Source organism: Bacillus sp. LJBS17 (genome assembly GCF_019334685.1).
Lineage (GTDB): Bacteria > Bacillota > Bacilli > Bacillales > Bacillaceae > Bacillus > Bacillus subtilis.
In genome coordinates this window covers 1,721,128-1,778,798 of sequence record NZ_CP079759.1, presented here as the reverse complement: position 1 = coordinate 1,778,798, position 57,671 = coordinate 1,721,128, and the positions used below count along the sequence as shown (strand labels likewise).

Here is a 57,671-nt window from a genome sequence, read left to right as displayed (position 1 = left end):
CAAATGGTAAAAACAGTATCCTGAATGTTCTTAGGAGAGGTCTGCCTTTGCTTTAGCTGCTCCCCTGATAAATCGATATTCTTAAGGCTGTTTCTATCTATCTTTCCGTTCGGAGTTAACGGCATATGATCAAGCTGAATAAAATAAGAAGGCACCATATAGGCAGGCAAAGCGTTTTTCACAAAATGACGCAGCTCTCTCGCTGTGAGAGAAGCATTTGCATGTTTAGCTGTATAATAGGCAGCTAGGTTATCCATATCTGCGACCACAACGCATTCCAGAATGCCGGGATGCTCACTAAGCCTGCTTTCAATATCACCAAGTTCAATACGAAATCCGCGGATTTTTACTTGATTATCGATGCGGCCTATATATTCAATTCGCCCTCCCGGAAGCCAGCGGGCCATGTCTCCCGTTCTATAAAGCTTAGACCCAGGCTCAAAAGGGTTGTCAATGAATCTCGAATCCGTTAATTCTTCCTTTTTGTAGTAGCCCTTCGCCAAACCGTCTCCTGCAATGCACAGCTCACCCGGGACACCTGCCGGCACTGGCGCGAGCTGAGAATCCGTAATATAGATTTGTGTATTGGCGATTGGCCTTCCTATCGTGGCATGAGAGCATTCATCGTTAATGCGCTGAACCGCTGACCAGATAGTTGTTTCGGTTGGCCCGAACATATTCCAGGCGTCGCTGCCCGTATCTAAGAAATATCGTTTTAATGTCTCAGGCAATGCTTCGCCACCGCATAAAATTTTCACGCTCTCTTCATTTTCCCAGCCTGAATAAAAGAGCATCTTCCATGTAGCGGGGGTTGCCTGCATCACTGTCGGTTTGATCGCGCGGATGTCCCGTTTCAGTTTTTCAACGTCTTTTGTATGCTCCGTTTGACAAATATAGCAGTGTGCGCCCTTTATTAAAGGCAAAAATAATTCCAGAGCTGCAATATCAAAACAGTAGGTTGTGACAGCAAGCATTTTATCCTCTGCCGTAAGACCTGGTGTTTCCCCCATCGAAACGAGAAAGTTTGTCAAAGCTTTATGCGGTATCATGACACCTTTTGGCTTTCCTGTGCTGCCGGATGTATAAATGACATATGCCAAGTTCTCTGGCGTGACAGTGCGTGTAAGCACTTTTCGATCAGAGGCTGTTTGAGCAATTTCATCCCAATCTTGATCTAAAAGAGCTGTTGTGACACCGTTCCAACTCAACGTATTTACTAATTCCGATGTCGTCAGTGTAATGAAAACTTCACTGTCCTCAAGCATGTATTCTAATCGTTCAGCCGGATAGGACGGGTCTAGCGGCACATACGCTCCCCCAGCCTTGAGGATCGCTAATAAACCCACTAGCATGTCCAGCGATCGATCCACATAGATCCCCGCCAGACGGTCAGGACCCACTCCATGCGCCTGCAAATAAATGGCCAGCTGTGTGCTTCTTTCATCAAGCTCCCGATACGTCAATGTTTGACCTTCATAGCTGACAGCCGCTCTATCAGGCGTCTTTTTCGCCTGCTGCTCAAACAACTCATGAAAAGTTATATATGGATACGTTTTTCCTGTGGCGTTCCATGTTTTGAGAATCATCTGCTTCTCTGCCTCAGGTAATAAAGAATACTCTTTTAAAGGCTGAGAAGGATTCAACATCGCCTGCTCTGTTACATAAACAAAATGGTCGAACATGGCGGATATAGAAGCCGCATCAAACAGCCCAGTATTGTACTTGATGTTCAGCTCCATTTTTTCTTCTGTTTCCCACAGTTCAAATACTAATTCGTATTCGCCCTCTTGGTGAATATACTCAACGAAATCGACAGAAAAGAAGTCAGCATAGCGGCTCAGCAAGCTTTGATAGCTTCCGGATTGAAGAAAATTCTGATAGAAAAAAGCGGTTTGAAATACCGGTGAACCTGTTTGACTGCGAGGAATATTCAGATCCCTCACCATTTTTGGAAAAGGATATGCTGCATGATCAAGCCCATCCAATATCGTTAATTGCAATTTTGATATAAAGCTAGAAAAAGTGTCTGCCGGGTTCAGCTCACTCCGAATCGGGAGCATATTGAGAAAATGTCCAATGGCATCATCAAATCTTTCTTCCGGCCTCACCATGGCCGGCATGCCGACGATCTGTTCCTTTTGGCCGGTGTAACGGCCAAGCAGCATCATATAGCAGCTTAAGAATACCGTCGTGACATTTACAGAATGCTCTTTCGCAAACGTTCTGACCTGATTCATGAAGCCGCTGGACAGCCGCCTGGTGTATGTATCCTCTCTAAACTCAGAATCGACTGAACTTGCGCTGACATTAGGCAGCTGAAGATTCGGCAAAGTTCCCGATAGCTGTTTCTGCCAATATGTACGGTGCTTCACACCGTCTTTGCCGGCAAGCATGTTTTTCTCCCATGCCGCAAAATCATGATAAATGGCAGGAGAAACAGCTTTTTCCGGCTGCTGTCCTTTTAAAAGAAGCTGATAGGTATCAAACAGACTGCGTATAAATGTGACAGACGAAACTCCGTCAAAAATCAAATGGTGAATGACAACTAATAAAAAATGCTCTTGTTCAGATCTGGAAAAGCTCATGACACGCACTAACGGGCTGTTTTCCTTTACATACGGTTCCTTTACTTTCTTTCTAAGAAAAGCAGGAATATCAGACTCTTTCATACTTGAGATATTTTCGTTCTTGATTTCAATTGAAAGTGCTGGCTCATTTTTAAGAAATGGCACTCCGTCTTTCTCTTGGATGACGTGCTTTAAGATTGGGTGCTGATTCAATACAAGGCCGAAAGCCTGCTGGAATGTTTCATGGTGAAGCCCTGACGAAAATTTAAAACAGAGGGGTACGTGATATGCACTTTTTTCGGGTGTCATTTTTTGCAATGTCCATAATCCTTTTTGAACCTCAGAGAGAGGCTGAAAAGTTGCCTGACTCCTTTCCGGTTCGGTTTTATATGTGTCCGTGCCCTTTTTGTCAGCAGACAAGCTGCTGAGGTCTTCATGTTCTGATAGATAGCTGGCTAAGCGTTCAATTGTAGGATATTGATGTATCTCTCTGGCTGTTAGTTTGATATGGTAGTTTTTCTCGATCGATCGAATGAGCTTCATCATCTTGATAGAATTCACACCAAGACTTTGGATATTTGCATTTGGCTCCACCCAATCGTGGGAAACGTGCAGCTCCTCAGTCAAACAGGTGAGCAGATGCTTCTGTATTTCTTCCCTTACTCTTTTCACCTGGTCTGCTTGCTGTATCTCCTCATCCTGGACTGCATCGTTCATCCGATTGGGTTTATGTAGGAAGTGGTCGAACTCTCCATTTTCAAATGAAGTTTTTAGCTGGGTGCGCTGGATCTTTCCGATAGCCGTTTTTGGAATCTCTTCTTTTTGTACAGGCAGCAAATATTCCGGGGTGACTCCGATCACCTGTGAGACATGGGATTGTATGTTTCTAAGAAGCTGAGACATCTGCTCATCATTTAATTTTGCGGAAGTAACAAAGAAGATAGCCAGCTGATCTGTTGAATTCTGGCCCAGACGGACAGCGCAAGCAGCAGTATAAGAAGTTTCAATTTCAGATAATTCTTCAACTGCAGACTCAATTGCATGACTGTAATAATTAATGCCGTTAATGATAATTGCATCTTTCGTACGGCCTGTTATGGTTAAGCGCCCGTTTCGCAAAAAGCCAAGATCTCCGGTTTCAAACCAGCCGTCTTCTGTAAACACACTCTTATTCAAATCAGGCCGCTGGTAATAACCGCTAGTAACAGAAAGACCCGAGACTTGAAAACGGCCGATCTCGCCCTCTTCAACCAATTCATTATGGTCATTCACAATTCTCATAGAGAAGCCGGGGATTGGAGAGCCTATTTCAACAAAATGATCATCATCACTTGTTCCAGCCCGGGTAAATTCATGAGAAAAAATAACACCCGATGAAGTTTCGGACATTCCCCATGCAGGTCGGATGGCGTCAGCAGGCAGTCCATGTGGTTCTAAAAGCTCAAGTATTCTGCGCCCTACCTTGGCTACCATTGCTTCACCGCCATTGAGCATGTATCGCATTGAAGACAGATCCCATTTCCTATCTTTTATTTCTTCTGCAAAATCAGTAACCAGGCCAAACGCAAAATTCGGCGCCCACGTAACAGAAGCTCGGTAATGATCAATCCAATCCAGCCATTTCAACGGCTCCATTAAGATTGTTTCGCTTGAGACGTTAATTTCCTGACAGCCAAGATAAACATCCCGCAAATGCAACATTCCGATCCCTCCGACATGGTCAAACGGCATCCAGTTAAACGTAATATCCTCTCTGGTGAAGCCTTGCATTTGAATAATCCCTTTCACCATGCTCATAATGTTACGATGATTAAGCATAACTGCTTTGGGCGTTCCCGTACTGCCTGAAGTCAGCAATAAAAGCGCTAAGTCTTCGGGACTGGATTGATGCCAATCTGTGTCCGCTTCAGCGCTGAGCAGATCCTCTACAACAATTGCCCTGAACCCTTCAAGCCCTTGTTCTTTTGCCCAATCGAGCATTTCCTGGTGCATCCCCCGGTCCGTAATCACCGCTGGCTTGTCAAGAAGCGTCCATGCGTCTTTCAGCTTTTGAGTGCCGCTGCTCGATTCAGCATATGTTGGCGGAACGGCTAATGGAGCCGGAACACCCCCTGTTAACACACACCCCCAGAACGCAGGGAGAAGCTGTGAATTGTCACCAAGCTGCAAAATCACGCTTTGTTTTGCTTTCAGGCCTGATTGGCGAAGCCCCTTCACAATTCGCAGTCCATCATCCCATAGTCGTCTGTATGATTGGTAAACTTCAGTTCCATCCGGCTGCAAATAAATGATTCCCTTTGTATCCCCAAGCTCCGCCGCCGTTCTGTATAAAACTTCAGGTATTGTTGCCGGCTGCTTTTCAGATATATGTAAAGGCTCACCATGACTGACAGAAGGATTAGCTAATATGCGGATATTATCATTATTTCTCATCACGCTGCCTCCATTTCACCTGCAAAATTTTATATATATTTTCAGTTAATTACCATATAAGCCTTTGATTCTACTTTTGACTTCTTCATGATGAAATGTTTTCTCATGCATCATCAGTTCCTGTTCAATGACGCGCGGCAGCTGATCGCGAAGCGGGGCAACCAAATGATCTTTCAGTGTAACCAGTGAGTTTCTCGGCTTTTCCGCCAGTTCTTGCGCCAGCTCCACTGCATAATTTAACACTTCTGCACGGGGCAGCACCTTAAAAGGAACCCCTCTTTTTTCAAGATCAGCTCCGCGGTAGCTGCCCGCATTCAATAATATTTCCTGGGCCAGGCTGAAACCCAGTTTTTTAGGAACGATAAAGGTAGCGCCCATTCCAGGCGTAAATCCGTATTTCATAAAATTAGCCGTATACACGCTTTCTCTGCTCAGAATGACAATGTCAGCAAAGAGCCCCATGACAAAGCCGCCTCCAATTCCATGGCCCTGCATTGCCGCAATAACTGGAATCTCACAATCCAGCGCCAGAGAATAAAGATTGTCATCAGTGAACTTGGTCAATCCCTGTTGAATTCGAAGCAGTCCTTCTTGCGTTCCTCCTGAAGCAAAATAATTATCATATCCTGTCAAAATAACCGCTTTGTATTTGGGGTTCTGCCGTATGTATTCAAACGCTTGAATTAAACCATCTGTAAGTTCTTGTGAAAACGCGTTTTTATGAGTGCGATCTTGCATCTTTACCTGAATAATGGCGGATTCAATTTCGATAAGCTCTACAACAGAATGCGTCATGATGTCCTCCTAATGGTTCTGATTGAAACGGTTACTGATCCTCCCATGGGAATTGTCCTGTTTCAACATACCTGATGATTCCCATTTGGTTTTGAGGATCAGAAAACATGTTTTGATTTGCAGTTAAAGCGGTGGCTTTCGCACGACTGACTTGATGATCAAGTGAGCTCATAAACTGTTTATAATGTGCGATTCCTTTTTTATTCAGCCTCCGCAAACGCAATAAATGCTTTCTCAGCAGCACGTCACTTTCAGCATCATAAGCATCTATTAACCCCCATTCACTGGCTTCCTGAACGGAAATCGGCTTTGTCATAAGCGTCATATAATGCGCTTTCTGCCGGCCGATACGGTGGATCAGAAACGGTAAAACACAAGCAGGGTACAGGCCGAATAGCAGCTCAGAGAGACTGAATGACGCCGTCTGATCAGCAATGGCAATATCTGTGGCAGATACAAATCCAATACCGCCGGCATTCACTTTTCCCCTGACATGCGAAATCGTGACATAAGGGCCGGTCTGCAATTTCAGCCACAAATCATAGAGAGGCTCTTGGGAGCTTGCCTGTTTTCTGCCCCTTTTCATTTCCTGATAGATTTCTTGAAAATCAGCTCCAAAACAAAACACCTCGGGAAGCCCCTCTAAAACGACAACCGTCACCGTTGATGTTTCACATTGATTTAACACTTGCAAGCATTCTTCTATCAGCGTGTCATTAATCGTATTATTCGCTTCAGGACGGTGAAAGGTAATATAGCAAACCGACGCTTGAAAGCGGACCTTTATCGTTTGATAGGTCACGAGATCCACCTGTACTTCCGATGAAACTCAGAAATTTCTTCTAAAAACAAGCGCGGCTTCTCTTGAGTGGACTGCATGATACCCGGTATCATCTCAAAGTCCAGCTTTACATTGCGCGTCCCAAACCGCACCATCCCGCTCCCCTTAAACAATAGCTCATACTCTTCCATGGAGAGCTGATACCGGCGATCCAAATGCTTCTCAATACCAAATGTTCGCTGACGCTCCTGGCCTTGCGGAGTTGTAATTCCACTGTAAAATTCAGAACAGCAGCCGGATCCGTAGGAAAAACAGCCAATTCGTTTAGGCGTATCAAATCTCCCTTGGTCTATCGTACTGGCCAATGCCAGAAACAAGGCTGCCCCCATAATATTTCCAACTCGTTGACAGTAGTTTAAACCTGGTTTTACCCGAGTTAAAAAATCTGGCTCAATCCCGAATGTTTTCACCTTCGCCACCTTACGCATCATTGTCCGGTGCGCACCTTTCACCATCCCGCCAAAGGGCGTATGGTAAGCAAGATATTGAAACGTGTCCTGATAATTGGCACCCGGTACACGCTTTTGATATTCCAGAAAAGTCTGTTCGCAGCAATCCAAATATGACATTAAAGACAGATCAGAATCTCCCGCTTCACTGTCGGGAATGGGGCGGCACGTGTCCATCACTTCATAGCCGTAATAACCATTTGCTCCGGGATCTATTTGAAACACCTCGGGATTTTCGCCAACTAAAACGGCCACCGCTCCCGCTCCAGCGCTCGGTTCCGCATAAGACCAATCTTCGCTTAAAGCGTCTCCGCCCTCAGCGATTAAAAAACGTGAAATATCACTGGCGATAACCAGTGCTTTGGCACCCGGAGAAGTCTGGGATAATATAAAATTCACCGCCATCTGAAATCCCGCTGTCCCTGAATAACACGCCTGTTTAACCTCAAACAAACGGCAGTTGCGGTTGAGACCTAAATATTCATGGATATATGTACTTAACGATTTCCCAAAGTCGATCCCGGATTCAGAGCAAGTGATCAGCAATTCAATCCGGTCCTTCTCTGCTTCAGATAAAGCATCAATAATCGGCTTAGCTGCATTGACTCCGAAGGTCACGGGATCTTCATAAGGCAGTGCTACCGCTTTTTCTTTCATTAATAAGTTTTCAAATCTCGCAGTATCTAAATGTCTATATTTGGCCAGCTCCATGACATCAAGGTATGCCGTTCCGCCAAAGACATTCATCGCTTCTATTCCGGCTGAAACCATTTATGATTCGCCTCCACATTTCTCAATGTTTTGTATACAAACCGCGGTGTTCATTCCGCCAAACCCCATGCTTAAGCTCAGCGCATTTTTGATGCGGTATGAAATCGATTTCTCATTTACCCAATGAAAGGAATCATCGATTGGATGATCCAAATTCCGGCTCGGATGCAGGGCAGATTTTTTCATTTGCAGCAAAACAGAAATAATCTCTACGATGCCCGCCGCACTGAGCCCGTGTCCGGTTATCGATTTTGTTGCATTGATATAAGCATGGGAAAGCCGGCATGCACGGAGCGCCTTTAATTCTATTTCATCTCCAATAAAAGAGCCTGTTCCATGAGGATTAATATAATCAATATCTTCTGGTAAAAGCCTGGCACGCTCCAGTGCCTTTTGGATGACATGAATCTCTCCTTCTAATGAAGGATCAGGATTCCGGTTTCCGTCCAGTTTGATTGACCAGCCAGACAATGCTGCATAAGGTTTGAGACCTCTTCGTAAAGCCGTCTCCTTTCGTTCTATTACCAATGCACCGCACGATTCTCCATAGATAAACCCGTCTCTGTTTTGATCAAAGGGACGGCACGCTTTTTCAGGTTCATCAGCATATTTGTCCGTCCCCATAGCGCCTAAAGCCCTTAGCGCCTCGCATTCCATATAAGAAAGATCCATTAAAGCACCAAGTGCTATGCAAGTATCAACTTCGCCTGACAGGACTTGCTGAATCGCATGAATGACTGCTAACTGGCCGCTGGCCGAGGCTCCTCCCACCGTATATGCTAATCCCGTGATGCCAAACTGATCTGTACAAATCCCGCAAAGATCGCTATCCATGAAAGACAGACCATATGCCGGCGAAATAAAACCGGAGCGGTCTTGATACCTTTCATAAACTTCAAAGGTTTCTCTCTGCTGAAAATTTGATCCGCCAACAACCAGTCCGATACGTGAGGAATCTGCATCGTCCAATTCAGCCTCCTCCCAAGCCTCTGTGAGAGTTACCAATGCAGCGCGGCTGGAGAATGATGCTTTTCGCAACATTTTTTTGGAGAGTCGTTCAGGATAAGACAATGACGCAATTTCGGCTCCGATAAACCGGCTGTCTTTTTGTCTGCCTGAACGCTTCATGACATCAAAGGAATGTCTGCCGGACAGCAGCGAGGAAGCAAAGTCCTCTTTCCCTTGACCGATAGAGGCCGTAACGCCTACACCGGTCACCACCACCTCAGGCAGATTGCACTTTGTCATAAAGCACCTCAGCTAATTCACCGATGTTTTTCACCCCGGATAGCTCAATGCGAGGGATTTTTAACGATAAATCCTCTAGCACCATCGTGATTATTTCAGCTCTGTCTACAGAGTCAGCTCCTAGCTCAACTAACTGATCTTCAGGCTCAAATCTGTGTCCGTCTAATTCAGGAAGCACCTCGCAAATATTGGTGATTAGTACTTCAAAGATTCTCTGTTTATCCATAATACGCTCTCTCCTTCGAGGGATTATTTTAATGATTTTTATAGGTGTATTTTCATAATATTCAAACTTTCATTTTTATGTTGTCTGTTTCATGCGACGGCTGATACATCGATTGCATCCGTTCATGAAGCAATACCGCCGTTTCTGTCATTAATTTTTTCCCGATTTCATCCACATGGCGGTTTCGCCAATTTTCTAATTGCGATCCTTTAACCCATTGATTAAAGGCTCCCAGCGCGGGACCGCAGTGAATTTGATAATCAACCTTCGAAAGTTCGCTTCCGCTGATTGCCAATTTTGAGCTGTATCTGAAGTACCATCGGAAAATCAAAGCCATTTTATGCTTCGGGTTTTGTTCAGCCTTCTCAATGTCTGCCGCGGGATAATGCAATGCAATATCTTTATATATGTCTTCTATACTGCGTTTAAAGTATTTCTCCTCAAGCTGGGCCAGCATCTTTGCATCCAGCTCACGTATAGACCCATACCGCTGGTACAGTTCATATAACTTGTTTGCCCGTGCGGGAAAGAACACGCCTTTCTTTAGCACCTGCACTTTACTGCCCGATTCAAACATATCACCTGCAGGCGCATAGGCTGTATCTTGTACATTCATCTGCTGAAGCAAATCCTTTACTTTATCACTTGTTGCCGCCTCAACCGTACATTGATTGATTGAGCCTGTTAGAATAAAATCAGCTCCTAGCATAAAAGCCGCCATCGCTGCCTCAGGTGTTCCAATTCCTCCAGCTGCACCAACTCTTATTTTTTTCCGGTATTGATATTTTTTCATCATTTCATCTCTTAAAGATGTCATCGCCGGCATCAGGCTGTATGCTACACCGCCATCTGTATGACCACCTGAATCAGCTTCTACACAAATATCGTCAGCCATCGGAATGCACCGCAACAACTCAGCTTCGTTCATAGTGATTTTATTTTCTCCTAAAAGCTTTTGCAGCATATTCTCAGGCGCGGGACTCAGAAATGATTCTGCAACTTCCGGCCGTGATATTTTTGCTATGAGACGATTTGAGCATATAACGTCACCATTTTGATTTCGTTTCACTCCTTTTGCGCGGTACCTTACTAATGCAGGAGTGACACTTAAAAATGCTGAAGCCTCCACAATGCTCACTTGATTCCTCAATAAAAGATCGATCATTTTTTCTTCTGATTCAGTATGTTTCATATTGTGGACCAGATTGATGCCATAGGCTTGTCCTTTCCCTAATTCACCTTGTATAGCATGGATCGCATCTTCAATCTCTTTCAGGCTCAGACCTCCTGTGCCAAAGAACCCCATCATTCCCGCTCTTGACAGCTTTACTACCATTTCTTTCGAAGCAATGCCGCGGTACATTCCCCCTGCAAGATAAGCATATGTAAGATGATAATCTTGTTTAAATTCAGCACTTCCTAAAGATTCTGCCGTAATCCCAGCTTGAACATTGCGTTGCTCCTTTAGATGCGCACTGATCGCGGGGTTTTTTTTCGGTATATATGTCAATGGTTCAGCTTCATTTTTAATCCGATGAATGAGACCGGTTAAAACAGTTCCAGGCCCAATCTCTTCAAACTCCATTTCTCCTCTTCCCATCAGGAAACGAATGCTGTCCGTCCATTTCACTGTGTTGTCCATCTGTTCAGATAATGTATCTTTTAACCTGTCTTGATGGTATGGTTCTGCATAGACATTGGAGATAACCGGGATCGCCAAAGGTGCAAATTGGAATGAGTCAATATATTGCTTAAATACCTGTTTGGCTTCATTCATATATCTGGAATGAAAAGCTCCGCTCACATTTAATGGATGAAACAGCTTTACATCCTTGGTGTTTTCAAAAATAGCCCGAGCTTTTTCAATCTCTTTTTTTGGGCCAGAAATCACAATTTGCTGGGGCGTATTTTCATTTGCCACATCAATGTCATGAAGACGGTGCTCTTCTAAAACGGCTGTAACTTGTTCCTTACTCAAGCCGATCACAGCAGCCATTCCGCCCTCTGTAATTCGTCCCATCAATTCTCCTCTTTTTTTGACGAGCCTTAATCCGGTTTCAAAATCAAATGCACCGGCTGCCATCAGCGCATTGTATTCTCCTAAGCTATGTCCTGCCGCAAAATCAGGTTTTCTGCCGGTCTCCTCCACTCTCTTCAAGTAACTGAGTGCATTAACAACGTACAAAGCCGGCTGCGTGTATTCAGTATGATTTACATCCAGATATGATTTTTCGGTACATAGCTTCTCTATTGAATAGCCCAATATTTGATCTGCTTGATCAGTCAAATGCTGATATTGTTCAAATAGGCCTTGTCCCATCCCCTTTTGCTGGGAGCCTTGCCCTGGAAAGACATATGTAATCATCTTGTAAACTTCCTTTCTGGTGTACGGAAATACTCAACCGTATTCAGATTTTTCAGCTCCTGATGAAATGGTGTTATGATTGAGCAGCAACGGTCAGCTGAATCACCTGGAATCAGCTGTTTCACAAAAGCAGCTAAGGTGCCGGATGGCCCTAAATCGATAAACTTGCATGTATGCTGGCTTTCCAAATATCGAATCGCTTCACGAAACATCATTGGCTTTCTGACCGCATTCCAAAAGAAATTCTCGTCCATTACGTGAAGGCAGCTTCCCGTTAAGCTCGATACAATCGGTATTGACGGTTTTTTAAAAGATTTTGATCTTAAAAATTCTGCATAGGCACTCTCTGCCGGATCAATAAGCGAAGAATGAAAGGCATAGGCCACAGGAAGCAGCTGGCAAAGAATCTGCTTCTCCTTTAAATCCTCCATAATCTTCCTTATATGATCTTCTTCACCAGAAATGACGAAGTGCGAATCATAATTGATAGAAATGAGTTCACTATTTCCAAACAGTAGCGGATAATCATTCAGCAATTGCGGTTTGTCCAGAATGGCCACCATTTTTCCTTTATCGCAGGAATTTTGGATGATAATAGCCTGTTCAAGTATGCAATCCAGTATATCCTCTGCGTCTGACACACCAGAAACTGCCGCTGCTGCGAATTCTCCCAGACTTGATCCCAATACGTAATCAGGAGAGATTCCCCTGTCTTCCAAAACCTTATATAAGGAATACTCAATCATAAAAATGGCGGGGTGGGAAAAAAGAATACTGTCAAACGGATCTGACATACGTTTACCTGGATGGTAGATTTCTTCAACAATGGATGTGCCAATTCGCCGTGCTGCAATGTCATCCATTTCAAGCATAGATTGGCGAAACACGGTATTTTCCTTAAATAGTTCTTTCCCCATGTGATAGTATTGGGAACCTTGCCCGGAAAACATAAAAACAAGCGGTTCATTCATGTGTATAACCTTCTTTTTTTATATTTATGACGGCTATTGGATTTCTTATTTCCATGTATGTTGTAAAGCACATAGCAGCGATTGAAATGAAATTAATAAATGGAAAAGACATATGTGAAAAAGTAAAGGAGATTCAACTTGGAAGGATTGCTATTGGTGCTCTGGATGCGGTTCATTTATGATGTGATCGTAGATGTATGTTGATATCTCAAAATTGATGTAACATGATAACAGGATCAGCAAAGAACATCGACTCTATGATTGGTGGGTGAGGTTAAAAAATGGACCATCTAGATGTGGGAGCGATGGTTTGACAGACCGGCTGACATAGTTCAAATGTCTAACTTAATTTATCAGCCTCTTTATGTAACAGTATATAAAGTTATTCAATTAGAAACAGTGTCAATCGAACGATTGAATCTTTAAAACTTTATACCTTAAATGAAAGGAAATCTGTGTTTAGACCTGATTGATGAGGTACACGGCCATAGGGGCAAATGCTTTAGCGGGGCATTGCTTCCGCATCTTTCTTTATGCGATGAATTAACCCAGTTAAAACATTTCCAGGCCCTACCTCCTCAAACTCCATATGGCCTTTTTTCATTAAGTATCTTATGCTGTCAGTCCATTTCACTGAGTGATTAATTTGATCAGCCAGCGTCTGTTTCATGAATTCGTATGTATACGGTTTGGCATACACATTAGAAATAACCGGGATAGACGGAGGCGAAAAATAAAAGGCATGAAGGAATTCCTCGAATTCTTCTTTTGCTTTATTCATGTATCTGGAATGAAACGCGCCGCTTACGTTTAAGGGGAGTACCATTGTAACTTCAGTCATCGTTTCAAAAAGAGATGCGGCTTTTTCAATCTCATCTTTTTTTCCTGAAATTACAATTTGATATGGGGCATTCACATTAGCGATATCAACATCATGTAAATGATATTCTTTCAGAGCCTTTGCAACCTGCTCTTCATTTAGTCCCATAACAGCTGCCATACCGCCGTTGCTTATCAGACTCATCAGTTCGCCTCTTTTTCTGACAAGCTGTAAACCTGTCTTAAAATCAAAGGCTTCAGCTGCAAATAACGCATTGTATTCACCCAAGCTGTGCCCGGCGACAAAGTCAGGTTTAACTTCTTCATCCTTGATTTTTTTCAGATAGCTTAGTGCGTTTACCACGTATAACGCCGGCTGAGTAAATTGCGTTTTGTTTAAATTGGAATAAGGATTTTCCAGGCAAAGACGTTTGATTGAATATCCTAAGATCTCATCTGCCTGATCCGTCAGTTCTTTAAATTCATCGAATAGGCCGCTGCCCATTCCCTGTTTCTGTGAACCCTGACCTGGAAAAACATATGTGATCATTCTCTCAAAGCCACCCTTCCGATTAGTAGATGTGTTTCACTTCTGTATGACTTTATAATAGTGATGACCGGATAAATAGTAGCATGTTCATGTTGATGGTAACCTCTGTAAATATTATCCGTCAAGTTAATTTTTCCTACAGTTTGCTCGATTGTTTTTCTGCTTTTTTCCATTGAGGAATAAAGGATCAGGAGATATAACAGATCATAAGAAAAAAGACCCGGATTACGTATAGGGCGCCATATCATGATAATGCGCTTCATTTTCTTTCAAATGAGTTTTCAAAATAAATAACACCCATCTATGTAATCATTTTCGAAAATAAAAATCATTTAGATATTCGAAGAAAAATAGGATAATAGATTCAGAAGGATTATTTAAAATCAAAAATACCTTTTTGGTTTTTACGAGTGCGAAATTTCACAAAATATTCTTTCTTATCAATTTGAAAGTAAATATTATGCTGATAAAGATCCTTTATCGAATGGCCGGGCAATTTGCCAAATGAGTGACCAGGATACACCCGTACATGGGGTGAAACCTCCGACTTTATTCTTTGAATACTATCAAACATCTCTTCCGCAGAGCTGCCATCATCCTCACATATGCCGCACCCTTCTGTAAACACCGTATCTCCGGTAAAAATACTCTCAGAAAACAAATAACACATTCCGCCGGCTGTATGCCCCGGTGTGAGAAGGCATTGTGCTCTTGTGTTTCCTATGCTGATTGTCTGATGATCATCTAGGCTAATTAAATTTCTGCATCGGAATTGATAATAATCAATTTCTTTTTTTGACATATAAACTTGAGCGTTAAACATCTTCGTCAGCGGGTCTACCAGATTTACATGATCATAATGAGAGTGTGTCAATGCGACTGCCTTTAATTCCGCTTCGAGTTCAGAAAGTGTAGTGGTTATCTTACTCAATTCCCATGAGGGATCAACAACAATTGCAGATCTGCTTACAATATCTTCAATGATATAGCAATAATTCGTCCAGCCCTGATACCTTGTTTTAATTGGATGCACCTTGTAAGTAAGATTCATTTATACCATCCCTATCATGTAAAGTTCTTAAACGATGGACCAGTGTTCACCCCTCAGTCCGTCTTTCATTCCACTTTACCAAACAGCATGATTGTTTTCCATTTTTTTCAGAGATCCTTGTTCTTTGAAAATAAAAAAGCGACTCTTTTGGACGCATGCCCAACAAGAATCGCTTTTCGCACTAGTGCCTTAAGGATGTCGTTTTTGTGTCTCACGTGTATCTTCCACGCAAATTGACTCTACATGCTGCATAATGACCCGCTTAATTCGGTCTTTATTCACTCGCACGGGGTCAAGCATGGCATGTAAAGCCAAGCCGTCAACAAGCGCGTAAAGTCTCTCAGCTTCAATGTCTTTATCAGCATTCTGCTTCAGTAAATCGGATTCATCTAAATAGGCAATCAGATTCCGCATGCCGCTGAAAATCCCGTCATGATTCGCATCAAACATATCCTTTTTATGTCTGGCGTAAGCAGTAAAAGCAAACCAAACCTCCATCTCTCTAATCGTTTCTTCATTCGTTGGGACCATTTCAAGCAAAATTTGCAACACTTTTTTCTTAGGGAGCAAATCCCTCACAGCAATGTCCTTAATTCGGGCCGTCACCTTTTCTTGGACAAGTTTCATTGCAAAAGCAAGCAATTCATCCTGTGTAGAGAAATAATGGCGCAGCGCACCTAATGACAATCCTGCTTCCTTTGCAATGTTCCTGGCTGATGCTCCCTCCATCCCTCGTTCTAAAATGACGCGCCACGTTGCTTCTGCAATTTGTTTTCTTCTTTTCTCATGGTCAATTTGTTTTGGCATAGCTTTATTGTAACAAGAAAAAAATGAGAGGGCAATTTTTATAATACAGTTGTGTTGCAAAAACAAAGATGGTAACATATTATTTAAATAATACAACTGTATTGAAAAGAGGGGAATGGATTGAACGGTATCGCATGGATGATTGTTTTCTGTGAAATTGCGTTTTGGGTTGTCATTGTTTTGGGGCTTGCTGTACGTTACGTATTCAAACGACATACATTAGGACTGCTATTCCTTGGCTTAACTCCAGTTATCGATTTGATTTTGTTAGCGGCAACTGGTGTGGACCTTTACCGCGGAGCCTCAGCGACCGCAGCCCATGGGATTGCAGCTGTTTACATCGGTATATCGATCGCTTATGGAAAACAAATGATTCAATGGGCAGATGAAAAATTTCAATATTATGTGACAAAAAAAGGCGCAAAACCGCTGAAACGTTTTGGAATGGACCATGCCAAGCACGGTGCGAAAGGCTGGCTAAGACATGTGCTGGCCTACTTAATTGGTGCGGGACTATTGGCAGGGATGATCTATTTTATCAATGACTCTGCCCGAACCGAGGCGTTGAGCGGCATTCTTAAACTGTGGACTGTCATTATAGGCATTGACTTTCTCATTACAGCCAGCTATTTTATTTGGCCAAAAAAAGAGAAAGCTTCGGCGAATCTCAGGAGTTAACATGAAGAAAAAGGCCCTTCCCCAGTGGAAAGGACCTTTTTTGGTTTTGTTAAAATATGCTATACTATTTTCGTTAGAAAATAGACTTATAGATATTTTGGGCTGATTCAAGGGTGCTGTTTGTATGAGTAAGCAGGTGAAGGGAGTGTCATACTTGAACCAAAAAGAACAGAACGAGCACTCTAAAGATTTTAACCTGAGATCAAAATTAATCGGAATTGTATCTATCACTTTTATCGCGGCCATTGCGCTTGCAGTCATCTTCGGCGGCTTTTTCTTCGGGATGAAAGGCTTATTCTCCATACTTGGCATCACATACGCTTCCAATCAAACATTAGCTTTATTTATTTTAGCCTGCTTTGCTGTAGGATTAATCATAGACCCACTCACAAAGATTATCTCTATCATTTTGGCAAAATCACTTTCATTGAAAAAGACTGCACTTTTTGCTTTTATACTGTATTTTATCAGCAATCTTATAACGATCTGTTTTGCAGATTACTTTATGCAGTCTATTTATATTCCAGATGTCTTGCTTGTTGTGATATCAGCTTTCATGGCTATCATTGAACTTGCTTTTGATAACCAGCCTAATAGAGAAGCAGCTTAAAGCCGATGGCAGATATGGAAAATTCATAACACCCTATATTTGGACATCACCAGTTATATAAACGAAAAAATCTCCCTGTTCACACGAACAGGGAGCAAAACACAATGTTGTAATTTAAATTCTGCATTCTAAAATGATTCTTACATTTGGATCATCAAGTTCATCCAAAAAGATAATGATCTTCGGACCACATGCCATATGTTTCCACCCCCTCACCCAAAATATACATTAATCCCAATTGCCTGTAAATGGAAATTTTGTTATACGGAGAAACCATGAAGTATAATGCGTTAACACTGCTCACACGTTTACAACCGTTTCTTATAATCTGACACTCGAAGGAGTACAAAAAAAGCATTGATCCATTCAGAGAATGGATCAATGCTTACCACCCCCGCTACATCACGCGTTTGAACATCTTTTCCATCTCATAAGTGGAATGGTGTATGATGATCGGGCGGCCGTGCGGGCATGTAAATGGGTCTGATGTGCTTCGGAGGTCGTCGAGAAGCGCTTTGATTTCATCGTTTCTGAGGTGGCGATTTGCTTTGATGGAGCCTTTGCAGCTCATCATAATCGCCGCTTCCTCGCGGAGTTTTTTAATATCTATATTTTTGGAGTCGAGCACCTGCTGAATGATTTCTTCTATGAGCTCTGCTTCTTCTCCCTTTGGAAACCAGGCCGGGTGGCAGCGGACGATGTAACTGTTAGAGCCGAATGACTCTAAAAAGACACCGACGCTTTCGAGCTCTTGTTTGTGCTGTTCAATAATCAAAGCCTCATTTGTGGAGTAGTGGAACGTCAGCGGTACAATCATATCCTGCACCTCAGGCTCAACCTCCCCCACCTTTTCACGAAAGTACTCATATTTAATACGTTCTTGGGCAGCGTGCTGGTCGATAATATACAGGCCGTTTTCGTTTTGTGCCAATATATAAGTCCCGTGCATCTGGCCGATCGGGTACATAATCGGAACCCGCTCAGACGCTGGCTGCTGCTGTTCCTCATGGCATTCCTGCTCAAATGTTTCAAGCAGTTCTTCTGAAATATCGGACACCTCAAGGGTTTGTTCCTGATCAACGATAGGAGGAGCATCAAATTGGAGAGGAGGCAATTCTTCCTCCGCATCAACCGGCTCTTTCACGACTGAGCTGAGCTTCATTGGTGAATAAGATGGCGCATGCGCTTTTTCCGGTACTTTTCTTTCCGGAGGCTTTTCATCAAAGGTTATGAACTGCTGCTCATTTTTGATAACAGGTGCCGATTTTTTCGGGAGCTGGGCACTCGGAATCAGCTGCTGCTGTTTAAATACATCTTTAATTCCGTCACGAATTAAGTCATGAAGCTCTGTTTCCTTGCTGAGCCGGACCTCAAGCTTCGATGGATGCACGTTGACATCGACTAAAATCGGGTCCATCGTAATTTCTATAAAAGTAATCGGATGGCGTCCGATCGGCAGAAGCGTATGATAGCCTTCATGAACCGCTTTGACGAGCGGGAAATTTTTAATGTAACGGCCATTGACCACAGACGACATATAGTTCCTCGACGCCCGTGTAATCTCTGGGAGGGCGATATATCCCTTTACTTCAAAATCCAAGGAGCTCACATGCAGCGGAAGCATTTTTTTGGCGACAGCCGTGCCGTAAATCGCTGCCAGTACATGGCGCACATCTCCGTTTCCGTTCGTTTGAAGCAGGTTTTTCCCATGATGGCGCAAGCGGATCGATACCTCTGGATGCGCCAGAGCAATACGGTTAACCACGTCTGTAATGTTTCCAAGCTCTGTATGAACGGTTTTCATATATTTCAAACGGGCCGGTGTGTTAAAAAACAGGTTGGAAACGACAATTTCAGTTCCCTTCCTGCTTGAGGAACGCGATTCGGAAATGATGTTTCCTCCTTGGAGGACGAGCTTCGTCCCAGCTCCTTCACCAGTGCTTGTTGTAATCTCCAGATGAGAGACTGACGCGATACTCGGCAGGGCTTCTCCCCTGAAACCGAGCGTTCTCACCCTGAATAAATCATTTTCATCTTTTATTTTACTCGTTGCGTGGCGGCGGAAAGCTCGCTTGCAATCTTCATTCTCCATTCCTTCGCCGTTATCCAAGACCCGAATGGATGCAAGGCCTGCTTCCTCAATATCGATTTCAATGACTGTGCTGTCAGCGTCGATCGCATTTTCCACCAATTCTTTGACGACTGAGGCGGGCCGTTCCACAACCTCGCCCGCCGCTATTTTATTTGAAAGCTCATCTGACAGCTGGATGACTTTTGCCACATTCATCACCCCGTTTTAATGTAATTTCTTTTGCAGCTTGTACATTTCATTCATCGCTTCAAGCGGTGTCATATCCAGTATATTAAGTGATTTGAAAGCATCGATCACTTGCTTTTCTTTTTTTGAAAGCTTTGGTGTTTCAGCCGGCTTTTCCGCTTCGTCAAAAAAGGACAGCTGTGCCGGCTCTTCTTTCACCTGAGGTTTCTGCACCGGCACTTCCGGTTTGTTTCCTGAATGCTCAAGCTCTTTTAAAATATCTTGAGCGCGCGCAATCAGATCTCCCGGCAGTTCGGCAAGCTGAGCTACATGGATACCATAGCTTTTATCAGCGGCACCTTCTTTAATTTGATGAAGAAAGACAACCGTTCCGTTATATTCTTCAGCGCGAACATGAACGTTTTTCAGCTGGGGCAGCTTGTCCTCAAGAACGGTCAGCTCGTGATAGTGTGTGCTGAACAGCGTCTTGGCGCCGATATGATCGTGAACATATTCAATAATCGCCTGTGCCAGCGCCATGCCGTCATAAGTGGACGTTCCCCGCCCGATTTCATCAAACAGAATGAGGCTGTTTTTCGTCGCATTGACAATCGCATTTTTCGCTTCAAGCATTTCTACCATAAATGTACTTTGTCCGGAAATCAAATCATCTGCAGCGCCGATTCGCGTAAAAATTTGATCGAAAATCGGGAGCACCGCTTTTTTCGCGGGTACAAAGCAGCCGATTTGCGCCATAATGGAAATGAGCGCGATTTGTCTCATATACGTGCTTTTCCCTGACATGTTTGGACCTGTAATGAGAAGCATTTGTCTGTTATCGCCCATCATACAGTTGTTCGGGACATATTCCTGGCTGTCCATGACTTTTTCAACAACCGGGTGTCTGCCTTCAATCACTTCGACTTCATCTTTAGAGAACTCTGGTTTCGTGTAGTGGCGATTTTCACTGATTGTCGCAAAGCATTGCAGTGCGTCCAGCTCGCTCATCTGTTTTGCAAGCAACTGCAGCCGCGGAATATACTGCTTCACTTTCTCGCGCAGCTCGGTAAACAGCTCGTACTCCAGCTCACAGATGTTATTTTCCGCCTCTAAAATGAGCGCTTCTTTTTCTTTTAATTCAGGTGTAATGTAGCGCTCTGCATTGGTTAACGTCTGCTTCCGCTCATAACGCCCTTCCTCAAGCAAATGCAAGTTTGCTTTAGTCACTTCAATGTAATAACCGAAAACTTTATTAAAGCCGACCTTTAAAGAGCGAATGCCTGTGTATTCCCGCTCCTGCTGTTCCAAGCGGGCAATCCAGTCTTTTCCGTTTCTGCTTGCATCACGATATTCATCAAGCTTTTGATTATAACCATCTTTAATCAGGTTCCCTTCTTTTACCGATAAAGGAGGGTTTTCGTACAGCGCTTCTTCCAGCAGTTCAAGTACATCCCCGCAAGGGTCAATGCGCTTTGCACGTTCCTTGGCCTTGTCATGAGCCAGTGAAGCAACCAGCTGTTTGATGCCAGGAACTTGCTTTAACGATTCCTTCAGCTGAATCAAATCCCGGGCATTGACATTTCCGAATGCAACGCGGCCGGCAAGGCGTTCTAAGTCATATACTTCTTTTAAACGTTCACGCAGATCTTCCCGTTCAAAGAAATGGGACATCAATGTTTCCACCATTTCTTGGCGCTCTTCGATTTGATTGACTCTGATAAGCGGCCGGTCAATCCACTGTTTAAGCAGCCGGCCTCCCATTGCCGTTTTTGTTTCATCCAGCAGCCACAAAAGGGAGCCTTTTTTATTTTTTGAACGGATCGTTTCGGTCAGCTCCAGATTACGCTTTGAGTACAAATCAATTTTCATCGCTTCCTCAAGCTCATACACCTGCACGGGCTGAAGATGATCAAGGCTGCGCTTTTGGGTTCTTTTCAAATACGTATATAAGCGCAGAAATGTTTTTGTTATATCTTCATTATTTAAGTGCTCAATGATCGTTACGTGTTCGTCTGTTTCTCCGTCTTCAATTGAAATCGTTGCACCGCACCGCTCTCTCAGCTGTGCCACTGTATCGGCATCCAAGCTTCCTGAAACCACTATTTCCCTTGCGCCGACTGAATAAATTTCTGATATGACGTCTTCAAGCCGTTCAATCAAAACAGCCAAATTTTCTCCCGTTGTTAAATCAGACAGCGCAAGTCCGTATCCGTTCGAGCAGGCTGAAACAGATGCGATAAAGTTATTTTCCGATTCATGGATGCCTTTGCCGTCCATTACAGTTCCGGGCGTAATCAGCTGAACTACTTCTCTTTTCACAACGCCCTTTGCGGCTTTCGGATCTTCCGTCTGTTCACAGATCGCCACTTTGTATCCTTTTTTAATAAGCTGTTCGATATACGCGGAAGCAGAATGATACGGCACACCGCACATCGGTATTTTTTCAGCCGCACCGCCGTCTCTGCTCGTTAACGTAATTTCCAGCTCTTGTGACGCTTTTTTGGCGTCCTCAAAAAACATTTCATAAAAATCACCCAGGCGAAAAAATAAAAAGGCATCCTGGTGCTCTGCCTTTATTTTTAAATATTGCTGTATCATAGGCGTATAACCGGCCATTGTTTAATCCCTCACTATGTATCAACGTTTCTATTTTCCAACCTTCATTATAACATAAACAAAAAGTGATAAAAGAATGATATATCAATATAAAAAAGAGACTTGGGGGTACTGTCTCCCCTAGTCCCTTTTTTATTCTTCAGGATCTCCCACTAAAAACTCCGGGTTGATGTCTTCAAGCTCTTCATCAAGCTCATCTTCCCAATCTTCCTCGTCATCCTCTTCCCAGTCAGGATTGACCTCAACAACTACCTTTGTTTCCCCTACCACTTCCGCCAAAAATTCTCTTTCTGCCTGCACAACGATTTTATTTCCATTCGGCGAAATGGTCACTTCAAGGCAGTTTGGCTGCTGAAGCACTTTGGCAATCACTTCATGCTCATCATCTAAGTAATTATTGTCTCTGTATCTGAGTTTAATGACATCTACGTATTTTACCCGTTCTGTGACAACCTCTGTCTTTGTGTTGTCCGCGTAAGAGTACCATACGTTTATATCATAATACCCTTCAATCTCTACCGTTTTTCCAATTTTTTCAGCGTCATACTTGTGGTTAATAATCCAACCACCCAAAATGCTGCTCGGTTTTTTCTCAGGCGAGATGGTGTTGGTGCATTGGGTGAATTTTCGGCCTTTCGCTACTACTGCCTTCGTAATAATTTCCCTGTATTCAGACATTCCGGCATGCCTCCTTGTTCTTCTTCGTGTTATCTTATGCTGGGCATTTGTCTAGTGTGCATTTTTATAAATAAAATATAAAAATACAAAGTTTCTGTTCCATTGTATGCAGGGGTGCCTAGAAACTTTACTTATAAGTGCGATAAAGTTTATACGCGGCTGAGCACAGAAAAACCAATTGAACATTTGGTACATAGATTATTTAGTTCATTTTTAACCGCACAAATGATAAAAAAACACGGGCCTGTAAAGGCACCGTGTTTAGAGAGAACAGCTGTTATTTGAATGCTTCACATTTGAACCGGTTTCCCCTTTCAGAAGGTCGCCTCCGGTTGATGTGATGATTTCATTTGTGACTTGGTTGGAAATGGTGTGTGCAACGAGCTGCAGTAGGTCATTTACTTCCATCTGCGAGTCTCTGAATTCCTGGATAACAGGAATCTCTTCAAGCTCTTCTTGCAGCGCGTCAATTTTTGCTTCTACTTGTTTGAGCGCTTCATGCTTTTCATAATGCTTCAGATTGACAGCCTGCTTTTGCAGGGCTTTAATCTGATTAACGATTGTGGACACTTTGTCATTCTCATTGATTTGCGCTTCAGCCCGTTTGAAAAAATCAACCTCTTCTGTTTCAGAGATCATTTTTGCAAGGTTTCGTGCCTGCTGCACAATGTCTTTTTTTGAGTAGAGCGTCATCTTATTTCACCTCGATTGCTTCTCCTACCATTTCTCCGTCAAGCGACCATGTTTTCGCTTGCTGGATTTTCACGCGGACGATTTTGCCGATGGCTTCCTTCGGCCCTTTGAAATTGACAAGCTTGCTTTTTTCCGTATAGCCGGCAAGAATATCAGGGTTATTTTTGCTTTCACCCTCAACTAATACTTCGACAACCTTGCCTTCGTATTCCTTCATTTTTTTAGCAGAAATTTCATTCACCAGCGCGTTCAGACGCTGCAGGCGTTCTTTTTTCACACGCATCGGTACATTATCTTTCATCTTAGCAGCCGGAGTGCCCTCACGCGGAGAGTAAATGAACGTATAGGCGCTGTCAAACTCCACTTCACGGTATAGAGAAAGCGTTTCTTCAAACTGTTCGTCCGTTTCATTTGGAAATCCGACGATAATGTCCGTTGTCAATGAAGCGTTTGGCATTGCTTCTTTAATTTTTCGCACCAGCTCCATGTAACGCTCTCTGTCATATTTGCGGGCCATCAGCTTCAGAACTTCTGAGCTTCCTGATTGAACCGGAAGATGAATGTGATCAAGCAGATTTCCGCCTTTTGCCAGCACTTCAATGAGGCGGTCGTCAAAGTCGCGCGGATGACTCGTTGTAAAACGGATTCTCGGGATATCGATTTTTCTCAGTTCATCCATCAAATCACCAAGTCCGTACGTCATATCTTCAAAGTCTTTTCCATACGCGTTTACGTTTTGGCCTAACAGAGTAATTTCCTTATAGCCTTCACTTGCGAGCCTTCTCACTTCCTGAATGATATCCTCAGGGCGACGGCTTCTTTCTTTCCCGCGTGTGTAAGGCACAATGCAATACGTACAGAATTTGTCACAGCCGTACATGATATTGACCCAGCCCTTAATTTTTCCATTTCGGACTTTCGGAAGGTTTTCAATAACGTCCCCTTCCTTAGACCAAACTTCTACAACCATTTCTTTTGAAAGGTATGCTTCTGACAAAAGCTCCGGCAGGCGATGAATGTTATGCGTTCCGAAAATCATATCGACAAACGGATGTTTTTTCAAAATACGGTTCACGACTGATTCCTCTTGGGACATACAGCCGCACACGCCTAAAATCAGATCGGGATTGTTTTTTTTCAGTGCTTTTAAGTGCCCGAGCTCACCAAACACCTTGTTTTCAGCATTTTCACGGATTGCACATGTATTTAACAAAATGACATTGGCATCGTCAACAGAGTTTGTCGCTTCGTAACCGAGCGCCATAAAGATCCCTGCCATAACCTCTGTATCGTGTTCATTCATTTGGCAGCCGTACGTACGGATATAGAACTTTCTTCCGTCTCCCAATCCTTTAAATTGTTCAGAAATTTTAAAGTCATTATGATAAGTAACGGCTTCCTTGCCTCGTTTTTTCGCGTCTTTTAAAGAAGGCGGAATGTAAACAGCTTCAAAGTACTTGCTGTAATCCTTCTCGGATTTTTTGTCCGATGGATTAACTTGTCCGCTCTCTAATTTTTGTTTTTCATTCATGTCATATTTTCTCCTTTCAAACCAAACTTCCACCCTTCAGTATAAAGGTTATTGAAGCTCTGCACAACTGGCAACCTATCATTGTACACTCATTGAGAATAATAATCAATAAGGAATCAAAAGAGGAAGAGTAAACTCTTCCTCTTGTTACAATAGCTGGAGCTCCTTTGCCGTCTTTTCGATGACATCAAGCGCCTGATCCAGTTCATCTTTGGTGTGCTCTGCTGTTATAATCGTGCGAATTCTGGCTTTTCCCTTTGCTACAGTCGGGAAAACGATACTTTGGGCAAAAACACCGTGGGAAAGGAGCTGATCTGAAAATTGCTTTGCCACACCTTCATCACCTATTAAAATAGGAAGAATCGGCGTTTGACTCTCTGTCAGAGTCAAACCCATTTTCACAAGCATTGCTTTAAAATAGGCAGTATTCTCCCACAAGCGCTCCATATGCTCCGGCTCTTCAAGCAAGACATCAATCGCTTCCATACAAGCTGCAGTGACAGCCGGCGGATGAGATGTGCTGAATAAAAATGGACGGCCTTTATGGCGCAAATAATCGATCAGCACCTTTGAACCTGCAGCGTAGCCGCCGAGCACTCCGATTGCCTTGCTTAATGTTCCGACCTGAATATGAACTCTGCCGTCAAGACCGAAGTGATTCACCGTTCCCCTGCCGTTTTCGCCAAGTACTCCGGATGCATGGGCGTCATCCACCATCACAAATGCGTCATATTTCTCAGCGAGCTCTACAATATCAGGCAGAGGAGCTATGTTGCCATCCATGGAAAATACGCCGTCTGTCACAATCAGACGCATCCGATAATTCATTGACTTTCTCAGCACCCGCTCTAAATCACTCATATTGACGTGCTGATACACCTTTTTATCCGCCTTTGTCAGTCGAATTCCGTCAATAATAGAGGCATGGTTCAATTCATCTGAGATGACAATATCCTCTTTTGATAGAATACTTGAAAGTACGCCTTGGTTTGTTGTGAAGCCTGATTGGAATACAAGTGCCGCCTCCGTTTTTTTAAAGGCTGCCAGCTTTTTCTCAAGCTCTTGATGCATTGTAAATGTACCGGCAATCGTTCTCACTGATCCGGTGCCGGCTCCATACTGCTGAACGGCCTCCTGTGCGGCGTTGATGAGTCTAGGATGTGAAGTGAATCCGAGGTAATTATTAGAAGATAGCTGAATGACTTTTTGGTGATTCACTGTGACAAATGGGCCCTGCATAGATTCAAGCTGTTTTATGTCTTGCCATGTATGGTTTTCTTTCATACTATCAAGCTCTGCTTTTAAAAACTCAAATTCCTTCGTCATGTTTATCCCCCTTTATGGAATTAAAATTACTTTTCCGCACTGCCCGCTTCTCATCAGTTCGAAACCTTTTTCAAACTCCTCTAACGGAAACTGATGGGTAATAACAGGTGCAAGATCGATCACGTTTGAACTGATCAACTGAGACACCTGGCGCCATGTTGAAAACATTTTTCTTCCTGTTATTCCTTGGATGGTAAGCCCTTTAAATACCACTTTATTCGTCAAATCAATTGTCACCGGATGTTCCGGCAAGCTGAGAATATGAAATCTTCCGCCATTCGCAGCCATCGCAAGACCTTGGGCAATCGCTGAGGGATGACCCGACATCTCACAAACAAGATCTGCTCCTTCCCCACTCGTTAAAGCGCTTACAATTTTGAGCGGGTCTTCTTTTTCAATAGAAACAGTACAAGTCGCTCCCATTTGTTTTGCAAGCCTCAGCCTGTATTCATTCTTATCAATCGCTATCACCTGAGAAGCTCCTGCTGCTTTTGCAACCGCAACAGCCATAAGACCAATCGGTCCGCATCCAATGACTGCAGTCGTTCCTCCTGCAGGCTGGCTCTCGAGTACGGTATGAACTGCATTTCCTAAAGGCTCTTGAATGGAAGCAATCGACGGGTCCATATCAGCGGGATTTCTCCAAATGTTATCAGCTGGAACTTTTACATACTCCGCAAAACAGCCTGCCGTGTCCACTCCGATTATAGCAGTATTGGTACACACATGAGATTTTCCTGTTAGGCAAGGGACACATTCACCACAGACAATGTGTGTTTCCGCAGACACATACTCTCCCACTTTTACACTGCTGACATTCTCTCCCACGTCCTCTACGATGCCGCTGAACTCATGGCCGAAAACATAGGGTGTTTTGATTCTCTGACGTGCCCATTGATCCCAATTATAAATGTGGACATCCGTGCCGCATATGGAAGCGGCTTTCACTTTTATGAGGACTTCATGTTTATCAATCTCAGGAATGGGAACTTCAGTCAGCACAGCACCGAACGCCCCGTCCTTTTTCATTAGAGCTTTCATCTTTCCACTCTGCATGTACAATCCTCCTTGAAAAATTCTTGTTATATTCGGATTGTACCATGATATGGAATAAGCGTAAACAGCACTGTCTTCTCCAGAAGGACAAAAGTATCTGTCTTGAAAAATGGGCGGAATTTTTTTTGAAACGTTTTAGCTCATTTTTGATTTTGTATATTCGCTCATTTATGTGCTAAAAATACTATCGGGAGAAAATATCACAATAAATGAAAAACAACCTGTTTGCATTACGCAAACAGGTTGAGAATGCTTTATTTGTTTTTAGCGAGGCTCCACGATTAATTTAATCGCTGTTCTTTCTTCCCCATCGATTTGAATATCTGTAAAAGCCGGAATACAAATCAAATCAACGCCGCTAGGCGCCACAAATCCCCTGGCAATCGCCACAGCTTTTACAGCCTGGTTTAATGCACCCGCTCCGATCGCTTGAATCTCGGCGGCTCCTCGCTCTCTCAACACGCCTGCAAGCGCACCTGCCACTGAATTTGGACTCGATTTTGCTGAAACTTTTAAGATTTCCATTTCTGCTCCCCCTTAGTTTTACAATGGATAAGTGAGTGTTCATTAGAACAATCATTATTAGATGTTGCTATCCAAAAAGCCATCCCCACAATGCTTTTCAAAAATAGCGGGCTACCTTCCATTTTTACTATATTCACTAAGGAGTTGCTATATTCCTGCTTTTCTTTTTAATATTTTTATAAAATAACCATATGTTCAACTATTCAAAGAACATGTGATCATCGTTGATTAAAATACGCTCAATTTTCACGGCTTTTTTCGTTTGATCGTCAATGTCAATGACAACTCCGCTGAGCGTTGTTTTTCCTTCAGCGACAGTAAACCGGACTGGAAGGTTCGTTTTGAATCGCTTAATAATCGTCTCTCTGTCCATCCCCAGTATACCATCATACGGGCCAGTCATTCCCACATCAGTAATATATGCCGTTCCCTTCGGCAAAATGCGGTTATCCGCTGTTTGCACGTGTGTATGAGTTCCTACTACAGCCGACGCCCTCCCATCCGTGTACCAGCCAAGTGCGAGCTTTTCACTTGTCGCTTCGGCATGAAAGTCGATAAAAATGTACGGTGTTCTTTTCGCAGCTTCTGCGATCAATTCGTCCGCTTTTAAAAACGGGTCATCAAGCGGCGGCAAAAACGTACGTCCCTGCAAATTAATGACTGCTAGTTCTTTGCCGTTTGCTTTCACATATGTGATCCCTTTCCCCGGTGTTCCTTCAGGAAAGTTTGCCGGGCGAACCAAGTTCGGAACGTCATCTATAAAATCAAATATTTCTTTTTTGTCCCATGTGTGGTTCCCCATTGTGATTGCATCTGCGCCGGACTGGATTAGGCTGTGATAAATTTTTTCCGTCAGGCCTTTTCCATGTGCGGCGTTTTCACCATTAATAATGGTAAAGTGAGGCTTATATTTTGTTTTTAGCTTTGGTACATATTCTTTGACCATGTCACGGCCCGGTGAACCGACAACATCTCCGATAAATAAAATTCTCATTTTGTAAATCCTTTCTTCTTGAAAATTCCTTGTCGTCAAAAAAATAAAGTGATGCTTAGCGCATCACTTTATTTTGCATACTCTACGGCTCGAGTCTCTCTGATTACTGTCACCTTAATATGACCTGGATAATCGAGCTCGTCCTCAATTCGCTTGCGGATATCTCGCGCCAGTCGATGAGCCTCAAGATCATTAATTGAATCCGGCTTCACCATAATACGCACTTCGCGTCCAGCCTGAATGGCAAATGATTTTTCAACACCTTCGTAGGACTCAGAAATTTCTTCGAGTTTTTCAAGTCTTCGAATATAATTCTCGAGCGTCTCACTTCTTGCGCCAGGTCTTGCAGCGGAAAGCGCATCTGCTGCAGCTACCAGCACAGCGATAATGGAAGTCGGCTCCTCATCCCCGTGGTGTGATGCAATACTGTTAATCACGACTGGGTGCTCTTTATATTTGGTCGCAAGCTCTACCCCGATTTCAACGTGGCTTCCTTCTACTTCATGGTCAATTGCTTTCCCGATGTCGTGAAGAAGACCCGCACGTTTAGCAAGCTTTGCGTCTTCACCAAGCTCCGATGCCATTAGACCGGCCAAGAATGCGACTTCCATGGAATGCTTAAGCACATTTTGACCGTAGCTTGTACGGAACTTTAAGCGGCCGAGGATCTTGATGAGATCTGGGTGGAGGCCGTGAACGCCAACCTCAAATGTCGTTTGCTCACCCATCTCACGAATATAGTCATCGACCTCGCGGCGAGATTTTTCAACCATTTCTTCAATCCGTGCCGGATGAATACGGCCATCCTGAACGAGTTTATCAAGAGCAATTCTGGCTGTCTCACGTCTGATCGGATCAAATCCGGAAAGAATGACAGCTTCAGGCGTATCATCAATAATCAGGTCAATTCCTGTCAGCGTTTCAAGCGTACGAATGTTACGCCCTTCCCGTCCGATGATACGTCCTTTCATCTCATCATTTGGAAGATTGACAACTGATACCGTTGTTTCGGCAACGTGGTCCGCTGCGCAGCGCTGTAAGGCGAGTGAAAGAATGTTTTTCGCTTTCTTATCCGCCTCTTCTTTCGCACGGTTTTCAGTTTCTTTTGTCATGATGGCGATGTCATGTGAAAGCTCGTTTTCAACCCGCTCAAGAATGATTTGTTTTGCTTCATCACGAGTCAGACTCGAAATTCGTTCCAACTCTGACTGCTGCATACGAATCATCTCATCCACTTTGCTTTCCATCTCTTCAATATGTTGTTGTCGTTCATTCAGAGAATGATCTTTCTTCTCCAACATCGCTTCCCGTTTATCAATTCCCTCATGTTTGCGATCAAGGTTTTCCTCCTTTTGGAGTAAACGGTTTTCTTGTTTTTGAAGCTCATTTCGTCTTTCACGAACTTCCTGTTCAGCATCTATTCGAAGTTTGTGGATTTCATCCTTTGCTTCAAGCAGAGCTTCTTTTTTCAGTGCTTCAGCATCACGCTTCGCATCTTCAAGAATTTGCTCGGCTGCACCGCGTGCGCCCGCAATTTTCGCTTCGGCAATGGTTTTACGAACAAAGTAGCCAACAACTAAACCGAGTAGAATCAGCAAAATGGAGATGAGAACCATCATAATTGGGGTCATACTTTCACCTCCTCTTGCTATGAACTTGGTTGTTGCTTAAAAAGTGTCGGCATGTACATTGTCTAGTTTTCTCAACATACAGAACCTTCACAGGGAATGAGTGTGTTCATCGCCCTTGTCAAGTTTAAATGGTTTAACAATCATGTTAAAAAAACAAATGTTACAACTTCATTGTAAATGTGTCGGAAATACTTGTCAAGCTTGCCATCTTAACGTTTGCAGGCCAGTCGTCTTTTCACGTTCCGAATGCAATTCATCCAAAAGAAGAACGCCAATCATTCTTGATTCAGAAGCTGGTATATTTTATTGTTCACTTGGCCCAATTTAGCATTATTTTGAATGTTTGAGAACAAAATAACAATGGTTTGCCCAGATTTGCTAAAGCTGTTCAAGATATTGAAGCCCGGCATAACACCATGGTTTGAATAGCTTCCGGGAGCAACATAAAATCCCATGCCGTATGTGGAGCTGCTCCCTGGCGTAAACATCTTTTCATAGCTATTTTGCGAATACAGTTTTCCGTCTATCAGCGCTTGGTCAAATTTGTACATATCTATAGCGCTCATATAAATATCACCGGCTCCATACAGCTGAGATAGATCAGGTATATACGGTGTAACTGTTTTGCCGCCCTTCATCTTATACCCGACAGCAGGATAAGGTTCTTTTTCATATGTTTTGTAAAAGCCTGCATGCGTCATTCCCGCAGGTTTAAAAATATGATTCTTTATGTACTGTTCATAGGACTCACCGCTTACTTCAGCAATAATATAAGCGAGAACAGAATAGTTGGAATCCTTGTAGTCCCATACGCCCGGCTGACGTTTGATTCCCTGCAGTTCTATGTCTTTTATTAAATCGTCCGGCGTAATGGCGCCGTTTCCTTCAATATGTCCGTTTATCCCCGATGTATGTGTAAGCAGATTCTTCAAAGTAATCGTTTGTCCGTTAGGAAAGTGAGGTAAATACGTACTTACCGGATCACTTGTCTGAAGTTTCCCCTTTTCCTCTAGCTGCAAAATAGCAGTTGCAATCAGCGCTTTTTGTGATGAACCGACATAAAAAGATGTCAATGGATTATTTTGAATGTAGTGTTTACGGTCAGCATAGCCAAAACCTTTATTTGTTACAATTTCTCCATTTCTGACAATCATGGCTGTTCCGCTGAAACCGATCTCTTCTAAATAATTGCTGATTTTTTGGTTTCGATCCACTGTTTTGATTTGTTCCTCTGATTTTTTGGCAGTTTTCTTTTTGACCTCTTTTTTCTGATCGGTATTTGAAACCGCTGCAGTTTCTTGAGATGGTTCGTTTTCTTCACTATTTCGATGAAGAGCATTCCAAATCGTAATGCAAACCATCACTGCTAAAAGACCAAGCAACAGTTTTCCTCTTTTATTGAGTTTTCTCCGTCTGCGTTTCGCAGTTCTTCTGCGGGTTGGGCTTGTCATTCATTTTTTCCTCCCAAAATAAATTCCATTTTGCACACGTTTTGTTAGACGAATAAAGCCATAAAAAAGTTGTCAAAAAAAGCAATATTTTTATCATTTTTTTGCAAAATACAAAAAAGCTGAGTTTTTCACTCAGCCTTTTGTATCATTTGAAACTTATTTTATTTTTATTCTTCAAATTCGAGTTCTTCTTGTGTCTCTTCAGCTTGCTGCTGCACTACTCCGTTATTATCCAAGCCGTAATGTTCGCGAATTTGCTCCTGGATCATCAGCATGATATCTTTATTTTCTTTCAGGAATTGTTTTGCATTTTCACGGCCTTGGCCAAGACGCTCTTCTTCATAAGAGTACCATGAACCGCTTTTTTGCACGATATCAAGTTCAGTTCCTAGATCAATGATTTCGCCTTCTTTTGAGATGCCTTCTCCGTACATAATGTCAACCTCGGCTGTACGGAACGGCGGAGCCACCTTGTTTTTCACGACTTTGATTTTCGTTTTGTTCCCCATTACGTCGTTGCCTTGTTTCAGCTGTTCAGCACGGCGCACTTCAAGACGCACGGAAGAGTAGAATTTCAACGCACGGCCGCCAGGAGTTGTTTCCGGGTTCCCGAACATAACGCCGACTTTTTCACGAATTTGGTTAATGAAAATCGCGATTGTCTTCGATTTGTTAATGGCCCCTGAAAGCTTACGAAGCGCTTGAGACATTAAGCGTGCTTGTAAACCGACATGAGAATCTCCCATGTCGCCTTCAATTTCCGCTTTCGGAACGAGAGCGGCTACAGAGTCGACAACGACAATGTCAACTGCCCCGCTTCGAACCAATGCTTCCGCAATTTCAAGCGCCTGCTCGCCTGTGTCAGGCTGAGACAGTAAAAGCTCCTCGATGTTAACACCGAGCTTTTGCGCGTATACCGGATCTAACGCATGCTCCGCATCGATAAACGCGGCTTGTCCGCCCTGCTGCTGAACTTCAGCAATCGCATGAAGCGCCACAGTTGTTTTACCTGAGCTTTCAGGACCGTATACTTCAATAATCCGTCCGCGAGGATATCCGCCAATTCCCAGTGCTGTATCAAGAGCGAGGGAGCCGCTTGGTACAGTAGAAATTCTTGTATCTGTCTTTTCTCCCAGTTTCATAATGGAACCTTTGCCGAACTGTTTTTCTATTTGTTTAAGAGCCATATCTAAGGCTGCCTGACGATCACTCATTCTATTTTTTCCTCCTTTATGTTACCACTACATATACTATACCCTGTTTGAAGGGATTTGCCAAGAAAAAAGCGAACGCATATTCGGATTTTTTCTTGGCGTGATTCCTATCAAAATATCATAATGTATCAGAGAAATCATGTTTTCTTAGGAGGATAATGTGCTGAAAATATTATTTTTGCTCTAAAAGCTTTAAGATTAAATGGCAGCCGTATTTAGCGCCGCGTTTTCTGATCCCCGTTCTGGAGCCCGCAAAGTGAAACTCGTGAACCTCTTCTTTACCATTTGCGGAAATGCCGATAAACACATGCCCAGGCTCATGCCCTTCTTGAGCATCAGGTCCTGCTACACCAGTAAAGCTAATGCCGATATCGCTGCCAGTGAGTTTTTGAACACCCTTAGCCAGTTCGGATGCGCACTCCTTGCTGACCGCCCCAAAACGATCTAATGTTTCCTTCTTGACACCAAGCACATTCTGCTTCACGTCGTTTGTATAGCAAACAACGCCCCCGGCAAATAATTTTGAGGCACCGCTATGATCCGTCAGCCATTCAGAAAACAGCCCTCCGGTAAAACTTTCTGCCGCAGAAATTGTAATGCCTTTTTCCTTGCACGCTATAGATAGCTCTTTTACAAGAGAAGTATCATCGTAACCATAGAAAAATTCACCGACACGCTCTAAGATAACGGCCTCTGTTTCTTTTAACAGACGCTCTGTTTCCTTTTCATCGGCGTGTTTGGCTGTCAGACGCAGCGTCACCTCTCCATCAGCCGCCAAAGGCGCAATTGTCGGATTGGTTTGCGCATCAATAATATCTTCCAAATCGGCTTCAAGCTGAGATTCACCGATACCGAAAAAGCGAAGAACGGTTGACACAATTTTTTCATTTGAACCCATCTTTTTCAGCAGAAGAGGCTTTGCCTCGTTTTCAAACATTGGACGCAATTCGCTCGGCGGTCCAGGAAGAAGCATATAATAGCGCGATTCATGCTCTGTGAGCATTCCCGGGGCCATTCCAAAGTGATTCGCCAGCACGTCAGAACCTTCGATCACAAGCGCCTGTTTTCGGTTATTAGGTGACATCGTGCGTTTTGTTCGTTTGAAATAGTCCTCAATGGATTGGAATGCCTCATCATTTAACACAAGCGGACGTCCCAGCGTATTTGCAATCGTTTCTTTCGTCAGATCATCTTTTGTGGGTCCAAGCCCTCCTGAAAAAATAATGAAGTCAGAGCGTTCTTCAGCAATGCGGATGACCTGCTTCAGCCGCTCCGGGTTATCTCCGACCGCTGTATGATAAAATACGTTGACCCCGATTTCAGCGAGCTGTTTGCTGATAAATTGAGCATTTGTATTGGCGATTTGGCCAAGCAGCAGCTCTGAACCGACTGCAATTATTTCTGCTTTTTTTGGAAATTCCATGACGAAGTCCTTCTTTCTTAGTTAGATGTTTTTAACGCTTCCCAGTTTTTAGAGAAATATTCCCATCCTGAGACGACAGTAAAGAAGACGGCTACCCACAGTGCCAAGTCTGCAAACGGGAATGACACAAGTTCAAATGGAAGATTATGAAGAAGCAATGCGGATACCGCAATAATCTGTGCCCAGGTTTTGATTTTACCAAGCATGTTAGCAGCTACGACTTCTCCTGTTCCGGCTAAGACAAGCCTTAAACCTGTCACGGCAAACTCCCTGCTGATAATCACAATGACCATCCAAGCTGGAGCGAGATCAAATTGAACAAGGATAATTAACGCTGCGGATACCAGCAGTTTGTCCGCAAGCGGATCAAGAAATTTCCCGAAGTTTGTTACGAGATTCAATTTTCGGGCATAATACCCGTCCACCCAGTCTGTTGTAGATGCAATAATAAATAGAATGGCCCCCGCCAAATGTGCGACCGGGATCGATTCGTCTCCAACTTCGAGCCTGCCCCAGTCAAACGGCGCCAGCATGATAATCATGAAGATTGGGATTAATGCGATTCTAGCTAGTGTGATTTTATTTGGTAAGTTAAACATAAAGCCCCTCCAATTTCATACTCGGACGTGAAGAAAAGTCATCTGGTAATTAAGATGACTTTTCTTCCTTTTTATTTACAATCTTTATAGTTTGTGCCATCACTTTTTTCGGATCAAGTTCATATGAAAGAACCTTACCGTTGATTTTTATTTTCAGATTAGGTGCATATCCGGTGCGGATATCAACTTGTTTCTGATCAGTTATGTCTTTTTTATAGGTCTCGTCTTTTTTCAGCGTTCCTTCTTTTAAAGAGCTGCTGTTTTCATCGCGCACTCGAATCCAGGAGCTGTCTGATGCCTTCAGTTCCAGCTCGATTTTATCAGCGCCGGACACTTCATAAGTCGTTAACGATCCTTCAGTGCCAGCAGCTTTAATCTCCAGCTTATCACTGTCATTTTCTTTTTTCTTATCTTCGTTTTCTTTCGTTTCTTTTTTAGTGTCTGTCTCTTTTTCAGAGCTGTTATTTTGATTCTCTTTCAGCGTTGAATCTTTAGGGATTTCGTACTTGCTCTCACTTTGCGTAATTGCTTTTTCTGATGCCGCATTGTGATCATCACTGTTTTTGTGATTGGCAAACTGAATGATCGCGTACACAATGGCAATCACGACAATCACGCCGAGAATAACAAGTATCGTTGGCAGCAGCTCCAGCGCCTTAGATGCTGGCTTCGGCATTTCCTTTTGAAGATTCATGCCGGAGATCTTTTCAGACACATCGTCATGATACGTATTAGGGATATCTTTTTTATGCTCCTCAAACAGCTGATCCGCATCAAGCCCAACGGCTTCTGCATATTGCTTGATGAATGCCCGAACATAAAACTTCCCCGGAATAATGTCATAGTTTCCTTCCTCCAAGGCGGTTAAATACCTTTTTTGAATCTTTGTTGCCGCTTGGAGATCATCCAATGACATTGCTTTTTCCTCTCTGGCTTCTTTGAGCCGGATTCCTAGTTCAGTCACAACAAACACCTTCCAATTTTAAAAATCAAAGCTTGAAAACCCGGATTGATCAAACATTTGGGGTTCCTCGGCATGTTCATATGTAATAACCTCATCAGGGTCATTTCTCAGTTCAATAATATAATCAAAGTCATCTAGTGTATACTCTGTATTTTGAACGAATATGTCCGGATGCTCCACCACTTTTGTTGCAGGCAGCCGCATGATTTCTCGGACCAGCTGGAGATGGCGTTCCGATCCTCTTCGTGTTGACACAATTCCGTCAACGATAAAGACATTTTCAGTGCTGTATTCATCGGCAATCAGCTGGCTTCTTATGGTCTGCTTCAGCAAGGTTGATGACACAAACAGCCACCTTTTGCTTGCACACACACTAGAGGCTACAATCGATTCCGTTTTCCCGACACGCGGCATACCTCTGATTCCGATTAATTTATGGCCTTCTTTTTTGAACAATTCGGCCATAAAATCGACTAATAAGCCAAGCTCGTCCCGTTCAAAGCGGAACGTTTTCTTGTCATCGGCATCCCGTTGAATATAACGGCCGTGGCGTACGGCAAGTCGGTCGCGAAGCCTCGGTTCTCTAAGCTTCGTTACTTTAATTGTTTCCATCGTTTTTAAGATTGATTCTAATCGTTTAATTTGATCTATATGGCGGCACCTGAGGAGCATTCCCCTTCTGGAAAGATCGACGCCGTTTATCGTTACGATGTTGATAGAAAGCATCCCAAGAAGAGATGAAATATCCCCGAGCAGTCCGGGGCGGTTCACTTGAATTTCATATTCAAAATACCATTCGAGCTTTGCCAAATGATATACCCCCTTCATTGTGGCAAAATTTTACCTTCCTTTATCATAAAGCATTTTTCTCTAATTAGAAAGAAGAATGTTGCTGTGATGAGGAAAACATAAAAAAGAGAGGAAAAATCCCCTCTCTTCCTAGTGAGTGCTGTTATTTTCAACAAGCTTAACCATCATATTGGCAATGGCGTGCTGTTCATCTTTTGATGCTACACTCCAAAGATCTGCCAGCACTTTTTCCTGCTCGTTCTTAGATTCCACTTCATTAGCCAAGTAGCTGCCGATTTCTGTCGCAAGATCTGTAATCGTATCCTGGCTCATACCTTTATCTTGCGCATAGTTCAGACGGTCGCCAAGGAAGTTTTTCCAGCTATCCCAGTTTTCTAATACTGACATGCTTGTTTCCTCCATTTCATGTGAAGTTACAAGATTATTGTGTCCTTCACAAAAGAAACTATACACCGAATATTTTCGTGTCAGCAGTGCCAGCCGCCATTCACCGACAGAATTTGGCCGGTAATATATGACGCTTTTTCAGACAGGAGAAAAGCTGTTGCATCAGCAATTTCTTGCGGCCGGGCCAGCCGGCCGATCGGAATCTCATCAGCGATCTCTTCTTTTTCAGCCGCGGTGAATTGATTCATCATATTTGTATCAACTGCACCTGGCGCTACTGCGTTTACTCTGATTCCGCTTGGCGCCAGCTCCTTAGCCAATCCTTTTACAAATGAATGCTGAGCTCCTTTTGCCATGCTGTACAGTACTTCACAGGATGCTCCAGTCTCTCCCCAAATCGAGCTGACAGCCACAATCGCTCCCGATTTATTCCGAATCATGCCTGGCAGAAGGTTTCTCGTCAGCATATACGGACTCGCCACATGAAGCTGAACCATTTCCTGGACTGTTGCGTTATCTACATCCGTAATCAGCCCAAAATGGCTTCTTCCACTGTTTAAAACAATCGCATCAATCGGCTGAACAATTGAACTTGTCAGCTTATCTGCTCCATCTTGCGCGGACAGATCAGCTTGTAATATCTCCGCATTTACGCCAAACATCTGACTTAGTTTTTCAGCAAGCTCCGCTGCCGCGTATTGATTTGTATTGTAATGCAGCAGCAGATTGTATCCCTTAGCCGCAAGGGTTTCGCTGATGCTTTTGCCAATGCCGCCGCTTGCTCCGGTGATTAGTGCTGTTTTGTTCATCCTCTTTCCTTCTTTCCGCAGAAAAACACCCCTCACACTGGAGGGATGTTTTGTTTATGATTTAGGAACAACCTTGCAGACAGTCAGTCTGTCTGCAGCAATTTCCTCTTGTATTACGTTCTGGACATCCTCGAGGGTAATCTGCTCGAGTACCGTTACAACGTCAAACAGGCTCATATCCAAGAACGCATAACGGGTAAATTGATTGGCGATGTATTCAGGGGAATTCAGCGCTTTTAAGAATGTGCCGATCTTTTTCTTTCTGGCAAGTTCAATCTTTTCAGCAGTAATCAGTTCACCGGCGCGCAAAAGCATGCTTGAAATGTCTTCAGCTAACTGATCAGGCTCAGCCGTATCTCCGCCGATCGCCGCAAAACCAAACCCATATTCAGCAGTAAAATCAAAGCTAAACGTTTCGTCAATATATCCTTTTTCATAAAGTGATTCATACTGGGCAGAGCTTTTGCCAAAAAGAGCTTCAAGCAATAAGTTCATTGAAAGTTCATGCTTTAAGAGCTCTTTGCCTAATTTAAACGGATTTTTGGATTTCAGCCCAACAAGGCATTTCGGTCCCTGCACGTTCATTTTGATCTCTTTTTCTTTTCGGAAAACCGCTTCTTGCTCTTTCACTTCTTCCCGTTTGATCTCCGGCTGATCAGTATACGGCTTTTTCCCCTGGTTTTCTCTTACCTGAGAAATAATCGCTTCAGGATCTACAGGTCCGACAATGAAAAGGAGCATGTTACTCGGGTGATAAAACGTTTCATAGCATTCATAAAGAAGGTCTTTTGTAATATGTGAAATGCTTTCCACTGTTCCCGCTATGTCAATTCTGACAGGATGCTCTTTGTACATGTTTTCAATGACCCCGAAGTAAAGCCTCCAATCAGGGTTATCGTCGTACATATTAATCTCCTGTCCGATAATCCCTTTTTCCTTTTCAACCGTTTTTTCAGTAAAATATGGGTCCTGTACGAAATCGATAAGCGTCTCTAAATTGCGTTCAACATTTGATGTGCTTGAGAAAAGGTAAGCCGTTCTTGTAAATGACGTAAACGCATTGGCAGAAGCCCCCTGTTTGCTGAAATCTTGAAAAACGTCTCCGTCCGCTTTCTCAAACAGCTTGTGCTCAAGAAAGTGAGCAATCCCGTCCGGCACGTGAACCATCTCGTTTTTACCTAAAGGGACAAACCGGTTATCTATCGAGCCGTACTTTGTTGTAAAGACCGCATATGTCTTGTTGAAGCCTTTTTTCGGCAAAACGTAAACATCAAGGCCGTTGGACATTTTTTCATGATACAGCGTCTCTTGAAGCTGTTCATATTCGATTGGTTTGATCAAGATGCACCCTCCGTCCCTTTTAAGAAATAAGTCGTATCAAGCTGAATCTTTTCGCCGGCTTTTATGATATCCTCTTTTGTGACATTCTCAATATTGGCAAGAAAGTCTTCGATAGGAATCTCGACTTGAGCAGCAGCCTGCTGATATAAAAATTCAGATAAACCGTATGCTGTATCAATCGTTTCCAGCACTTGATTTCGAATGACGGCCTTTGTCTGTGCTATATCCTGCTCACTGAAATCGCCATTTTTCATTGCCTGGAATTGCTCAGCAATAATCGAAACCGCCTGTTCATAATTTTTCACTTCAATGCCTGACATCACCATTAACAAGCCTTTAAAACTTTCTATACGCGAAGCCGCGTAGTAAGCAAGACTGGCTTTTTCCCGAACATTAATGAAAAGTTTAGAATGAGAGAATCCGCCGAACAATCCGTTAAACACTTGTAAAGCAGGATAATCCTGATCTGTATAAGTGATGCTGGTGCGGTAGCCGATATTCAGTTTTCCTTGCTTGACATCCTCTTCATCAATTACTTCTTTTGGCTGAACTTTTTCATCAGCGTGATTGTTTTCAATCGTGCCAAGAGTTCGCTCTTCTGTTTTGAAATACTTATCAATTGCCGAATGTACCTGGTTACTGTCCACATCGCCAACTACATATAAATCAAGCTGGTCTTTTTGGATAGCGCTTTGGTATGTTTCGTATAATTGCTCTGCCGTAATGTCATCGACATCGTCGATTTCACCATTGACATGAAGCGCGTAAGGCTCATTTTTGCACATTTCCTGTATCAGCCTTAAATTCGAATAGCGCATTTTATCATCATAGACGGCTTGGATTCTTTGCTTAAGCGTCCGTTTTTCTTGAGCCACATATTGTGACTGAAAAGCGTCTCCCTCCAAAGCAGGTGAAAAGACGATTTCTGCAAGAAGCTGGAGCCCTTTCTCAAGTAGCGGCGTTTGGTCTTTTAAATATTTTTCATTTGGGATTTCAAGCCTGAACGTAATGACGTGTCGCTCTCCTTTTTTCGTAAGATCAGCCGATACTGACGTGCCGTACAGCTCATCCAGGTATGAACGCAATTCTGCGGTTTTCGGATGGCTTTTCGTTCCGCGAAGAAGCACATGCGGGAGCAGCGCTCTTTTGGTGACTTGATCCTTTGTCAGCGGCGCAAGCATCTTAAAAATAAGCGAGACGGTTTTGAATTTTTCTGTTTCTACAATGTGTGCGGTTAAACCGCCGTGCTTTGATTTGAGTTCATTAACATATGACATATGGAACCTCCTTCGTTCATTTCTTAATTAGTATGTATTATGACCAATTTTCAGCATTCGCAGAAACACTCTTTCATGTAATTATAGCAACTGTAGGATTTATAAGGAAACAATAACCTCCGCATGCTGTATAGGTACAGTTGTAAACTGTGCAAGAAAGCGCAAAAAAAGACGGCTGGCTAGACCGTCCCTAAGTTTTTTTCTTCTTCTTCACTTTTTTTAGCATCTACAGTAAAGAGCACTAAAAATAAAGAAACGATGCTGCAAAACGCCGAGAGTATGAAAATAATCCAGTTTGCATTAGACATTAATGCAGCAAAAACAGGTGGACCGAGAGCTACTCCTATAAAGCGCATGCTATTGTAGAAGGAGGAAATGGTTCCGCATTGTTCACTTTCAATCCCTTCGGTTATCAATGCATCTAAAGCAGGAAGAGCCATTCCAATCCCAATCCCGCCAAAGCTTAAAAAGACAAATAAAAAATAAAAACTGTGGTTCCACCACAAGGCAATAAACGAAAGGGTTAACAGAATCATTCCTGTAACAACGCAAAATTTCATTCGGCCTTTATCTTTACCGATCTTTTTGCCAGCTATAAAAGAACTGGTTGACAAAAACAAAAGTGGGATTGCCAGTAATCCGCCTTTAGCTACTCCGTCAATAGCATACTTGTTCTCCAGCGTATCTGATAAATAAAATAATACGCCAAATAACAAAAACATAATGACACACCCGATAATGAAGACCGTATAAAGCCAGCGACCATCCTGTTTAAAAATTTTCTTCACACTCTTAATAAACTCAGAAACAGCAGGCGCATCTTCATCTTCTTCAGGCTTGGCCACCAAAAACAATACGAGCAAAAAGCTGATCAAACAGAAAAACGGAATAAACCAAAACGGTACAAACCAATACCAAGAAGCCAGTAAGGCTCCAAGTATGGGACTCAGTACCTTCCCTGACGTGTTGGCGGTTTCAATATCGCCAAGACCGGCGCTGACCTTTTCATCGTCTCCTTTAAACAGGTCGCCGATAAACGGCATGACGATCGGAGCGGCACCTGCAGAACCAATGCCTTGAAGAACCCGCCCCGCCAAGATCATCGCATAAGGATTTTTCATATAGGTCGAGGCAAAAGCAGCTACCGCTCCCCCCAATCCTGCAATGAGGAGGCAAGGAAGCAATATTTTTTTTCTCCCGAAACGATCCGACAAATATCCGGCAATCGGAATGCAAATAATTGCTACTACTGAATATACAGTAATGATTAAAGACACTTGAAATGAAGTCACAGACAGCTTTTTCTCCATCATCGGAAGAACAGGAATCAGCATGGAGTTCCCGAGTGTCATCACAAGCGGGACGGAAGACAATGCAATAATATTTTTCATTCCATTTTTCTCTCTCAACATTTTCACCCATTCACTTTCTTGTCATCCCTTATATATTGCGTTAACCGGAATGAAAGTATGTACAAAGAAACATGAATCAGTGCAAATAAAAAAACAGACACATACAGGCGTCCGTTTTTAGAATCGTTTACGCAAAACATGAAATCTGAATTTATCCGCTCTAAAATAATTTAAAGAATAAAGCACCGGTTTATCGTGCTGATCGTAATGGGTTTGTTTTAACAGCAAAAGAGCTGTTTCCGGATCGCATTCAAGTACTGGAGAAATGGTATCGTGATAGCCGATCGGTTCTATATCAGTTACTGCATAGCTGATTACGGAGCCTGAATTTTTCTCAAGCAGGTCAAACATAGATTCTTGCTGATGAGAAAAAGAATTCGGCAAAATATTCATCGGAATTTTGTCTATACAATACACAATCGGCTGTCCGTCAGCTGTCCTGACTCGTTCAAGGTAAAAAAGTTCTTGCCCTTCTGCCAAATGAAATCTCTTCGTATCATCTTCAGACGGCATAAGCACTTGTGATGATAGAAAAATCGTGCCAGGGGTCATATTCGCCTGTTCTATCATCTTGGTTACACTGTTCAGCTGTTCAATGCCCGAAAGAAATAACGGCTTAGAATGGACAAAAGTGCCTACACCATGCCTTCTGATAATCACATGCTCTTCTTCCAGTATCCGCAAGGCTTCTCTTAGCGTTGCTCTGCTGACACCAAGCTTTTTGGAAAGCTCAAATTCAGAAGGCAGCTTTTCCTTCTCAGTGTAGATCCCATTTTTTATATCCTCTTTAATTCGTTCAATTACTTTCAAATACAAGTGCCGATTATCAGCTTTTGTAGACATGTTTCCCCTCCGTAAACCACTTTCGATAAAAATTATTGAACAATTGGGACAACTATATCATGTTTTGTCGAAAAAATAAATAGAAAGGTGATTAGTTTACATAATGTTATTATTGACAACTATAGAAAGCGGAACTCCCTTCATTAAGAAGAGAGCTCATCATATTTCTCTTTTGATAATAATACTTCCCTAGGTTTGCTGCCTTCATACGGTCCGACAACACCGCGTTCCTCCATTGCGTCAATCAGGCGCGCCGCTCTCGTATAGCCGATTCTGAATCTTCTTTGCAGCATTGAAACAGATGCCGTCTGCATGCCGACGATTAATTCAACAGCTTCATCATAAAGTTCATCAGTAACCTCGGAATGAGTTTCCGTTGTCTCCTCAGGAATCATTTCTTCTTGATATTGCGCTTTCTGCTGCGTAATCACATGGTCGACGACCTTCTCCACTTCGTCATCCGACAAAAATGCTCCCTGCACACGGACAGGTTTATTAGCCCCTACAGGTAAAAACAGCATATCGCCGCGGCCAAGAAGCTTCTCAGCGCCACCCATGTCAAGAATGGTCCTTGAATCCGTCTGTGAAGATACGCTGAACGCGATTCGTGACGGAATGTTCGCTTTGATCACCCCTGTGATAACATCCACCGATGGCCGCTGTGTCGCAATAATAAGATGGATGCCAGCAGCCCGCGCCATTTGGGACAATCTCGTAATCGAATCTTCCACATCAGATGAAGCGACCATCATGAGATCGGCAAGCTCGTCCACAATGACAACAATATAGGGCAGCTCTGGCTGTTTCGCTCCTTCTTCATTGTTGGCGCGTTTTATATAATCATTGTATCCTTCAATATTTCGTGTACCCGTATGAGAAAATAATTCGTACCGTCGCTCCATTTCATTGACAACCTTTTTCAAAGCCTGCGACGCTTTTTTCGGATCGGTTACAACCGGAGCAAGCAAATGCGGAATCCCGTTGTAGACATTTAGCTCTACCATTTTAGGATCGATCATCATCATTTTCACTTCATGCGGTTTCGCGCGCATTAAAATACTTGTAATAATGCCGTTGACACAGACACTTTTCCCGCTACCGGTTGCGCCTGCGACCAAAAGGTGGGGCATCTTGTTTAACTCAGCCAATACAGCTTCACCTGAAATATTGCGGCCGAGTCCAATTAACAGCTTCGCATCCGGTCTGTCATTCAATTTAGACTCCAGCACTTCCTTCAGCGAAACCATTGCCACTTCTGCGTTTGGAACTTCAATTCCGATTGCTGATTTGCCTGGTATAGGCGCTTCGATCCTGATATCCTTCGCAGCAAGCGCAAGCGCTAAATCATCGCTTAAATTGACAATTTTGCTAACCTTCACTCCGACATCAGGATATACTTCATATTTTGTTACGGCCGGTCCGAGATGAACCTGTGTGACTTTCGCCTTTACGCCAAAGCTTTGGAATGTGCGTTCAAGCTTTCTGGCATTTTCATAAATATTCTTTTTATCAGCCTGCTGGCCGGTATGCTTCGGATCTGCCAGCAAATCCAGTGACGGCATCTCGTAATCCTTATTTTCGAGCTCTGTAAAGGTCATAGGAGGAGCAGAAACAGTTTCCTGATCACCTGTCTCCGGTTGGATGTCCTGAAGCGGCTTCGACACAGGTTCGGCGCGCTTTTCTATAACTGGAGACTCTTCCTCTTCATTACGATCAGAAAAGCTTGAGATAATCGGCTCTGAATGAATAAGAGGCGATACTGTTTCATAATCCCCCTCTTCATTAGGAGGCTCCGGTTCCATTTGCTGTTTTTTGCGGGCCGGTTTTTGTTTTTTGCTCGGCGCTTTCGTTTTTTTCGATGACTGCATATTTGATTTGAAGGATTTCATATCATCAATAAATGCTAACCATTGTTCTTTTATAAAACGTCCAATCGGGCTCATCCACTTTTTCAGCGTTTCTTGCAGCGAGCGTCCAGTTACTAAAATCATTCCGATCAAAATCATGACAATCGCCATGATCTGAGAACCAGTCGACGCAAACAAAAAGTGTGAAGCCGCAAACAGCAGCGCACCGATCATCCCTCCGCCTAAATCAGGTGAAGCAGAGCTGCCATTCATGTCCATTAAAAACAATTCCCACGTATTGCTCACCACGCTTGCAGACTCAATAGACCCTTTGTGCGTCAAATTTTTAAATAGCTGCACGTGAGAAAGCAGCAATATGCTTGCGATGATACAGTACAACCCGGCCTTTCGTCTCGTTAAAAGGCTTGGGGTTTTTTTCTTCCAAAACAGTGAGACTCCTAACACCAATAAACCTAACAAGCATAAAATAAACCACTCTCCAGCAAAAAAGCGGAACAAATAGATAAACGTTTGCCCGACTACCCCCAGCTGCAAGATTGCGATAATTGAAATGGCTATACACAGCAATCCGTTAAGCTCGTATTTTATATTGAGCTGTTTCGCCTGTTTTTTTCTTGATTTTCGTTTTTTCTTTGCCACACTCATCACCTTACTGCGTTAAAAAATGTAAGTTCATACATAATGAAGAAAGCAGCCGTTTACAGGCTGCGTTTTTTCTGTAGGATTCCCCTATTATAGCATATTTTGCCCTTAAAAAAGGGTTGGATTCTTATACGTTTAATTTCAGCTTTTGTCCGGGTGAAATGTCCGGATGCAGAAAATGCATTGGATTGGTGCTCATGATTTGAATGACTTCCGCTTCATTCCCTTTCATTTCGACTAGAAGCGGTACACCTTTATATTCAATTTGCTCATGTGCGCTTGTCTCTTGGTTCTGTTCTGCAAACACAATTTCCTGCGGCATCACGGTATAAAGAATCATTGAATCATCCGTCCTTCTTCTTTCCTTGCTTCGTCGATGAGCTCATTCAGTTTATTGATTGCCTGTCCGACACCGCCTGCGTGATCGATCAATCCGTATTTAACTGCATCCTTACCGACTACATTTGTTCCGATATCCCGTGTTAAGTTTCCTTTTGAAAACATTAGCTCTTTAAATTTCTCTTCGGTTATATTGGAATGGCTTGTCACAAATTTAACAACTCTTTCTTGCATCTTATCCAGGTATTCAAACGTCTGCGGCACCCCGATGACCAGCCCGGTGAGCCTAACTGGATGAATCGTCATCGTTGCTGTTTCGGCGATATAGCTGTAATCACAGGATACAGCAATCGGAACGCCGATGGAATGCCCCCCGCCAAGCACGATAGAAACGGTCGGTTTCGATAAAGATGCAAGCATTTCCGCTATTGCAAGACCAGCTTCAACATCTCCTCCGACAGTATTTAATATGATCAGCAAGCCTTCAATTTTGGGATTTTGTTCAATTGCCACAATCTGCGGGATGACATGTTCATATTTTGTTGTTTTGTTTTGCGGAGGAAGCTGAACATGGCCTTCAATTTGTCCGATAATGGTCAGACAATGAATATTTGTATCTTGGGGCAGCTGCGGAAGCGTCGTTTCACCAAGCTGCTGTATTTTATTCATAATGCTGTCCTTCGCATCATTTTTTTCAGGACGCTCTTCTTCTGTGTTTTCCATACGATGATCCATCTCGCTTTCATCCTTTCCGAGTTTCTCTTTGTATTATGAACAAAGATACTTCATTCAATCCCGGCTTGAAGGACAAAAAATAAAGACCGGAGCAGCTCCGGTCTTTAGTCAGTCATTATACTTCCATAATAATTGGGATGATCATCGGTTTACGTTTCGTTTTTTCATAAAGGAATTGGTTCAAAGCATCCCGCATTGCCTGCTTCAGCGTTGACCATTCGACATTTGATGTTTCAGTCGCTTCTGTCACGATGGACCGGACGAGCTCAGTAGCCTGTACGATTAGACCTTCAGACTCTCTTACATAAACAAAGCCGCGAGTGATAATTTCTGGTCCTGATACAAGATGTTTCTTTTGTTTATCAAGTGTAATGACAACGATTAAAATTCCGTCCTGTGAAAGCAAGCGGCGGTCTCTCAATACGATATTGCCGATATCACCGACACCTAAACCATCAATTAAAATATTGCCGTAAGGAACTTTATCCCCAATTTTTACGTTTTGGCCGCGGAATTCAACGACGTCTCCTTTTTCAATTAAGAAGATGTCACTGCGCTTCATGCCGGTTTCTTCAGCGATTTTTGAATGAGCTTTTTGCATTCTGTATTCGCCGTTTACAGGAATCAAATATTTTGGTTTAAGCAGGTTGATCATCAGCTTTAACTCTTCTTGTGAGCCGTGGCCTGATACATGAACACGCTTTTGGGCAAAGATGACTTGTGCACCGGCTCTCGCAAGAAGATCTACTGTTTTAGAGTAAATGAGTTCCTGCCCGGGAATCGGAGTTGACGCAATGACCACCGTATCCCCTTCTTCAATGTTCAGCTGTTTGTGAGCTTTGTTTGCCATTCTTGTCAAAGCAGCTAATGGTTCACCTTGGCTTCCGGCTGTAATAATGGCCACTTCGCGCTTCGGATATTTTTTGACATCCTGTACAGAAATAAACAATTCATCATCTGCTTCAATGTATCCTAACTTTCTCGCCAGCTGCAGGACAGATTGAAGATTTTTTCCGGCTACGGCAATCTTTCTGCCATTTTGAGCCGCTGCATGAATGACTTGCTGAATCCGGTTAATATTGGATGCGAAAACAGCAATAATCACCCGGTTCTGTGAATTATACAGCGCATCCGAAATTTCTCCGCTGACAGCCGCTTCCGAAGGGGTGTAACCCGGCCGTTCCGCATTTGCACTGTCAGAAAGCAGAGCGAGCACGCCGCTATTGCCGATCTTGGCGATCTCGCCAATGTCGCACGTCTGATTAAGTGCAGGTGTTTGGTCAAATTTGAAGTCTCCCGTGCATACAATAGATCCAAGTGATGTTTTAAAGCTCACACCTACAGAATCAGGAATGCTGTGAATCGTTCTAAAGAACGATACCTTTGTTGATTCAAATGTAATGACAGATTTTGAGTGAATTTCTCTTAAATCAGTTTTTCGGTTATGTCCGTATTGTTTTAATTTCTCTCTTAACAGTGCAAGCGTCAGTTTTGTTCCATACACTGGAACGGACAGCTTGTTTAATAAGTAAAAAACGCCGCCGATATTTTCATCGTGCCCGTGCGTTAAAAAGATTGCCTTGACGCGGTCAGCCCGTTCAATCAAATATGATATGTCAGGAATCACTACATCAATACCGAGCATTTCGTTTTCTGGATGCATAAGGCCGGCATCAACGACAAATATGTCCGAGTCAATTTCAATGACATAAAGGTTCTTCCCAATCTCTCCGACACCGCCAAGGGCGATAATTCTAACGTTTTCTGTATTTTTCTTTTTCAAAATCTATATCCTCCTAGTCTCATACCCGTCCATCATCACTTGTTCCTATTATAACTGAAAGTAAATTTAGAAAACAAGATAAAGCAGAAGGTTTAGGGAAAACCAATATGTAAAAGAAACGGTCAAACTCAGCTGGATGTGAGAATGACCGCGTTTGTTTCACTGTATGAAATTTTCTTACAGTTCGCTGATCGTGCTGCTTAAGCTCAGACGTTCATCCTCAGTTAACGGGACTAGAGGCAGACGCACAGAACCGACATCAAGACCTCTCAGCTGAAGCGCTGTTTTGACTGGAGCAGGATTAGGCGCTTTAAACAGTTCCTTCATAATCGGCAGCAGTTTCTGATGGATCAGTGCCGCATTAGCTGTTTGCCCATTCGTATAATTTTTGATCATTTGCTGCATATCAGAGCCTGCAATATGGCTCGCCACTGATACAACTCCTCTTCCTCCAACTGAAAGAATAGGAAGCGTCAGAGCGTCATCCCCTGAATAGACATAGAAGTCTTCCGGTGTTTCAGCAATAATTTTTGTAATCGCTTCTAGGTCTCCACTCGCTTCTTTAATCGCAACCACATTCGGAATGTCCGCCGCCAAACGGATCGTCGTTTCAGGAGCAAGAGAAGCAACCGTACGGCCAGGAACATTATAGAGCATAACCGGAAGAGATGTCTCTGCCGCAATTGCTTTAAAATGCTGGTACATTCCTTCTTGAGAAGGTTTATTGTAATACGGGGTAACAAGCATAACAGCGTCCACGCCCGCTTCCTCAGCTTTTTTTGTCAGCTTAATGGAATCTTTCGTGTTGTTGCTTCCAGTACCAGCGATAACGGGCACCCGTCCGTTTACTTCTTTTACCGTATATTCAAAAAGCGCAATTTTTTCTTCAGTTGAAAGGGTCGGAGATTCTCCAGTTGTTCCCGCTACTACTAAAGAATCCGTTCCGTTTTTCAACAAGTAATCAATCAGTGTAGACAGTTTTTGAAAGTCTACGTTCCCTTTATTGTCAAAGGGTGTAATCATCGCTGTAGACACATTTCCGAAATTCATTTTATTCACCTCATCATGATTCAATCACATTTACTTCGAAAGTTCAAACACTTCATGCAAAGCGTTTACAGCAGGAACCATATCCGCTTCATGGACGAGCACCCATATCGTCGTATGGCTGTCAGCCGACTGAAGGATCGGAATTTCTTTTTCTGAAAGAGCCGATACAATTTTGGACGTAACACCGGGAACACCCATAATGCCCGCGCCGACCGCCGATACCTTCGCGCAGTTTCTCGTCACCATTGGATCATAGCCCATATCCATTAAAATACGCTGAGCTGTTTCTGTTTTATTTCCGGCTACCGTATAGACGATTTCACTAGGTGTAATGTTAAAGAAATCGACACTGATTCCAGCGTTTGCCATAGCCTTGAACACTTCAGTCTGAACGTTATACTGGCCGATTTTCGCAGGCACTTTGAACTGCGTGACATCTTTGACATGGGCGATTCCCGTAATCAGCCTTTCAAAAACATCACTGCCGACCTTGGAAGAGTGATGTGATGTCACCAATGTACCTTTATCATTCGAATAAGTCGAACGGACGCGGATCGGAACCTTGGCCTGCATTGCGATTTCCACAGCACGCGGATGAATGACCTTGGCCCCCTGATACGCCAGGTTGCAGATTTCTGTATACGTCACAACAGGAAGCGGTTTTGCATTTTCCACCACTCTTGGGTCAGCAGTCATCACGCCTTCTACATCGGTGAAAATATCGATGTATTCCGCATCAACAGCTGCTCCAAGTGCGGCTGCAGACGTATCGCTGCCCCCTCTGCCGATTGTTGTTGTATCACCCTTTTCAGTTGCGCCCTGGAAGCCTGCGACGACTACCGCATCATGATTGGCGAGCACACTGAATAAACGCTCCGGTTTCATTTCAATGATTTTTGCATTGGTATGCTGATCATTCGTTAAAAAGCCAGCCTGAGCCCCTGTCAGCGCAGCTGCTTTCACACCGTTATCAAGCAGCATGCTTGTAAAGACGACAGAGGAAATAGTCTCTCCGCAAGATAAAAGCAAATCCTGTTCCCTAGGAGAAATCGCTGACTGATCGCCGTAAAGCAGCCCGAGCAAAGAATCTGTTGCATACGGGTCCCCTTTTCGGCCCATCGCTGAAACGACAACGACAACCTTATATCCTTCACTGATTGCTTCTTTAATATGCCCTAAAGCCAGTTTGCGGCCTTTATCATCTTTTACTGATGTTCCGCCGAACTTTTGAACAATTATCTTCACTGTTTTCACTCCAAATTATTCGGACGTAACAGAAGAGAGCAGGCTGATAGCGCCTTACTCTCTTCTATTCGTCTTTAGAAAATTCTCTCTTTTATACGAGGTTTAGTTTTTTCAGGCTTTCTGCAATTTGAACAGAGTTCCATGCCGCGCCTTTTAATAGGTTATCAGAAACAACCCATAAATGAAAACCGTTTGCTCTGTCCAAGTCTTTGCGGATGCGGCCTACAAACACATCGTTTTTGCCGACAGCATCAGCAGGCATCGGATAAAGCTGCTGGCTTGGATCATCCTGAAGTGTCACGCCCGGAGCTTCTTGCAATAGATTTTTAATATCTTCAACTGTAGCGTCATCACGGTCTATTTCGATGTAGACGGACTCTGAGTGCCCAGTTTGGATTGGCAGTCTCACACATGTAGCCGCTACTTGAAGGTCAGGCATGTGCATGATTTTTTTCGTTTCATTTATCATTTTCATTTCCTCAAACGTATAGCCGTTATCTTGGAATTTATCGATTTGCGGAATCGCGTTGAAGGCGATTTGATAGTGTTTTTTGTCACCTTTTACAGGCATGATCTCAGGCTCTATTTCTTCTTTATTTAAAATCGCCTGTGTTTGGCTGTAAAGCTCTTTTACAGCTTCATTACCCGCTCCTGATACTGCCTGGTAAGTTGATACGATGACTTTGTTTAAGCCATATGCTTTGCGGATCGGTTCAAGTGCCGCAACCATTTGGATTGTAGAGCAGTTTGGATTGGCAATAATGCCATTGTGTTCATGCAAGTCTGCCTCATTCACTTCTGGCACAACAAGCGGTGTATTTTCATCCATGCGGAACGCGCTCGTATTATCTATAACAATAGCGCCGCGTTTTACAGCTTCTGGTGCCAATGCTTGTGATACGCTTCCGCCGGCGCTGAACAAAGCAATATTTACCCCTTCAAAGCTCTCAGGAGAAGCTTCCTGAACAGTCAGCTCTTGGCCTTTAAACGTGACTTTTGTCCCCGCAGAGCGTTTTGAAGATAGCAATGTAAGTGTGTCCATTTCAAAGTTTCTGTCTTCAAGTGTTTTAAGCATTTGTTGTCCCACAGCCCCTGTCGCTCCGACAACAGCTACGTGTAAACCTCTTCCCATCTGTAAAACTCCTTCCGCCAATCAGCTTCATTGAATTGATTTGACTATGATTTTACGTTTTATTTTACCATAGAATATGCGGGTGATGACCGAATTTTTTAGTTTGGGAAAGATTTTCTGTAAATTTAGTCATTTCCCTGATAATTCTCAACTAGAATCGGCTGAAGCTGCTGGTGCATGAGTGCCTTTTCAATCGTTTGCGGTAGCAGATCCATTTTGGCTACCATTGAATTCGGTTTTTTAAAGGGATCGTCTTGCCCGAATGGAATAAAAAAGATATTTTTTGTTGACATGAGCCTCATTAAATTTGTTCCGTTTAAACCAAGAGCATCATTTGTCGAGATACCCAGAACGACAGGCCGATTGTTTCGGATTGTCGCTTTTGCCGCCATCAGCACCGGGCTGTCCGTCATGGCATTTGCCAGCTTGCTCATTGAATTGCCTGTTAAAGGCGCAATGACCATGCAGTCAAGGGGCAGCTTCGGTCCAAGAGGTTCTGCCTTTACAATCGAATCAATGGCCTCATATCCAGTCAGGTCTTCAATTTTTTTAACCCATTCTGCGCCCTCTCCAAATCGGGTATTTGTGGATTTTACATTAAATGTGACAACCGGACGGACTTCAGCTCCTTCATTGACCAACGCCTCAATTTGCGGGAAAACCGCTTCATATGTGCAATGCGACCCGGTCAGCCCAAACCCGATTCTTTTTCCTTTTAATGACGACATCCTTATTTCCCCTCCTCAGCTTGTATTTCAGCCAAAAGCTTGCTCAAGACGTTTGCAAGGATTTGCCCAGCTGTTTTAGGAGCGACAATCCCTGGAAGCCCGGGAGCAAGAAGTGCTTTAATCCCTTGTTTCTCGGCATATTTAAAATCCGTTCCCCCGGGACGTGAGGCCAGATCCAATATTAAGGTTTTTGGTGTCATGCTAGAAAGTACCGTTTGATTTAAAATCATACTCGGTATGGTATTAATGCAAATATCTATATCTTTTACATGCTCTTTCAGCTCATCGGTATGAAAAGGAACGAGCCCCATTTCAGTGATACGTGCCAGATGCGCTGAACTTCTTGCCCCCACTTTTACATTCGCCCCGAGCGCGGCAAATGTACGGGCAATCGTCATCCCGGTGCGACCCAGACCGAGAACGGCCACCTGTGATCCGTGTATCGTATAATCCGTGTGCTGAATAGCCAGCATGATCGTTCCTTCTACTGTCGGAATAGAGTTGTATATCGCAATGTCATCCCGCTCAAACAGTTTAACAAGTTTTCTTTTTGCCTGAGCTGCAATGTTTTCTAAATAGGCGTTAGAAATTCCTGAGAAAATGACACAATGTGCAGGCGTTCTGTCGAGATGGTCCTGTTTTAACACAACTTCTTCATTAGAAAATACAGTCGATACGACACCTTCTCCTGTTGTCGCGGATACTGGAAGAATGATGCTGTCTATTTGCTGAAAAGGAATTTCATCAATATTGCATTTTACTGCCCCGGTAAAACCGTGATCCAATTGGTCAAAACCGACAAGATAGATGTCAGCCTGCTGTTCAGTGAGCTTTCTTATAATTTCGAGCTGTCTTGCGTCACCGCCGATAACTGCAATTTTCAATCCGGTTAACATTCTAAACGTTCACCTTCTTTGTATATACTGGATCTCTAGTTGTTAAGCTCCCCTTCATCTTATGATCAAAAGAAAATACTGGTGAATATAAAAGATGCGCTTTTTCCATATAAAAAAACATCGGCTCCGGCAGCCGATGTTTCAGATGTTTTCTTTAGAGCCCGCTTCACAGTCAATTGGGCTATTTACTCTTGTCGAGGAGGCATTTCCTCAGGTACATCTAATATAATCATATCTGAACCGATCTTTTGAATATGGTGCCATGGGACACGAATGTCATGACCTTGCTTTCTCAAACCAAACCACTTAACTGTGGGAATGAGGAGTGCTGTAATCTGTCCATCCTGTTCATTGATTTCCAAATCGGTCTGGCCGAGCACTCCGAGCCGTTCAGCTCTTTTGATGTCTACAATTTCCTTTCCTGATAATTCACTGAGCCGCATGTCTGTCACCCCCTTGTACTATGTATGATGAAAGGGATTAAAAAATGCCTGCTCCATTATGGAGCAGGCTTTCCTTTTTAAGACGGCATATTGCCGGAAGGGCTGATAAGTGCTAATGCATAGTCTTCGGTAAACAATTGTCTGGCAAGGCCGTTAACACGCTCTAAGTTCACGGCGTTTAATTCATTGATGATTTCATCTAATGTTTTATGTTTGCCGAGCAGCAGTTCATTTTTTCCGTTTCGGCTCATTTTGCTGTTTGTGCTTTCTAAGCTCAGCATTAAGCTTCCCTTCATTTGCTCTTTGCTGTTTTCCAGTTCTTTCGAGGTAATGCCGTCACGTTTTAATGTGGCAAGGGTTTCTTGAATTGTTTCCGACAGCTGCTGAAGCTGATTTGCACCCGTTCCGCCGTAAATAGTGAGCATTCCGCTGTCCTCATATGAGCTGTGATAGCTGTAAACAGAATAAGCAAGTCCTTTATCTTCACGCACATCTTGGAACAGCCGGCTGCTCATGCTGCCTCCGAGCACATTGTTGAGGACGATTAAATCATAAATACGTTCATGGCCAACCTCTAAGCCTTTAAATCCAAGGCACAAATGAGCCTGCTCTGTTTCTTTTTTTCTCGTCAGTTTTTCCGTGTAGAACTCAGGCTTCTCAAGGCCTGTCGCTTTGCCTTTCGCCTCGTATGACCCGAACCATTTTTCTACATCTTTGATAAAACTGTCAGATATATTGCCCGCTACCGAAATCACCACTCGGTCCGGCGTATAATAATCATGCATGTATTGTCTGAGAGAGTCACCGTTAAAGGAAGCAAGCGTTTCTTCCGTGCCTAGAATTGGGTAGCCTAAAGAATGATTGCCGTAAGTGGCTTTGCTCAATAAATCATGTACAATGTCGTCCGGCGCATCTTCATACATTTTAATTTCTTCATATACTACATTTTTCTCTTTTTTCAGCTCGTTTTCATCAAACGTTGAATGAAAGAACATATCTGCTAATACGTCCAGCGCGTAATTCGCATGCTCGTCAAGCACCTTTGCATAGTAGCAGGTATATTCCTTTGAAGTAAACGCATTGACCTGGCCGCCAATACGATCAAAAGATTCTGCTATCTCGCGTGCAGATTTTGTGCTCGTCCCTTTAAAGAACATGTGCTCTAAAAAGTGAGAAATTCCGTTTATCTCCGGCGTTTCATGTCTCGACCCTGTGCCGATCCATACGCCGATCGCAACAGAACGGACTGTCGGATTATTTTCCAGCACAATTCTTACACCATTTTGACACGTATATCGTTTAATCAAATTTGTTCCTCCTATTCAAAGACAAGCTGCCTTCATCTGTTACTTCAATAGTCTTGTTTCATCCATTAGTTCAGTGACTGTTCCAAGCGCATATCCTTTGTCTTTTATCTTTGTAATCAGCGCTTCAAGACTTTCCGCCGTAGGGTCAGTCGGATGCATTAAAATCATGGCACCATTATGTATCTTGCTTAACACTCTCGTCTGAAGTACAGACGGAGCCGGCTTTTGCCAATCGATTGTATCAACTGTCCACATGACTGTTCCCATCTGTTTCTCTGCTGCAATGTCGATAACCGCTTTTCTGAAACTTCCGCTTGGCGGAGCGAACCACTTTGGCTTAACGCCGATCGTTTGTTCTATTTGTTCATTAGTCTTGTCGAGCTGCTCGGAAATTCTTCCTGTAGTCAGTTTGCTCATATCCGGATGATTGTATGAATGATTTCCGATTTCATGTCCGTCTTTTGCAATCTTCTTAGCGAGCTTTTCATTGTTTCTCACCCAATTGCCTTCTAAAAAGAACGTAGCTTTAACCTGGTGCTTTTGCAGAATAGGGAGCATTTTTTCCAAATACTCATTTCCCCATGCCACATTGATTAAAAAAGCCACCATCGGTTTGTCAGGATTTCCTTTATAAATAGGCTCAGGCTGAAGTGACTCAAGATGAACACTTGGTTTTACTTGACTGTACACCAAATCTTTTTCCCGAAACTCACCATGCTTTTTCATTTTTTTATATGATTGTTCAATATTGACCTTTAATCCATTGTAGCCTGGAATGCTTTTCCACACTTTATCAATTCTTGCATTCTGGGGCTTAACTTCGTACTCCGGCGCTTTTTGAAGCAATTCTTCATATAATTGGTCTTTTGACGCCGTGACAGTCACCGTATCTTTTTTCATTGCCCCTATATAATCAAGTGCATGCGGATTTTCCATCATCTCAAATGAGACAAAAAAAAGAAATAAAAAAACGGCAAACGGTACAAATTTTTTGTACATGTTCTGTCCCCCCTCACCTCACATTATGAAGGAGAAGGACAAGGTAGAACCCGCCTGCTTTTGAAAAGCTTCAAAATAAAGAAGCCGGGTCTCCCAGGCTCCTTTTATGTTTTCATTTAAGATTGTTGTTCTTCTTTTTCTTTCTCTTCACGGAGCACCGCTTTGCGGGATAAATTCACTCGTCCTTGTTTATCAATTTCAGTGACTTTGACAAGAATCTCGTCTCCGATTTTTACAACATCTTCAACTTTCCCTACGCGTTCAAGCGCAAGCTCTGAAATGTGCACCAAACCGTCTTTTCCGCTGAAAATTTCAACGAAAGCCCCGAATTTTTCAATCCGTTTCACTTTACCTAGGTAAAGTTGGCCGACTTCAACCTCTCTAACAAGGTCTTCGATGATTTTTTTCGCTTTTTGGTTGCCGCTTTCATCTGTAGAGGAAATAAAGATTGTGCCGTCCTGCTCAATATCAATTTTAACACCGGTTTCTTCGATGATCTTATTGATTTGTTTTCCGCTTGGTCCGATGACATCGCGGATTTTATCAGGATTAATGGTCATTGTTAAGATCTTAGGCGCATATCGAGAAAGCTCTTTTCTTGATTCGCTTAATGTTGCAAGCATGCTGTTGAGGATTTCCATTCTGCCCTTTTTCGCCTGCTGAAGCGCTTCTTCAAGAATCTCTCTGGAAAGGCCTTCAATTTTAATGTCCATTTGCAGGGCCGTTACGCCTTTTTCAGTTCCCGCTACTTTAAAGTCCATATCTCCGAGCGCGTCTTCCATGCCTTGGATGTCAGTCAAGACAGTGTAATGTTCGCCTGATTTGACAAGACCCATCGCAATACCAGCAACTGGCGCTTTAATCGGTACACCAGCATCCATCATTGCAAGTGTGCTTGCGCAAATGCTTGCTTGAGATGTAGAACCGTTTGATTCAAGCACTTCTGAAACAAGACGGACAGTATAAGGGAAGTCTTTTTCAGACGGAATAACTGGCTCAAGCGCACGCTCACCCAGTGCTCCGTGTCCGATTTCACGACGTCCCGGTCCGCGCATCGGTCCTGTTTCCCCAACGCTGAATTGCGGGAAATTGTAATGATGCATAAACCGTTTTGACTCTTCGACACCTAAGCCGTCAAGGATTTGCACATCTCCCAGAGCACCTAGCGTACATACGCTGAGGGCTTGAGTTTGTCCTCTTGTAAATAGACCTGAACCGTGCGTTCTTGGCAAGAGGCCAACCTCTGAAGAGAGCGGGCGGATTTGATCGACACCGCGGCCGTCCGGTCTTACTTTCTCTTCAGTAATCAGGCGGCGAACTTCATTTTTCACCAGCTTGGATAAAATCTGCTTCACTTGCTTGATTGTGTCTTCATCATGTTCTTCATCCTCGAATTTTGCCACAACTGCGTTCTTCACTTCGTTAATGGCATCTTCACGGGCATGCTTTTCATGAACTTGGATGGCTTTCAGCAGATCCTCTTCTG

Annotated in this window: 49 protein-coding genes (2 of these 49 only partly in view); 2 read left to right on the top strand and 47 right to left on the bottom strand. The window is 43.3% G+C overall.

The window, feature by feature from the left end; all coding sequences use genetic code 11:
• From pksJ to KXZ66_RS09095, 12 genes are all read right to left on the bottom strand, one after another.
• On the bottom strand, window positions 1-5,000 hold the beginning of the coding sequence (gene pksJ / locus KXZ66_RS09150) for a polyketide synthase PksJ (protein ID WP_151870234.1). Its footprint begins 10,132 nt before the window's first position; the window shows 5,000 of its 15,132 coding nt (coding positions 1-5,000); the start codon lies at window positions 4,998-5,000; its stop codon lies off the left edge, out of view.
• Window positions 5,001-5,045: 45 nt separating this feature from the next.
• The gene (locus tag KXZ66_RS09145) at window positions 5,046-5,795 is read right to left on the bottom strand and encodes a polyketide synthase (RefSeq protein ID WP_021479258.1); all 750 of its coding nucleotides are present in this window, start codon (window positions 5,793-5,795) and stop codon (window positions 5,046-5,048) included.
• Window positions 5,796-5,826: 31 nt separating this feature from the next.
• Window positions 5,827-6,606, bottom strand: coding sequence for an enoyl-CoA hydratase/isomerase (locus KXZ66_RS09140; protein ID WP_072173348.1), 780 nt, complete (start codon window positions 6,604-6,606; stop codon window positions 5,827-5,829).
• Window positions 6,594-7,856 carry a polyketide biosynthesis 3-hydroxy-3-methylglutaryl-ACP synthase PksG gene (gene pksG, locus KXZ66_RS09135; RefSeq protein ID WP_151870235.1) on the bottom strand — a complete coding sequence of 421 codons (1,263 nt, stop codon included), beginning with the start codon at window positions 7,854-7,856 and terminating at the stop codon, window positions 6,594-6,596. Before pksG ends, KXZ66_RS09140 begins: the two co-directional genes overlap by 13 nt.
• Window positions 7,857-9,104 carry a polyketide biosynthesis malonyl-ACP decarboxylase PksF gene (gene pksF, locus KXZ66_RS09130; protein ID WP_151870236.1) on the bottom strand — a complete coding sequence of 416 codons (1,248 nt, stop codon included), beginning with the start codon at window positions 9,102-9,104 and terminating at the stop codon, window positions 7,857-7,859.
• The gene (locus tag KXZ66_RS09125) at window positions 9,082-9,330 is read right to left on the bottom strand and encodes an acyl carrier protein (protein WP_003231809.1); all 249 of its coding nucleotides are present in this window, start codon (window positions 9,328-9,330) and stop codon (window positions 9,082-9,084) included. The genes pksF and KXZ66_RS09125 overlap by 23 nt, the downstream gene beginning before the upstream one ends.
• 61 nt (window positions 9,331-9,391) lie before the next feature.
• Window positions 9,392-11,695, bottom strand: coding sequence for an ACP S-malonyltransferase (fabD, locus tag KXZ66_RS09120; protein ID WP_151870237.1), 2,304 nt, complete (start codon window positions 11,693-11,695; stop codon window positions 9,392-9,394).
• The gene (locus KXZ66_RS09115; RefSeq protein WP_038828277.1) at window positions 11,692-12,666 is read right to left on the bottom strand and encodes an acyltransferase domain-containing protein; all 975 of its coding nucleotides are present in this window, start codon (window positions 12,664-12,666) and stop codon (window positions 11,692-11,694) included. The genes fabD (KXZ66_RS09120) and KXZ66_RS09115 overlap by 4 nt, the downstream gene beginning before the upstream one ends.
• A 502-nt stretch (window positions 12,667-13,168) precedes the next feature.
• The gene (fabD, locus tag KXZ66_RS09110; protein WP_021479264.1) at window positions 13,169-14,035 is read right to left on the bottom strand and encodes an ACP S-malonyltransferase; all 867 of its coding nucleotides are present in this window, start codon (window positions 14,033-14,035) and stop codon (window positions 13,169-13,171) included.
• Entirely contained in the window at window positions 14,032-14,298 is a 267-nt protein-coding gene (locus tag KXZ66_RS09105) for a hypothetical protein (protein ID WP_021479265.1), read from the bottom strand. The genes fabD (KXZ66_RS09110) and KXZ66_RS09105 overlap by 4 nt, the downstream gene beginning before the upstream one ends.
• 110 nt (window positions 14,299-14,408) lie before the next feature.
• The gene (locus KXZ66_RS09100; RefSeq protein ID WP_029726478.1) at window positions 14,409-15,086 is read right to left on the bottom strand and encodes an MBL fold metallo-hydrolase; all 678 of its coding nucleotides are present in this window, start codon (window positions 15,084-15,086) and stop codon (window positions 14,409-14,411) included.
• A 189-nt stretch (window positions 15,087-15,275) separates the two neighbouring features.
• Complete coding sequence (locus tag KXZ66_RS09095; protein WP_015715907.1) at window positions 15,276-15,893, bottom strand: TetR/AcrR family transcriptional regulator; 618 nt, start codon at window positions 15,891-15,893, stop codon at window positions 15,276-15,278.
• Between the two features lie 120 nt (window positions 15,894-16,013).
• Between KXZ66_RS09095 and KXZ66_RS09090 the strand changes: the two genes are divergently transcribed.
• Both KXZ66_RS09090 and KXZ66_RS09085 read left to right on the top strand, forming a co-directional pair.
• Window positions 16,014-16,571 carry a hypothetical protein gene (locus KXZ66_RS09090; RefSeq protein ID WP_014479830.1) on the top strand — a complete coding sequence of 186 codons (558 nt, stop codon included), beginning with the start codon at window positions 16,014-16,016 and terminating at the stop codon, window positions 16,569-16,571.
• 154 nt (window positions 16,572-16,725) lie between these two features.
• Window positions 16,726-17,181 (top strand): regulatory YrvL family protein, encoded by a 456-nt coding sequence (locus tag KXZ66_RS09085; RefSeq protein ID WP_003231830.1) that lies wholly within the window; start codon window positions 16,726-16,728, stop codon window positions 17,179-17,181.
• A gap of 397 nt (window positions 17,182-17,578) precedes the next feature.
• Here the strand turns inward: KXZ66_RS09085 and mutL are convergent, their stop codons facing one another.
• The 35 genes from mutL to pnp all read right to left on the bottom strand — a co-directional run.
• Entirely contained in the window at window positions 17,579-19,462 is a 1,884-nt protein-coding gene (mutL, locus tag KXZ66_RS09080) for a DNA mismatch repair endonuclease MutL (protein ID WP_072173343.1), read from the bottom strand.
• A gap of 15 nt (window positions 19,463-19,477) precedes the next feature.
• Window positions 19,478-22,054 carry a DNA mismatch repair protein MutS gene (mutS, locus tag KXZ66_RS09075; RefSeq protein WP_151870238.1) on the bottom strand — a complete coding sequence of 859 codons (2,577 nt, stop codon included), beginning with the start codon at window positions 22,052-22,054 and terminating at the stop codon, window positions 19,478-19,480.
• Window positions 22,055-22,186: 132 nt separating this feature from the next.
• Window positions 22,187-22,732, bottom strand: a complete 546-nt coding sequence (gene cotE / locus KXZ66_RS09070; RefSeq protein ID WP_003231833.1) for an outer spore coat protein CotE — start codon at window positions 22,730-22,732, stop codon at window positions 22,187-22,189.
• A 261-nt stretch (window positions 22,733-22,993) separates the two neighbouring features.
• Window positions 22,994-23,425 (bottom strand): regulatory iron-sulfur-containing complex subunit RicA, encoded by a 432-nt coding sequence (gene ricA, locus KXZ66_RS09065; protein WP_151870239.1) that lies wholly within the window; start codon window positions 23,423-23,425, stop codon window positions 22,994-22,996.
• A 1-nt stretch (window position 23,426) separates the two neighbouring features.
• Window positions 23,427-24,956 (bottom strand): tRNA (N6-isopentenyl adenosine(37)-C2)-methylthiotransferase MiaB, encoded by a 1,530-nt coding sequence (miaB, locus tag KXZ66_RS09060; protein ID WP_014664026.1) that lies wholly within the window; start codon window positions 24,954-24,956, stop codon window positions 23,427-23,429.
• Window positions 24,957-25,103: 147 nt separating this feature from the next.
• Entirely contained in the window at window positions 25,104-26,282 is a 1,179-nt protein-coding gene (locus KXZ66_RS09055) for a glycine C-acetyltransferase (RefSeq protein WP_038828267.1), read from the bottom strand.
• 12 nt (window positions 26,283-26,294) lie between these two features.
• Window positions 26,295-27,338: an L-threonine 3-dehydrogenase gene (gene tdh / locus KXZ66_RS09050; RefSeq protein WP_014664024.1), complete on the bottom strand. Its 1,044-nt coding sequence runs from the start codon at window positions 27,336-27,338 to the stop codon at window positions 26,295-26,297.
• A gap of 264 nt (window positions 27,339-27,602) precedes the next feature.
• Window positions 27,603-27,863, bottom strand: coding sequence for a stage V sporulation protein SpoVS (gene spoVS, locus KXZ66_RS09045; RefSeq protein ID WP_003154135.1), 261 nt, complete (start codon window positions 27,861-27,863; stop codon window positions 27,603-27,605).
• A 199-nt stretch (window positions 27,864-28,062) separates the two neighbouring features.
• Window positions 28,063-28,857 (bottom strand): 2',3'-cyclic-nucleotide 2'-phosphodiesterase, encoded by a 795-nt coding sequence (gene ymdB / locus KXZ66_RS09040; RefSeq protein WP_003245138.1) that lies wholly within the window; start codon window positions 28,855-28,857, stop codon window positions 28,063-28,065.
• Window positions 28,858-28,925: 68 nt separating this feature from the next.
• Complete coding sequence (gene rny / locus KXZ66_RS09035; RefSeq protein WP_003221010.1) at window positions 28,926-30,488, bottom strand: ribonuclease Y; 1,563 nt, start codon at window positions 30,486-30,488, stop codon at window positions 28,926-28,928.
• A 275-nt stretch (window positions 30,489-30,763) separates the two neighbouring features.
• Window positions 30,764-31,939, bottom strand: a complete 1,176-nt coding sequence (locus tag KXZ66_RS09030; RefSeq protein ID WP_032725712.1) for a serine hydrolase domain-containing protein — start codon at window positions 31,937-31,939, stop codon at window positions 30,764-30,766.
• A gap of 167 nt (window positions 31,940-32,106) precedes the next feature.
• Window positions 32,107-33,153, bottom strand: a complete 1,047-nt coding sequence (gene recA / locus KXZ66_RS09025) for a recombinase RecA (protein ID WP_003245789.1) — start codon at window positions 33,151-33,153, stop codon at window positions 32,107-32,109.
• A 172-nt stretch (window positions 33,154-33,325) separates the two neighbouring features.
• Window positions 33,326-34,576, bottom strand: a complete 1,251-nt coding sequence (locus KXZ66_RS09020; protein WP_003231847.1) for a competence/damage-inducible protein A — start codon at window positions 34,574-34,576, stop codon at window positions 33,326-33,328.
• Between the two features lie 17 nt (window positions 34,577-34,593).
• Window positions 34,594-35,175, bottom strand: a complete 582-nt coding sequence (gene pgsA, locus KXZ66_RS09015) for a CDP-diacylglycerol--glycerol-3-phosphate 3-phosphatidyltransferase (RefSeq protein WP_003244753.1) — start codon at window positions 35,173-35,175, stop codon at window positions 34,594-34,596.
• Between the two features lie 49 nt (window positions 35,176-35,224).
• Window positions 35,225-36,091 carry a cell shape determination protein RodZ gene (rodZ, locus tag KXZ66_RS09010; RefSeq protein WP_014476837.1) on the bottom strand — a complete coding sequence of 289 codons (867 nt, stop codon included), beginning with the start codon at window positions 36,089-36,091 and terminating at the stop codon, window positions 35,225-35,227.
• Between the two features lie 66 nt (window positions 36,092-36,157).
• Complete coding sequence (locus tag KXZ66_RS09005; protein WP_003220998.1) at window positions 36,158-36,949, bottom strand: DUF3388 domain-containing protein; 792 nt, start codon at window positions 36,947-36,949, stop codon at window positions 36,158-36,160.
• 129 nt (window positions 36,950-37,078) lie between these two features.
• The gene (locus KXZ66_RS09000) at window positions 37,079-37,336 is read right to left on the bottom strand and encodes a DUF3243 domain-containing protein (protein ID WP_003245199.1); all 258 of its coding nucleotides are present in this window, start codon (window positions 37,334-37,336) and stop codon (window positions 37,079-37,081) included.
• 80 nt (window positions 37,337-37,416) lie between these two features.
• Complete coding sequence (gene ymfI, locus KXZ66_RS08995; protein ID WP_038828260.1) at window positions 37,417-38,145, bottom strand: elongation factor P 5-aminopentanone reductase; 729 nt, start codon at window positions 38,143-38,145, stop codon at window positions 37,417-37,419.
• Between the two features lie 54 nt (window positions 38,146-38,199).
• On the bottom strand, window positions 38,200-39,486 hold the full coding sequence (gene yfmH / locus KXZ66_RS08990; protein ID WP_151870241.1) for an EF-P 5-aminopentanol modification-associated protein YfmH: 1,287 nt from the start codon (window positions 39,484-39,486) through the stop codon (window positions 38,200-38,202).
• A complete protein-coding gene (gene yfmF, locus KXZ66_RS08985; protein ID WP_032725709.1) occupies window positions 39,483-40,763 on the bottom strand; it encodes an EF-P 5-aminopentanol modification-associated protein YfmF in 1,281 nt (426 codons plus the stop codon). Before yfmF ends, yfmH begins: the two co-directional genes overlap by 4 nt.
• Before the next feature lie 179 nt (window positions 40,764-40,942).
• Entirely contained in the window at window positions 40,943-42,154 is a 1,212-nt protein-coding gene (bcbE, locus tag KXZ66_RS08980; RefSeq protein ID WP_031600514.1) for a bacillibactin exporter BcbE, read from the bottom strand.
• A gap of 138 nt (window positions 42,155-42,292) precedes the next feature.
• Window positions 42,293-43,018 (bottom strand): GntR family transcriptional regulator, encoded by a 726-nt coding sequence (locus KXZ66_RS08975; RefSeq protein WP_003245732.1) that lies wholly within the window; start codon window positions 43,016-43,018, stop codon window positions 42,293-42,295.
• 143 nt (window positions 43,019-43,161) lie between these two features.
• Window positions 43,162-45,525 (bottom strand): DNA translocase SpoIIIE, encoded by a 2,364-nt coding sequence (gene spoIIIE / locus KXZ66_RS08970; protein ID WP_219144876.1) that lies wholly within the window; start codon window positions 45,523-45,525, stop codon window positions 43,162-43,164.
• Window positions 45,526-45,655: 130 nt separating this feature from the next.
• Complete coding sequence (tepJ, locus tag KXZ66_RS08965; RefSeq protein ID WP_003231871.1) at window positions 45,656-45,868, bottom strand: YlzJ-like family protein; 213 nt, start codon at window positions 45,866-45,868, stop codon at window positions 45,656-45,658.
• The gene (gene tepA, locus KXZ66_RS08960; protein WP_003245712.1) at window positions 45,865-46,602 is read right to left on the bottom strand and encodes a translocation-enhancing protein TepA; all 738 of its coding nucleotides are present in this window, start codon (window positions 46,600-46,602) and stop codon (window positions 45,865-45,867) included. The genes tepJ and tepA overlap by 4 nt, the downstream gene beginning before the upstream one ends.
• A gap of 115 nt (window positions 46,603-46,717) precedes the next feature.
• On the bottom strand, window positions 46,718-48,385 hold the full coding sequence (rnjB, locus tag KXZ66_RS08955; protein WP_003231875.1) for a ribonuclease J2: 1,668 nt from the start codon (window positions 48,383-48,385) through the stop codon (window positions 46,718-46,720).
• A 177-nt stretch (window positions 48,386-48,562) separates the two neighbouring features.
• Window positions 48,563-49,435, bottom strand: a complete 873-nt coding sequence (gene dapA, locus KXZ66_RS08950; protein ID WP_014476832.1) for a 4-hydroxy-tetrahydrodipicolinate synthase — start codon at window positions 49,433-49,435, stop codon at window positions 48,563-48,565.
• A 30-nt stretch (window positions 49,436-49,465) separates the two neighbouring features.
• Window positions 49,466-50,680 carry an aspartate kinase gene (dapG, locus tag KXZ66_RS08945; protein WP_015483233.1) on the bottom strand — a complete coding sequence of 405 codons (1,215 nt, stop codon included), beginning with the start codon at window positions 50,678-50,680 and terminating at the stop codon, window positions 49,466-49,468.
• Between the two features lie 91 nt (window positions 50,681-50,771).
• Window positions 50,772-51,812, bottom strand: coding sequence for an aspartate-semialdehyde dehydrogenase (asd, locus tag KXZ66_RS08940; protein WP_049140028.1), 1,041 nt, complete (start codon window positions 51,810-51,812; stop codon window positions 50,772-50,774).
• A 125-nt stretch (window positions 51,813-51,937) separates the two neighbouring features.
• Window positions 51,938-52,540, bottom strand: a complete 603-nt coding sequence (dpaB, locus tag KXZ66_RS08935) for a dipicolinate synthase subunit B (protein WP_003231884.1) — start codon at window positions 52,538-52,540, stop codon at window positions 51,938-51,940.
• A gap of 2 nt (window positions 52,541-52,542) precedes the next feature.
• Window positions 52,543-53,436 (bottom strand): dipicolinic acid synthetase subunit A, encoded by an 894-nt coding sequence (dpaA, locus tag KXZ66_RS08930; protein ID WP_003231888.1) that lies wholly within the window; start codon window positions 53,434-53,436, stop codon window positions 52,543-52,545.
• A 185-nt stretch (window positions 53,437-53,621) separates the two neighbouring features.
• On the bottom strand, window positions 53,622-53,879 hold the full coding sequence (locus tag KXZ66_RS08925) for a YlmC/YmxH family sporulation protein (protein WP_003231890.1): 258 nt from the start codon (window positions 53,877-53,879) through the stop codon (window positions 53,622-53,624).
• A 77-nt stretch (window positions 53,880-53,956) separates the two neighbouring features.
• Window positions 53,957-55,186, bottom strand: a complete 1,230-nt coding sequence (locus KXZ66_RS08920; protein WP_021479282.1) for a M16 family metallopeptidase — start codon at window positions 55,184-55,186, stop codon at window positions 53,957-53,959.
• A 39-nt stretch (window positions 55,187-55,225) separates the two neighbouring features.
• Window positions 55,226-56,185, bottom strand: a complete 960-nt coding sequence (locus KXZ66_RS08915) for a polysaccharide deacetylase family protein (protein ID WP_219144875.1) — start codon at window positions 56,183-56,185, stop codon at window positions 55,226-55,228.
• A gap of 116 nt (window positions 56,186-56,301) precedes the next feature.
• Window positions 56,302-57,671 carry the 3' portion of a polyribonucleotide nucleotidyltransferase gene (gene pnp / locus KXZ66_RS08910; RefSeq protein WP_003231897.1) on the bottom strand. The gene runs 748 nt beyond the window's last position, so 1,370 of the gene's 2,118 nt are visible here — the last part of the coding sequence; its start codon lies off the right edge, out of view; its stop codon occupies window positions 56,302-56,304.

Coding starts and splice junctions, on each gene's coding strand:
- KXZ66_RS09145 (WP_021479258.1), bottom strand. CDS start 5,795: ATGACGCATTCTGTTGTAGAGCTTATCGAAATTGAATCCGCCATTATT.
- pksG (WP_151870235.1), bottom strand. CDS start 7,856: ATGGTTTCAGCCGGAATAGAAGCGATGAATGTCTTTGGCGGAACGGCA.
- pksF (WP_151870236.1), bottom strand. CDS start 9,104: ATGACAAAGTGCAATCTGCCTGAGGTGGTGGTGACCGGTGTAGGCGTT.
- KXZ66_RS09125 (WP_003231809.1), bottom strand. CDS start 9,330: ATGGATAAACAGAGAATCTTTGAAGTACTAATCACCAATATTTGCGAG.
- fabD (WP_151870237.1), bottom strand. CDS start 11,695: ATGATTACATATGTCTTTCCAGGGCAAGGCTCCCAGCAAAAGGGGATG.
- KXZ66_RS09115 (WP_038828277.1), bottom strand. CDS start 12,666: ATGAATGAACCGCTTGTTTTTATGTTTTCCGGGCAAGGTTCCCAATAC.
- fabD (WP_021479264.1), bottom strand. CDS start 14,035: ATGATCACATATGTTTTTCCAGGTCAGGGTTCACAGAAACAGGGAATG.
- KXZ66_RS09105 (WP_021479265.1), bottom strand. CDS start 14,298: ATGAAGCGCATTATCATGATATGGCGCCCTATACGTAATCCGGGTCTT.
- KXZ66_RS09100 (WP_029726478.1), bottom strand. CDS start 15,086: ATGAATCTTACTTACAAGGTGCATCCAATTAAAACAAGGTATCAGGGC.
- KXZ66_RS09095 (WP_015715907.1), bottom strand. CDS start 15,893: ATGCCAAAACAAATTGACCATGAGAAAAGAAGAAAACAAATTGCAGAA.
- mutS (WP_151870238.1), bottom strand. CDS start 22,054: ATGGCCGGTTATACGCCTATGATACAGCAATATTTAAAAATAAAGGCA.
- cotE (WP_003231833.1), bottom strand. CDS start 22,732: ATGTCTGAATACAGGGAAATTATTACGAAGGCAGTAGTAGCGAAAGGC.
- ricA (WP_151870239.1), bottom strand. CDS start 23,425: ATGACGCTCTACTCAAAAAAAGACATTGTGCAGCAGGCACGAAACCTT.
- miaB (WP_014664026.1), bottom strand. CDS start 24,956: ATGAATGAAAAACAAAAATTAGAGAGCGGACAAGTTAATCCATCGGAC.
- KXZ66_RS09055 (WP_038828267.1), bottom strand. CDS start 26,282: ATGACGAAGGAATTTGAGTTTTTAAAAGCAGAGCTTGATAGTATGAAA.
- tdh (WP_014664024.1), bottom strand. CDS start 27,338: ATGCAGAGTGGAAAGATGAAAGCTCTAATGAAAAAGGACGGGGCGTTC.
- spoVS (WP_003154135.1), bottom strand. CDS start 27,863: ATGGAAATCTTAAAAGTTTCAGCAAAATCGAGTCCAAATTCAGTGGCA.
- ymdB (WP_003245138.1), bottom strand. CDS start 28,857: ATGAGAATTTTATTTATCGGAGATGTTGTCGGTTCACCGGGCCGTGAC.
- rny (WP_003221010.1), bottom strand. CDS start 30,488: ATGACCCCAATTATGATGGTTCTCATCTCCATTTTGCTGATTCTACTC.
- KXZ66_RS09030 (WP_032725712.1), bottom strand. CDS start 31,939: ATGACAAGCCCAACCCGCAGAAGAACTGCGAAACGCAGACGGAGAAAA.
- recA (WP_003245789.1), bottom strand. CDS start 33,153: ATGAGTGATCGTCAGGCAGCCTTAGATATGGCTCTTAAACAAATAGAA.
- KXZ66_RS09020 (WP_003231847.1), bottom strand. CDS start 34,576: ATGGAATTTCCAAAAAAAGCAGAAATAATTGCAGTCGGTTCAGAGCTG.
- pgsA (WP_003244753.1), bottom strand. CDS start 35,175: ATGTTTAACTTACCAAATAAAATCACACTAGCTAGAATCGCATTAATC.
- rodZ (WP_014476837.1), bottom strand. CDS start 36,091: ATGTCATTGGATGATCTCCAAGCGGCAACAAAGATTCAAAAAAGGTAT.
- KXZ66_RS09000 (WP_003245199.1), bottom strand. CDS start 37,336: ATGTCAGTATTAGAAAACTGGGATAGCTGGAAAAACTTCCTTGGCGAC.
- ymfI (WP_038828260.1), bottom strand. CDS start 38,145: ATGAACAAAACAGCACTAATCACCGGAGCAAGCGGCGGCATTGGCAAA.
- yfmF (WP_032725709.1), bottom strand. CDS start 40,763: ATGTCATATGTTAATGAACTCAAATCAAAGCACGGCGGTTTAACCGCA.
- bcbE (WP_031600514.1), bottom strand. CDS start 42,154: ATGAAAAATATTATTGCATTGTCTTCCGTCCCGCTTGTGATGACACTC.
- KXZ66_RS08975 (WP_003245732.1), bottom strand. CDS start 43,018: ATGTCTACAAAAGCTGATAATCGGCACTTGTATTTGAAAGTAATTGAA.
- tepJ (WP_003231871.1), bottom strand. CDS start 45,868: ATGATTCTTTATACCGTGATGCCGCAGGAAATTGTGTTTGCAGAACAG.
- tepA (WP_003245712.1), bottom strand. CDS start 46,602: ATGGATCATCGTATGGAAAACACAGAAGAAGAGCGTCCTGAAAAAAAT.
- dapA (WP_014476832.1), bottom strand. CDS start 49,435: ATGAATTTCGGAAATGTGTCTACAGCGATGATTACACCCTTTGACAAT.
- asd (WP_049140028.1), bottom strand. CDS start 51,812: ATGGGAAGAGGTTTACACGTAGCTGTTGTCGGAGCGACAGGGGCTGTG.
- dpaB (WP_003231884.1), bottom strand. CDS start 52,540: ATGTCGTCATTAAAAGGAAAAAGAATCGGGTTTGGGCTGACCGGGTCG.
- dpaA (WP_003231888.1), bottom strand. CDS start 53,436: ATGTTAACCGGATTGAAAATTGCAGTTATCGGCGGTGACGCAAGACAG.
- KXZ66_RS08925 (WP_003231890.1), bottom strand. CDS start 53,879: ATGCGGCTCAGTGAATTATCAGGAAAGGAAATTGTAGACATCAAAAGA.
- KXZ66_RS08915 (WP_219144875.1), bottom strand. CDS start 56,185: ATGTACAAAAAATTTGTACCGTTTGCCGTTTTTTTATTTCTTTTTTTT.